Raw genomic sequence first — 53,000 nt, 5'->3', positions numbered from 1 at the left:
GGCACCTCGCGCTTCTCGCTCGACGGCCAGATGCTGCACCACTACATGGGCTGCTCGACGTTCAGCGAGTACACCGTGCTGCCCGAGGTGTCGCTGGCCAAGGTCTCCAAGGAGGCGCCGCTGGACAAGATCTGCCTGCTCGGCTGCGGGGTGACCACCGGCATCGGCGCGGTGATGAACACCGCCAAGGTCGAGCCGGGCTCGACCGTCGCCGTGTTCGGCCTGGGCGCCATCGGCCTGGCGGTGATCCAGGGCGCGGTGATGGCCAAGGCCAGCCGCATCATCGCCATCGACGTCAACCCGGACAAGTTCACGCTGGCCAAGCAGTTCGGCGCCACCGAGTTCGTCAACCCCAAGGACCACGCCGACCCGATCCAGCAGGTGATCGTCGAGAAGACCGACGGCGGCGTCGACTACTCCTTCGAGTGCATCGGCAACGTCAACGTGATGCGCTCGGCGCTGGAGTGCTGCCACAAGGGCTGGGGCGAGTCGGTGATCATCGGCGTGGCCGGGGCCGGCGAGGAGATCTCCACGCGGCCGTTCCAACTGGTCACCGGGCGGGTGTGGAAGGGCTCGGCGTTCGGCGGGGTCAAGGGGCGCACCGAGCTGCCGGGCTATGTGGAGCGCTACATGAACGGCGAGATCAACATCGACGACTTCATCACCCACGACCTGCCGTTCGAGCAGATCAACGAGGCCTTCGAGCTGCTGCACGCCGGCAAGAGCATCCGCAGCGTGCTCCATTACTGAGGGGACGATCGCCATGACCATGATGGAAAGCCTCGAGCTGGTGTCGGCCAACAAGAGCTTCGACGGCTGGCACAAGCGCTACCGCCACCGCTCCCGGGCGCTGGACTGCGAGATGGTGTTCGCCATCTTCCTGCCGCCCCAGGCGGAGACCCAGCGCGTCCCGCTGCTGTGGTGGCTCTCCGGGTTGACCTGCACCGACGAGAACTTCATGCAGAAGGCCGGTGCCCATCGCCTCGCCGCGGAACTGGGCATCGCCATCGTCTGCCCGGACACCAGCCCGCGGGGCACCGACCTGCCCGGCGAGCACGACAGCTATGACTTCGGCTCCGGCGCCGGCTTCTACGTCAACGCCATCCGGGAGCCCTGGAAGCAGCACTACCGCATGTATGACTACGTGACCGAGGAGCTGCCGTCGGTGGTACGGCAGCACTTCCCGGTCAACGGCCGCGAATCGATCAGCGGCCATTCCATGGGTGGCCATGGCGCCCTGATCATGGCCCTGCGCCGGCCCGGTCACTACCGCTCGGTGTCGGCCTTCTCACCGATCGTCAATCCGACCCAGTGCCCCTGGGGCCAGAAGGCCTTCTCCGGTTACCTGGGCGACGACGCCGGCAGCTGGACCCAGTACGACGCCTGTGAGCTGGTGGCACGGGGGGCCTCGAGCCAGCCGCTGTTCGTCGATCAGGGCGAGGCGGACGACTTCCTCGAGGAGCAGCTCAGGCCCGAGCGCCTGGAGGCGGTGTGTGCCGAGCATGAGCATCCGCTGACGCTGCGGCGACAACCCGGCTATGACCACAGCTACTTCTTCATCGCCTCCTTCATCGAGGACCACCTGCGCTATCATGCCGAGCACCTGAACAAGGGCTGAGGGGGGGGAGCGGGTTCGGGTATTCCGCGCCGGCATCGCGATGGAGCCGGCGCCGGCGAGGATACTGCCTCGGTGACGGGGTATCGAACGATTGTCTTCCCCCCAACGGCATGCAACTATCTGCAGTATTGCAGGGTGGCAGCCAGTGGGGCCGGGATCACCGGCATGGCCATGGCCTTCTGCAGACAATGACAACCTTGACTTCCGTGACACCGGCCCCCACGGGGGGTCGGGGTATGGAGGGATGACGATGAAACACGATCCTCGAGCCCCTGCTGACCATGACAGGACGCAGACCCTCGGTTTTCTCCTGCTGGACAACTTCACGCTCATTTCTCTCGCTTCCGCCATCGAGCCGTTGCGCATGGCCAACCAGTTGGCCGGCCGTGAGCTCTACCGCTGGTACACCCTGAGCGTCGACGGCGAGCCGGTCAGGGCCAGCGACGGCCTGCAGGTCACCCCGGACGTGGCGGTCACGGTACCGTTGACGCTGGACATGGTCGTCGTCTGCGGTGGTGTCGGCCCGTGCCGCAGCGTGCAGCGCGAGCACGTGGCCTGGCTGCAGGCCCAGGCGCGGCTTTCCCGGCGGCTCGGTGCCATCTGCACCGGCAGCTGGGCCCTGGCCAAGGCCGGGTTGCTGGACGGCTACGAGACCAGCATCCACTGGGAGTGTCTGGCCGCCATGCAGGAGGCCTTCCCACGGGTGGTGCTGACCACCCGGCTGTTCTCCATCGATCGCGACCGGGCCTCGGCCTCGGGGGGCACGGCGCCGCTCGACATGATGCTTACCCTGATCGGTCGCGACCACGGCCGGGAACTCGCCGCCGGGATCTCGGAGATGTTCATCTGCGACCGGGTGCGCAACGAGCACGACCACCAGCGGGTGCCGCTCAAGCACGTGCTCGGCACGACCCAGCCCAAGCTGCTGGAGATCGTGGCGCTGATGGAGGCCAACCTGGAAGAGCCGATCGGCCTCGACGAGCTGGCCGATTACGTCGACGTCTCCCGTCGCCAGCTGGAGCGGTTGTTCCAGAAGTACCTGCACTGCTCGCCGTCGCGCTACTACCTCAAGCTGCGCCTGACCCGGGCCCGCCAGCTGCTCAAGCAGACGCCGATGTCGATCATCGAGGTGGCCTCGGCCTGCGGTTTCGTCTCGACACCGCACTTCTCCAAGTGCTACCGGGAGTTCTTCGGCATGCCGCCCCGCGACGAGCGGCTCGGCAGCGGCACGCTCAATCTCTCGCCGGTGGCCATGGAGAAGGGGGCGGCGCCCCTGTTGCAGGACGCGGCCTTCGAGGCCGTGCCGCTGGAGCCGGTCTCCAGTGCCGGGGTCGCCCTCGACCACGCGCGGGGTGAGCCCACCTATGCCAGCGTGCGGTTGAAGCCATGAGGAGGGCATGATGCGGTTTGCCGTCATCCCGCGGCTATCCGGTCCTTCCCCCTGTGAGGCCCCGACGCGATGACCGTGCCGTGGCGCCGGGCAGGACGCCTGCTGGCGTTGATGCTGCTGGGCTTCGTCGGGCTCTCGCTGCTGCTGGTGCTGCTGTTCCGGGTGCTGCCGGTGTTCGGCTCCATGGTGATGGTCGAGCGCAAGGTGCAGTCCTGGGTGGCTCGTGAGCCGATCCGCATCGAGCACCAGTGGCGCGCCCGGGAGGCGCTCTCCGACCATGCCAAGTTGGCGGTGATCGCCGCCGAGGATCAGCGCTTCCCGATGCACCGTGGCTTCGACGTCGACGAGATGCGTCGCGCCTGGGAAGCCAGCCGCAACGGCAACCGTCTGCGCGGCGCCAGCACCATCAGCCAGCAGACCGCCAAGAATCTCTTCCTGTGGACCGGACGCAGCTGGTTGCGCAAGGGCCTGGAGGCCTGGTTCACCCTGCTGATCGAGACGCTGTGGCCCAAGGAGCGCATCCTCGAGGTCTATCTCAATATCGTCGAGTGGGACCACGGCGTCTTCGGTCTGGAGGCCGCCGCCCAGCACTATTTCGGCGTCTCGGCGGACCAGCTCACTGTCCACCAGGCCAGCCGCCTGGCCGCCATCCTGCCCAATCCGCGAGGCTGGGACGCCGCCCGCCCCGGTCCCCACGTGGAGCGGCGCAGCGCCTGGATTCGCCAGCAGATGAACAGCCTGGGGGGTATCGCCTACCTGGATCAGCTCTGATCCCGTCGCGATCGCGATAGCGATGACGTTTTTGGAATTCTCCCCGTCGCTTCCAAGCGCCGGGCCGGGGTGAGCCGGGGCTATGCTGCCGGCAAGTCGTTCACAACCCCGGAGCCCCCGACATGACCCCCAGAGAGCTGCACGACGACGCCATCGTCATCGATGGCCTGATCATCGCCAAGTGGAACCGCGAGCTGTTCGAGGACATGCGGCGCGGCGGCCTCACCGCTGCCAACTGCACCGTCTCGGTGTGGGAAGGGTTTCAGGCCACCGTGGACAACATCGTCAAGTCCAACGCCCTGATGGCCGAGTGCAGCGACCTGGTGCTTCCGGTGCGCACCACCGCCGACATCACCCGGGCCAAGGAGGAGGGCAAGACCGGCATCCTCTACGGTTTCCAGAACGCCCATGCCTTCGAGGACCAGATCGGCTACGTCGAGGTCTTCAAGCAGCTCGGCGTGGGCATCGTGCAGATGTGCTACAACACCCAGAACCTGGTGGGCACCGGCTGCTACGAGCGCGACGGTGGCCTCTCCGGCTTCGGGCGCGAAGTGGTTGCCGAGATGAACCGCGTCGGCATCATGTGCGACCTCTCCCATGTCGGCGAGAAGACCTCCACCGAGGTGATCGAGGCCTCCACCAAGCCGGTCTGCTACTCTCACTGCCTGCCCTCCGGGCTCAAGGAGCACCCGCGCAACAAGTCCGACGCCGAGCTCAAGTTCATCGCCGACCGCGGCGGCTTCGTCGGCGTGACCATGTTCACCCCCTTCCTGCGCGCCGGCGTCGACGCCACCGTCGACGACTACGTCGAGGCGATCGAGTACGTGATGAACATCGTCGGCGAGGACGCCATCGGCATCGGCACCGACTTCACCCAGGGCCACGACCAGAACTTCTTCGAGTGGCTCACCCACGACAAGGGTTATGCCCGCCGCCTGACCCGCTTCGGCAAGATCATCAACCCCGAGGGCATCCGCACCATCGGCGAGTTCCCCAACCTCACCGAGGCGCTGCTGCGCCGTGGCTTCAGCGAGCTCCAGGTGAGGAAGATCATGGGCGAGAACTGGGTGCGCGTGCTGAAAGACGTCTGGGGCGACTGATAACACCTTTCTCACTCTGCAACGCCCGAGGAGGCGCCATGGGCAGGCCTGCCGCCGGAAGCCCCTGTCGACCGACTGCCAAGAACAACGAGTTTAGAGGATTACCACCGTGACCAAGATGGCCCCCGAACTGCCCATCGAAGTGGATAGCGAGACCGGCGTCTGGACCACCGATGCCCTGCCCATGCTCTATGTGCCGCGGCACTTCTTTATCAACAACCATGTGGCCGTGGAGGAGGCGCTGGGCGCCGAGAAGTATGCCGAGATCCTCTACCACGCCGGCTACAAGAGCGCCTGGCACTGGTGCGAGAAGGAGGCCGAGTGCCATGGCCTCGAGGGCGTGGACGTCTTCGAGCATTACATGAAGCGCCTCTCCCAGCGTGGCTGGGGCCACTTCATCACCGAGGCCATCGACCTCGACGCCGGCACCTGCCGGGTGCGCCTGGAGCACAGCGCCTTCGTCTATCAGCTGGGCAAGGTCGGCCGCAAGATCGAGTACATGTTCACCGGCTGGTTCGCCGGGGCCATGGACCAGATCCTCGCTGCCCGCGGCAGCGACCTGCGCACCGTCGCCGAGCAGACCCAGAGCGCCGCCGAAGAGGGCTGCGAAGTGGGTTATTTCGAGACCCAGCCGCTGACCGGCGCCGCCCGCTAAGTCCCGGGAACGAGGAGAGAGAACCATGGCATTCGACGCGATCTTCCAGCCGATCGAGATCGGCAAGCTCACCATCCGTAACCGGGTCGTCAGCACCGCCCACGCCGAGGTGTACGCCACCGACGGCGGCATGACCACCGACCGCTACGTCAAGTATTACGAGGAGAAGGCCAAGGGCGGCTGCGGCCTGTGCATCTGCGGCGGCTCCTCGGTGGTCTCCATCGACAGCCCCCAGGGCTGGTGGAGCTCGGTGAACCTCTCCACCGACCGGATCATCCCGCACTTCCAGAACCTGGCCGATGCCGTGCACAAGCACGGCGGCAAGATCATGATCCAGATCACCCATATGGGACGCCGCTCGCGCTGGGATGGCTACGACTGGTCGACCCTGCTGTCGCCCTCCGGTATCCGCGAGCCGGTGCACCGCTCCACCTGCAAGACCATCGAGGAGGAGGAGATCTGGCGCATCATCGGCGACTTCGCCCAGGCCGCGCGCCGGGCCAAGGAAGGGGGCCTCGACGGCGTCGAGCTCTCCGCCGTGCACCAGCACCTGATCGACCAGTTCTGGAGCCCGCGGGTCAACAAGCGTGAGGACCAGTGGGGCGGCAGCTTCGAGAACCGCATGCGCTTCGGCATGGAAGTGCTCAAGGCGGTGCGCGCCGAGGTCGGCGACGACTTCGTGGTGGGCATGCGCATCTGCGGTGACGAGTTCCACCCGGACGGCCTCTCCCACGAGGACATGAAGCAGATCGCCGCCTACTACGATGCCACCGGCCAGGTGGACTTCTTCGGCGTGATCGGCTCCGGCTGCGACACCCACAACACCCTGGCCAACGTGATTCCCAACATGTCCTACCCGCCGGAGCCCTTCCTGCACCTGGCGGCGGGCATCAAGGAAGTGGTCAGCGTGCCGGTGATCCACGCCCAGAACATCAAGGACCCCAACCAGGCCCAGCGCATCCTCGAGGGCGGCTATGTGGACCTGGTGGGCATGACCCGGGCGCATATCGCCGACCCCCACCTGATCGCCAAGATCAAGATGGGGCAGATCGACCAGATCAAGCAGTGCGTGGGGGCCAACTACTGCATCGACCGCCAGTACCAGGGCCTGGACGTGCTGTGCATCCAGAACGCCGCCACCTCCCGCGAGTACATGGGCCTGCCGCATATCATCGAGAAGAGCGAAGGGCCCAAGCGCAAGGTGGTGGTGGTGGGCGGTGGCCCCGGCGGCATGGAGGCGGCCCGCGTCGCCGCCGAGCGCGGCCATGAGGTGACCCTGTTCGAGGCCGCCGAGGCCCTCGGCGGGCAGATCACCATCGCCGCCCAGGCCCCGCAGCGCGACCAGATCGCCGGCATCACCCGCTGGTATCAGCTGGAGCTGGCGCGCCTCAACGTCGACCTGCGCTTGGGTACCCGCGCCGACGAGGCGACGCTGCTCGACCTGCGCCCGGATATCGTGGTGCTGGCCACCGGCGGTCATCCCTTCCTGGAGCAGGATCCGCAGTGGGGCTACTCGGAGAATCCCGAGGAGAGCCTGGTGGTCAGCACCTGGGACGTGCTGTCCGGCAAGGTGGCCCCGGGCAAGAACGTGCTGATCTACGACACCATCTGCGAGTTCTCCGGGCTCTCGGCGGCGGACTACCTGGCCGACAAGGGCGCCAAGGTCGAGATCGTCACCGACGACATCAAGCCGGGCGCGGCGGTGGGCGGCACCACCTTCCCGACCTACTACCGCAGCCTCTACGAGAAGGAGGTGATCATGACCTCCGACCTGTTGCTGCACAAGGTCTACCGGGAGGGTGACGGCCTGGTGGCGGTGCTCGAGAACGAGTACACCGGCGCCCTGGAGGAGCGCGTGGTCGACCAGGTGGTGGTGGAGAACGGCGTGCGTCCCGACGAGGCCCTCTACTACGCCCTCAAGGAGCAGTCCCGCAACAAGGGGCAGGTGGACCTGGAGGCGCTCTACGCCATCCAGCCCCAGCCCTGCCTGAGCGAGGCGGGGGACGGCTTCCTGCTGTTCCGCCTGGGCGACTGCACGGCGCCGCGTAATACCCACGCGGCCATCTACGACGCCCTGCGGATCTGCAAGGACTTTTAACTCGAGCGCGAAGCCGGAGATGCGGGCGCCGGGGGCAGGCCGTAGCGAGGGGCATTTGCCATGGATGGCAAATGTAGCGCCCAGGGAGGGGTGCACAGCGCCCTCGCAGAGGTCTGTCGCCGGAGCAGCCCCGTCGCTCAAGCTAGTTGTTCCAGACATGAGGTGAGTACCATGCTCGAGACGCTCTTGCCGATCCTGATCTTCGCCGCCTTGGGCCTGGCGGTGATCGGCGCCTGGCGGCGTGTCCGCCTGTGGCGCCAGGGGCGGCCCTCTGCCGTGCCGCTGCTCAAGGGGCTGGCGGCCATGCCGCGTCGCTACCTGGTGGATCTGCACCATGTGGTGGGGCGCGACAAGGTGATGTCCAATACCCACGTGGCCACCGCCGGTGGCTTCGTGGCCGCCGCCGTGCTGATGATCCTGGTGCATGGCTTCGGGCTGGCTCAGGGCATCCTGGGTTGGCTGCTGCTGGCGGCCAGCGCGACCATGTTCGTGGGCAGCCTGTTCGTGGCCAAGCGGCGCCGCAATCCACCGGCGCGCCTGTCCAGGGGCCCCTGGATGCGCCTGCCCAAGAGCCTGATGGCCTTCTCACTGGGTGTCTTTCTGATCACCTTGCCGACGGTGGGTGTGCTACCCGAGGACTTCGGTAGCTGGATCCTGGCGTTGGTACTGGCCGCGGTGGTGGTCTGGGGGCTGGGCGAGATGGTCTTCGGCATGACCTGGGGCGGGCCCATGAAGCACGCCTTCGCCGGCGCCCTGCACCTGGCCTTCCACCGCCGCGCCGAGCGCTTCGGTGGTGGCCGCTCCACCGGCCTCAAGGCGCTGAACCTGGACGATCCCGACGCCAAGCTGGGGGTCGAGACGCCCAGCGACTTCACCTGGAACCAACTGCTGGGCTTCGATGCCTGCGTGCAGTGCGGGCGCTGCGAGGCGGTCTGCCCGGCATTCGCCGCCGGTCAGCCGCTCAATCCCAAGAAGCTGATCCAGGACATGGTGGTGGGCCTGGCGGGCGGCAGCGATGCGGCCTATGCCGGCAGTCCCTATCCCGGGAAACCCGTCGGCGAGCATCACGGGAGTCCTCAGGGCCCCATCGTGGCGCGTGAGGGCAAGGCGCTGGTGGACGCCGAGACCCTGTGGTCCTGCACCACCTGCCGCGCCTGCGTGGAGGAGTGCCCGATGATGATCGAGCACGTCGATGCCATCGTCGATATGCGCCGCCACCTGACCCTGGAGCACGGCAACACCCCCAACAAGGGCGCCGAGGTGCTCGACAACCTGATCGCCACCGACAACCCCGGCGGCTTCGATCCCGGCTCACGGCTGCACTGGGCGGCGGACCTCAACCTGCCGTTGATGGCCGACGTCAAGCAGGCCGAGGTGCTGCTGTGGCTGGGCGATGGCGCCTTCGATATGCGTAATCAACGGACGCTCAGGTCCTTGGTGAAGGTACTGCGAGCCGCCGAGGTGGAGTTCGCGGTGCTGGGCACCGAGGAGCGCGACAGCGGCGACGTGGCACGTCGCCTGGGCGACGAGGCGACCTTCCAGTCCCTGGCCAAGCGCAACATCGCCACCCTGGCCAGGTACCGCTTCCAGCGCATCGTCACCTGCGACCCGCACAGCTTCCATGTGCTGGGCAACGAGTACGGCGAGCTGGGCGGCCAGTACGAGGTGCGTCACCACAGCACCTTTATCGCCGAGCTGTACGACGCCGGCCGGCTGGCCTTCGCGCCCTGGAAGGGCGGCAGCGTCACCTATCACGACCCCTGCTACCTGGGCCGCTACAACGGCGAGTATGAGGCGCCGCGCAACGTGCTCAAGGCGCTGGGCATCGAGGTCAAGGAGATGGAACGCTCCGGCTTCCGCTCGCGTTGCTGCGGCGGCGGTGGTGGCGCCCCCATCACCGATATTCCCGGCGAGCGGCGGATTCCCGATATGCGCATGAACGACGTGCGCGAGACCGGGGCCGAGCTGGTGGCGGTGGGCTGTCCCCAGTGCACCGCCATGCTGGAGGGCGTGGTGGATGCCAGCGCCGAGGTGCGTGATATCGCCGAGCTGGTGGCCGACGCCCTGGTGGCGCGTCCCGCCGCCGGTGCGACCCACCGGCCCCAGGCCGAGGAGGTGATCTGATGAGCGAGATTCGTCGCCGCGATCCACGTCGCGAGTGGATCGCCCGTAACCGCCTGCATCCCGAGCACCTCAGCGTGCTCGCCGAGCAGGGTGGCGGGGCCGCCAGCGAGTGGCTGGGGCCCAACGGGGTGATTCGCAAGAATCCCCACGCCATCGGCTTTATCGGCCCCAATGGCGTCAAGCGTATCGACCGCAGCGGTGCCCAGCAGGGCGGTCAGGCCGCGGCCGCCGGCACCCGTGCCGCCCAGGATAGCCGTCGCAACGTCATCATCGAGACCCCGGCCTTCCTGGTGGCGGTGGTGCCGGAACTCTCCGGCGGGCGCCTCTCCGGTCATGACAAGGACCTGCTGGGCCTGGCCCGGCGCCTGGCCGATGCCGACCCGGAGCACCCCGGTGCCGTGCTGGCCGTGGTGTTCGGCGAGCACAAGGAGGACGCCTTCGGCGAGGCGGGCATCGACCGGCTGCTGCACCTCGACGACGACGCCTACGTCGGCTTCGCCCCCGAGGCGCGCCTGGCGGCGCTCTCCGCCGTGGAGCGGGAGCTGGCGCCGCGTCACTGGCTGTTGCCCGACTCGCCCCTGGGTGGGGCCGACCTGGGGCGGCGCCTGGCGCTGCGCCTGGGCGAGCGGCCCGCCACCGGCGTCTGGCAGATCGAGGCCGATGGCGAGGCGCCGCTGGGCTGGCGCTGTACCGCCCGCGGCGCGGCGGAGAGCCTGGATATCCAGCGGCCCCTGCCGCGGGTCGCCCTGGCCTTGGCCGAATGCGCCGAGCCGGTGGACGAGACCCGTCACGCCGCCGAGCCCCTGAGCCTGGCGGAGGCGATTCCCAGCGCCCTGTCGCGGATCGAGGACCTGGGCCAGGTGGCGGTGGATCCCGCCGGGGTGGCCCTGGCCGAGGCGGAGTTCATCGTCTCCGGCGGCAACGGCGTCAAGGATTGGGACGGCTTCCACCACGCCGCCAAGGTGCTGGGGGCCACCGAAGGGGCCTCCCGGGTCGCCGTGGACGACGGCTTCATGGCACGGGACCGTCAGGTGGGGGCCACCGGCACCTGGGTCACCGCTCGGGTCTATCTGGCGGTGGGTATCTCGGGGGCCATCCAGCACCTGCAGGGCATTCAGAGCTGCGACAAGGTGGTGACCATCAACCTCGACCCCGGGTGCGACATGATCAAGCGCGCCGACCTGGCGGTGATCGGTGATAGCGCCGAGATCCTCGCCGCCCTGGTGGCCAAGGTGGAACAGCAGCGAGGAGGGCAGCGCGATGCGGCCTGAGCAGCAGGGAGTCGAGGTGGCGGTACTGGTCTCGGTGGGCCGCCACCCTATCACCGGGCGTGCCCGTCGGGCCGATCAGGATGCCCGGGGGCTGGAACTGGCCCTGGGCCTGGAACGTCAGCTGTCCGGCAGCCGGGTGAGCCTGCTGCATGCCGGCCCGCGCGGCGAGGAGAGCGAAGCGGCGCTGCGCGGCTACCTGGGCATGGGGCTGGAGAGTCTGACCCTGCTGGAGCAGGCCGAGGGCAGCGATGCCATCCCGGCCCTGGCCGAGCACCTGGCCGCGGCACCGCCACAGCTGGTGATCACCGGGGCCCGGGCGGAGCGCGGCGAGGGCTCGGGGCTGCTGCCCTATGCCCTGGCCGAGCGCCTGGGCTGGCCGCTGGTCAACGGGCTGGCCGCGGTGGAGAAGGTCGAGAACGGCGTGGCGACGGTGCTGCAGGCCCTGCCGAGAGGCCAGCGGCGGCGCCTCAAGGTGCGCCTGCCGGCCATCCTCAGCGTGGATGGGGCGGCGCCGGCGGCGCGTCAGAGCGCCTTCGGCCCGGCCCGTCGGGCCGAGCTCGAGGCCACTTCGGTGGCCGCTGAACCCGACCAGGAACTGGCCCAGTGGCAGCTGGCTCCGGCCCGCAAGCGGCCCAAGCGCCTGAAGATCGTCAAGGCCGCCTCGGCCCGGGAGCGCTTCAAGGCCGCCGCCGCCAAGGCGGAGGGCGGCAGCGGCCAGGTGCTCACCGATGTGACACCGGAGCAGGGCGCCGAGGCGATCCTCAAGCTGCTCGAGGAGGAGGGGGTGTTGCGCTAGTCGCGACTCGGCATGCCAAACGACGACAGCCCCGGCCACCGTGCCGGGGCTGTCGCATGATGGGCACCGCCTTCAGCGAGCGATACGGCCCTGGGCGTCGGTGAAGCCCATCAGGGAGATGTCCAGGTCCATGCGGTCGCCCCGGGGGTCGATCAGGCTCAGCGTGGCCGTGCTGCCGCTGCGCAATGCCTGCAGCAGGGCCGGCTCGACGGGGAGGTCGGCACGGCAGCCCTGCTGCAGGCAGGCCTGGTAGGGGAACTGGGCCGGCTCGACGCCGTCCACGCTCAGTTGCAGGCCCGAGGCGAGATGCACGCCCAGCGGTAGCAGGAAGGTCATCGCCGGGCCATCGAGCTGCGGTGGATATGTCACGACCACCTGCATCAGGGGCTGGTCGCCCTCCGGGTGGTTGACCACCTGGTACATCGTGCAGTTGCCGCCGCCTTCGCTCGGGCAGACCACCTCCCAGTCACGGAACTGCTCGGTGGTGACATCGGCGTCGGCGCCCCCCGGCGGGGTTTGCTGGGCGAAGGCATGGGGCGCCAGGGCCAGCAGCGACAACAGGCCGGCCAGGCACAGGAATCGGGTGGAGCGGTTCGACATCGGTGGTATCTCCTCGGCCTCGATGGCCATGAACTCTCGATCGGGTCGTCTCTCCGTGGCGTCTTCGACGGGCGAATGGGCGTTCGACGACTAGCCAGAAGGGAGAGCACTACGATGCCCGCTTGTCTCCTCGAGGTCGAGTCCCAGAGAGCTTCACGATGGGGGCTCCCGTCGGGTGGGGCCGACACGCAGCGGCCCCGGCAATGCCGGGGCCGCTTCACGTCAGGCTGAGTCGTCGGTGCCAGGAGGACGTTCGAACTCAGTCGTTTACCCTGGCCATCACCGTGCCGCGCTGCTCCTCCATCAGGCCCTTGACCAGGCTGAAGGCCATCACCAGCAGGATCAGGGTGAAGGGCAGGCCAGTGGCCACGGCCCCTGCCTGCAGAGCGCCCAGCGCGGTGCTGCCGCCGCCGTAGAGCAGGATGCCGGCGATCACTCCCTCCAGGGTGGCCCAGAAGACACGCTGGCCGCGGGGCGCATCGGTCTTGCCGCCGGCGGTGATGTTGTCGATCACCAACGAGCCGGAGTCCGAGGAGGTGATGAAGAAGATCAGCACCAGCAGGATCGCCAGGCTGGAGGTCAGGGTGGTCAGCGGCAGGTGCTCGAGCATCTGGAACATCGCCAGGGAGACGTCGCTGATGCCGTTGGCCAGCTCGCCGACGCCGGCGGCGGACTGGGACAGGGCGGTACCGCCGAAGGCGCTCATCCAGACGATGGTGACCAGGGTCGGTACCACCAGCACGGCGGTCAGGAACTCGCGCACCGTGCGCCCCCGCGAGACCCGGGCGATGAACATGCCGACGAAGGGCGACCAGGAGATCCACCAGGCCCAGTAGAACACCGTCCAGCCGTGGTACCAGGTGGAGTCGTCGCGACCGACCCAGTTGGAGAGCGGCACGATATGGCTGACATAGGCCAGGGTGGTGTTCCACAGCCCGTTGAGGAACAGCAGGGTGGAACCGGTGATGACCACGAAGACGAGCAGGGCGAGGGCGATCACCATGTTGATGTTGGAGAACAGCTTCACCCCACCGTCGATACCCCGCCACACCGAGAACAGCGCGACCACGGTGACGCCGACGATGATGGCGATCTGGGTGCCGATGGTGTTGGGGACATCGAACAGGTAGTTGAGCCCGCCCGCGGCCTGGGAGGCGCCGAAGCCCAGCGAGGTGGCGAGACCGAAGATGGTCGCCAGCACCGCGACGATGTCGATGATATGGCCGAACCAGCCCCGCACCCGCTCGCCGAGGATCGGCGTGAAGGCCGAACGCAGGGTCAGCGGCAGGCCGCGGTTGTAGGCGAAGAAGGCCAGCGACAGGCCGACCACGCCGTAGATCGCCCAGGGGTGCAGGCCCCAGTGGAACATGGTGGCGCCCATGGCCGCACTGGCCCCGGCCGGGGTGTGTGCCTCGGCATTGAGCGGGGTACCGTACCAGTCGGTGTAGTAGGCCACCGGCTCGGCCACGCTCCAGAACATCAGGCCGATGCCCATGCCCGCCGCGAACAGCATGGCGAACCAGGAGGTGGTCGAGTACTCCGGCCGGGCCCCGTCGCCGCCGAGGCGAATCCGGCCCACCGGCATCACGATCAGTGCGATGCACAGCAGCACGAAGAGGTTGCCGGCGATCATGAACAGCCAGTCGAAGTGCTCGATGGACCAGCCACGGGCCGTGGTCAGCTGGGTATTGGCGGCATCGGGATAGATCAGCGCATAGAGAATGAAGGCCAGGATGGCCAGCGCCGAGAGAGGAAAGACGGGGTGGTGGAAATCCAGCCCCATGATCTGGGTATTGTCCTGTCCGGGGGACAGGATCGGGTCGTCATCGCTCGTCATAGGGGGTCCTCGAGTGTTGTTGTTGGTCCCGGGGATGTTCCGGCATCCCCGGGCCTGCGCATTGTTGGGCCTGCCGGGGAAGGGGTGTGTCGTGAAAACGACCTCCGGCTATCCACCCGCACACGCGATTAATCATGCTGAAGAGGATGTCGCGATCGCGCATGGGGATGACTCATCGGGGAACAATCCCGGTGAGTAGAGCCGGTAAAATCCCTGAGTGGCGTTTGCGCCGCTCCCGACAACAAGACAGAGGAAGCCAGCCATGAGTGCAGCCAACCGCGGAGTCGTCTACAAGGGTCCTGGTAGCGTCGCCGTCGAATCCATCCCCTATCCGGAACTTGCCATCGGCAATCGCAAGTGCGACCACGGCGTGATCCTGAAGGTCGTCACCACCAACATCTGTGGCAGCGACCAGCATATGGTGCGCGGCCGCACCACCGCACCGTCCGGCCTGGTGCTGGGTCACGAGATCACCGGCCTGGTGGTCGAGTGCGGCCGCGACGTCGAATTCATCCAGCCGGGCGACCTGGTCTCGGTGCCGTTCAACATCGCCTGCGGGCGCTGCCGCAACTGCAAGGAAGGCAAGACCGGCATCTGCCTCAACGTCAATCCGGCGCGTCCCGGCGCCGCCTACGGCTATGTGGACATGGGTGGCTGGGTCGGTGGTCAGACTGAGTACGTCATGGTGCCCTATGCCGACTTCAACCTGCTGAAGTTCCCGGACGCCGACCAGGCGATGGAGAAGATCAAGGACCTGACCCTGCTCTCCGATATCTTCCCCACCGGCTTCCACGGCTGTGTCACCGCCGGGGTCGGCCCGGGCAGCACCGTCTATATCGCCGGTGCCGGCCCGGTGGGCCTGGCCGCGGCGGTCTCCGCCCAGCTGCTGGGGGCGGCCTGCGTGATCGTCGGCGACATGATCGAGGATCGCCTGGCCCAGGCCCGCAGCTTCGGTTGCGAGACCATCGACCTGACCCAGGACGGCGATATCGCCGACAAGCTCGAGGTCATCCTCGGCGAGCGTGAGGTCGACGCCTTCGTCGACTGCGTCGGCTTCGAGGCCCACGCCTGCGGCTGCAACCACGGCAAGGAGGCGCCCGCCACCGTGCTCAACTCGGCCATGTCACTGACCCGCGCCGGTGGCCAGATCGGCATCCCCGGCCTCTACGTGACCGAAGACCCGGGTGCGGCCGACGACGCCGCCAAGCAGGGCGCGCTGAGCATGCGCTTCGGCCTCGGCTGGGCCAAGTCCCACAGCTTCCACACCGGCCAGTGCCCGGTGATGAAGTACCACCGCCCGCTGATGCAGGCGATCCTGTTCGGCAAGGTCAAGATCGCCGATGCGGTCAACGTCCAGATGATCACCCTGGATCAGGCGCCCCAGGGCTACGCCGACTTCGACGGCGGCGCCGCCAAGAAATTCGTTATCGACCCCCACGGCAGCGTCGCTGCCTGACCTGTCCGACCGTAGGTGAGCGGCCCCGGCAGGATGCCGGGGCCATTCCCGAAACGACCTCTGCATGTCCGGGGGCTGCCTTCCGGGCCGGCCGGGCATTGCCCCTGCCCGAAGCCGGTGCGAACATGCAAGACAGGTAAGCGCCAACCGAGAACAACGAGCCCCTCATGACCGTCGAGACCGTCACCCCCAAGCGCCGTTTCCGCGGCAGGCCCCGTGGCCGTGATCTGCCCCCCGTCGCCCTGGCGTCCCTGCGCCAACTGCTCGGTGACGAACGCAAGGATGCCGACCTGCGCCGCCGCGACCTGCTGATCGAACACCTGCACGCCATCCAGGATGCCCATGGTCACCTGTCGCTGGTGAACCTGCGGGCGCTGGCCGCTTACATGAACCTGCCGATGGCCGCGGTCTACGAGACCGCCACCTTCTATGCTCACTTCGACGTGGTCCACGACGACCAGACGCCGCCGCCGGAGACGACGATCCGCGTCTGCGACTCGCTCTCCTGCCAGCTCGCCGGTGCCGCCACCCTCGAGGCCGAGCTCAAGGCGGGCGTCGACCCGGCCCGGGTGCGGGTGGTGCGCGCCCCCTGCATGGGGCGCTGCGAGACGGCACCGGTGGTCGAGGTGGGGCACCACCACGTGCTGTTCGCCACCCGCGAGGGCGTCGAATCGGTGGTCGATACCGGTCACTTCCACCCCGAGGCGATCCTCTGGCAACGCCTCGGCGACTACCGCGAAGCGGGGGGCTACCGGCTGCTCGCCGACTGCCGCGCCGGCAAGGTGACGGTGGAGGCACTGATGCAGTCCCTCGAGACCGCCAACCTGCGTGGCCTCGGCGGCGCCGGTTTCCCCACCTTCAAGAAGTGGCACTTCGTACGCCAGGAGCCGGGCCCGCGTTATTGCGCGATCAACGCCGACGAGGGCGAGCCCGGCACCTTCAAGGACCGCTACTACCTGGAGCGCTCGCCGCACCGCTTCCTCGAGGGGGCGCTGGTCAGCGCCTGGGCGGTGGAGGCCGAGGCGCTCTACATCTACCTGCGCGACGAGTACCCCGGTCTGCACCGGGTGCTTCACGAGGCGATCGACGAGCTCGAGGCCGCCGGCCTGGTGCCGCCGGGCTACATCGTGCTGCGCCGCGGCGCCGGTGCCTACATCTGCGGCGAGGAGTCGGCGATGATCGAGTCGCTGGAGGGCAAGCCCGGCAAGCCGCGCCACCGTCCGCCTTTCGTCGCCCAGAAAGGGCTCTTCGACCGCCCGACCCTGGTCAACAACGTCGAGACCGTCTACTGGATCCCGCTGATCTGGGAAAAAGGCGCCGACTGGTTCGCCGGCCACGGCCGTCATGGCCGCAAGGGGCTCAGGAGCTTCTCGGTCTCCGGCCGGGTCAGGCGTCCGGGCGTGCACCTGGCGCCCGCCGGTATCACCCTCAACGAGCTGATCGAGGAGTACTGCGGTGGCATGGCCGAGGGGCATCGACTCGCCGGTTACCTGCCCGGCGGCGCCTCCGGGGGGATACTCCCGGCGAGCAAGGCCGATATCCCGCTGGACTTCGACACCCTGCAGGAGGCGGGCTGCTTCATCGGCTCGGCGGCCGTCATCGTCTTGTCCGACCGGGACGACCTCAGGGCGGTGGCCACCAACCTGCTGGCCTTTTTCGCCGACGAATCGTGCGGCCAGTGCACGCCGTGCCGGGTCGGTACCGAGAAGATGCTGACCCTGCTCGAGCGCGACGAGTGGCGGGTCGACGAGCTCGAGCGCTTGTCGCAGGTGATGATGGATGCCTCCATCTGCGGCCTGGGCCAGGCGGCGCCCAATCCGGTGCTGGGGCTGCTGCGGGACTTCCGCGGTGAACTCTCCGGCCAGAACGTGATCGTGAAAGGGTAGGGAGACTGACGATGGCACAAGAGACCTTTACCCTGACCCTGGATGGCGCCGAGGTGAGCGCTCACCCCGGCGAGACCCTGTGGCAGGTGGCCAAGCGCGCCGGCGAGACCATTCCCCATCTCTGCTTCAAGGATGCCCCCGGCTACCGCGCCGACGGCAACTGCCGCGCCTGCATGGTGGAGATCGAGGGCGAGCGCGTGCTGGCGGCGAGCTGCCTGCGCGAGGCGACCCCCGGCATGGTGGTCAGGAGCGCCACCTCGGAGCGGGCGCGGGTGTCCCGCGAAGGCGTGATGGAGCTGCTGATCGCCGACCAGCCCGAGCGCGACGCTGGCCCCGACCGCTCGAGCCACTTCTGGGCCATGGCCGATCAACTGGCCATCGACGCCACCGCGGTGCGCGAGCGGCTGCCGGCGCGGGCCGAGCGAGAGGCACCCACGGTGCATCATGTCGCCGAGCGGGCGGCCTCTCTCCCCCATGCCCACGGCCATGACATCAGCCATTCGGCGATGAACGTCAATCTCGATGCCTGCATCGAGTGCAACCTCTGCGTTCGCGCCTGCCGCGAAGTGCAGGGCAACGACGTCATCGGCCTGGCCCATCGCGGGGCGGCCTCGAAGATCGTCTTCGACTTCGACGATGCCATGGGCGATAGCACCTGCGTGGCCTGCGGCGAGTGCGTCCAGGCCTGTCCCACCGGGGCGCTGATGCCGGCGACCCTGATCGACGCCGCGGGTCGCGGCGACTCCAAGGCGGCCGACCGCACCGTCGACTCGGTCTGTCCCTACTGCGGGGTGGGCTGCCAGCTCACCTACCACATCAAGGACGAGAAGATCCTGTTCGTCGAGGGGCGCGACGGGCCGTCGAACCAGAACCGGTTATGCGTCAAGGGGCGCTTCGGCTTCGACTACCCCAACCATCCCTCGCGGCTCACCAGGCCGCTGATCCGCAGGCCGGGGGTGCCCAAGGGGCTCGACCCCGACTTCGACCCGCTCGCGCCGCTGACCCATTTCCGCGAGGCGAGCTGGGAGGAGGCACTGGATGTCGCCGCCAAGGGGCTCGTCGACCTCAAGGCGGCCCATGGGCCCGATGCACTGGCCGGCTTCGGCAGCGCCAAGTGCTCCAACGAGGAGGCCTGGCTGTTCCAGAAGCTGGTGCGCACCGGCTTCGGCTCCAACCATGTCGACCACTGCACCCGGCTCTGTCACGCCAGCTCGGTGGCGGCGCTGATGGAATGCATCGGCTCGGGGGCGGTGACGGCCTCCTTCATGCAGGCACTGCAGTCCGACGTGGTGATCCTCACCGGCTGCAACCCGGCGATCAACCACCCGGTGGCGGCCACCTACTTCAAGCAGGCGGCGAGAAGCGGCACCAAGCTGATCATCCTCGATCCCCGCGGCCAGGCGCTGGACGCCTATGCCCACCGCAGCGTGCGCTTCACCCCCGGCGGCGACGTCTCGCTCTACAACGCCATGCTCAACGTGATCGTCAGCGAGGAGCTCTACGATCAGGACTACATCGACGCCCACACCGAGGGCTTCGAGGCGCTCAAGGCCCATGTGCGCGACCTGACCCCCGAGGCCATGTCGCCCGCCTGCGGCGTCGCGCCGGCGCTGATTCGCGAGATCGCCCGGCTCTACGCCACCGCCGACAAGGCGATGATCTTCTGGGGCATGGGCATCTCCCAGCACGTGCACGGCACCGACAACGCGCGCTGCCTGATCTCGCTGGCGCTGGCCTGCGGCCAGACCGGCCGCCCCGGCACCGGCCTGCACCCGCTGCGTGGCCAGAACAACGTCCAGGGGGCCTCGGACGCCGGCCTGATCCCCATGGTGCTGCCCGACTACCAGCCGGTGACCGACGCCCAGGTGCGTGCCGCCTTCGAGGAGCTGTGGAACACACCGCTCGACGCGACGCCGGGGCTCACCGTGGTGGAGATCATGGATGCCATTGCGGCGGGGACCATCAAGGGGATGTACATCCAGGGCGAGAATCCGGCGATGTCCGACCCGGACCTCGACCATGCCCGGGCGGCCCTGGCCAAGCTCGAGCACCTGGTGGTGCAGGACCTGTTCGTCACCGAGACCGCGCAGTTCGCCGACGTGATCCTGCCGGCCTCGGCGTGGCCGGAGAAGGATGGCAGCGTCACCAACACCAACCGCCAGGTGCAGCTGGGCCGTGCCGCCGTGCCGTTGCCCGGTGAGGCGAAGCCCGACTGGTGGATCATCCAGGAGATCGCCAACCGCTTCGGCCTGGGCTGGCACTACGCCCATCCCCGCGAGGTGTTCGCCGAGATGAAGCAGGGCATGGCGTCGCTCGACCACATCAGCTGGGAGCGCCTGGAACGGGAGAGTTCGGTGACCTATCCCTGTCCGGCCGACGACGCGCCTGGTGCGGACGTGGTGTTCAGCGACGCCTTTCCCACCGGGAGCGGGCGGGCGAAGTTTGCCCCGACCCGGCCGCTGCCGCCGGACGAGCCCATCGATGGCGACTACCCCACGGTGCTGACCACCGGGCGCCAGTTGGAGCACTGGCACACCGGCTCCATGACCCGCCGCGCCCGGGTGCTCGACGACCTCGAGCCCGAGGCGGTGGCGAGCCTGGCGCCGGCGGAGCTGGTGCGCCTGCGCATGGCGCCGGGCGAGCCGATCACCATCACCACCCGGCGCGGCGCCATCACCCTGAAGGCACGGGTCGATCCGCTGATGCCGGAGGGTCTGGTGTTCGTGCCCTTCTGCTACGTGGAGGCGGCGGCCAACATCCTGACCAACCCGGCGCTGGATCCCGACGGCAAGATCCCGGAGTTCAAGTACGCCGCCTGCCGCCTGAGTCGCGCGAAAACGCCGGCGCTGGTGGAGAGCGAATGAGGAGGCCGCGCCATGTCACGCAGACGGCCACGACTGAGCACTAGGAGGGTAGCCCCATGATGATCGTCGACCTGATCGATGGCGATGATTTCCGTGATCGCCTGGTGGCGCTCGGCATCCGTATCCCCGAGGGGGCCAGTCCGGAAACCTGCGCCCGCATGGCGCTGCTCAAGCATGCCGAGGTGGGCGTGCCCGGGTTGCAGGAGCTGGTGCAGGAGCTCGGTGGGCAGATCGATATCATGCTGCCCTCGGTGCGGGCGGCGCTGGAGCGGTTCCTGTTGCCCGCCCTGCGCTAGCGAGGTCGAATCTGTGCACTGGGACGCCCCCGGCTCGAGAGAGCCGGGGGCTACCATGGAACGGCGAGAACCCGGTGGCTGGAGTTTCCTGCTGCCGGGTTCATGCGTTTGGGAGACTCTTGGCTTGCCCGATGGAGGTGGCTTGTCTTAGCCCGCAAGCTGCTGGGGTAGCCACAGTACGATACTCGGCCACAGGCTGATCATCGCGGCGGCCAGGCACATCAACAGGAAGAAGGGAAAGGCGGCCCAGGCGATACGGCCGATGCTTTCGCCGGTCATGCCCTGCAGCACGAAGAGGTTGAAGCCCACCGGTGGGGTGATCTGCCCCAGTTCCACCATGATCACCAGAAAAACGCCGAACCAGAGCGGATCAAAGCCGGCCAGGACCACGATGGGCAGGGTGATGGGCAGGCTCATGACGGTGATCGAGATGCCGTCGAGGAACAGCCCCAGTACGATATAGAACACCGCCAATGCCAACAGCAGGACCAGGGGTGTGAACTGCTGGGCGGCGATCCAGGCGGCCAGCTCCTTTGGCAGATGCAGGTAGCCCATGGCCGTGGACAGCAGCATGGCGGTCACCAGCAGGCTGCAGACCATGGTGGCGCTGATCAGGGTGCCCTTGAGAGCGTCGATCAGTAGCGCGACGCTGAGCTGGCGCTCCAGTGCGAGCAGCCCCAGGGTGGCGGCGACACCTACGGCGGCGGCTTCGGAGGGGGTGGCGATTCCCGAATAGATCGACCCCATGACGATGGTGATGAGCACGGCCACCGGGGCCAGCAGCGGTAGCGCTTGCCAAAGGCCGATACCGCCTGTTGACTGGCGAGGCGCGAGCCGCGGCTGCGTCATGCTGCGCAGGATGATGAAGCCGCTATACAGCGCGGCGATCAGCAGGCCTGGCAGCACGCCGGCCATGAACAGCTTGCTGATCGAGACCTCGGCCTGCACGCCGTAGACGATCATCACGATGGAAGGCGGAATCAACAACCCCAGGCTGCCAGCCCCGGCGAGCGAGCCGATCGACAGGTTGCGGTCGTAGCCACGGCCGGCCAGTTCCCGGGTGGTGATCTTGCCGATGGTGGCCGTGGTGGCGGCGCTGGAGCCACTGACCGCGGCGAATAGCGCGCAGCCGAAGACATTGGTGTGCAGGATGCCGCCGGGGAAGGGGCGGGTGAGAGGCGTCAGTCCCTTGAACAGCCGTTCGGAGACGTTGGAGCGGAAGATCAGCTCGCCCATCAGGATAAACAGCGGTATGGCAGACAGTTCCCAGCTGTTACCCGCACGGTACAGGATTCGCGAAAAGATCAGGCCGATTCGGTCGAGGTCGAAATCTCCCAGCCACCACAGCGAACTCATCGCCACGACCACCAAGGCGGCGAAGACCCAGGTGCCCATCGCCAGTACCGTCAATAGCAGCGCTGCGACCCCAGCGGCAATCCATACCATGTCCATTACGATTCCTCAGCAGCTTGTATCGGGTAGGTCGCGTGTGAGCGCTGGGTCAGCAGTTTCAGGCTGCGGACCACCAGTGTCAGGCACAGCAGCCACAGGCCAATCAGGACGGCGCCTTCGGGTAGCCATAGCGGGGTTTCGGCCAGGGTGTCGCTGGTAATGCCGCGCTGAAAGCTGCGCACCACGTTGAGACACCAGAAGTAAGACAACCAGCCGAAGGCTGCCAGAGTGCTGGCGGCGATCACCAACTCCAGCGGCCAGTGCCACCGGGACGGCAGCCGGTCGAGGACCAGGGCGACCCGGATCAGCCCGCCCCTTTCCAGGACATAAGGCAGGCCGAGGAAGGTCATGGCGGCGACCGCATAGCCGATGTACTCATCGAGGATGAAGGTAGAGTATCCGAACAGACGCAAGGCGATTTCGAGGATGATATGCACGAACATGTACAGGATCAGTGCGATGGCGATGCCTGCCGCGAGGCGATTCAAGCCTCGCGACAGCGTGGTCAGCCAGCCGATCACGGTGTGTTGCCGTTATGGAAGGAGTCGAAGATGGTCTTGCCGCGCTCGCCGATGGCTTCCTGCCAGCCGCTGATGACCGGTGCGGCGGCGTCGGCCAGCACTTGCTGGAAGTCGGCGGGAACCGGATCGTGAATCGTAATGCCGTGCTCCTCGAGCGTGGCATAGTTGGTCTGGGTACGCTCGCGAACGGCCTGCCAGTTGTGCTCATCGGTCCGCAGGGCGGCTTCGCGAATGGCGTCTTGTTGCGCCGGCGACAGGGCGTCGAAGGCATCGCGGTTCATGTGCACCATGTTGAGGGGAATGGCGTACTGGATGCCGCTGAAGTGATCCTGGTGTTCCCAGAAGCTGCCGTTGGCACCGGCTTCGGCCGATGTCAACACCGCCTCGATGCCGCCGGTGGCCAGTTGCGGCACTACATCGGCCCAGGACAGGCTCACCGGTGACGCCCCAGCATTGCGCAGGGTTTCGGTGCCGCTGCGATCGAAGGTGCGGATTTTCAGCTGCTCGAGTGACTCGCTGGAGGTCACGGCGTCTTGTGACCAGATGCCACTGGCCGGCCAGGGAGAAGCATAGAGCAGGATCTGGTCATTGTCTTCGAAGACTGCGTCGTAATGGGGACGTGCGATTTCGTACAGCTGGTGGGCCTGATCGACGCTATCAACCAGGAACGGCAGCGAAGACAGCAGGAAAATGGGGTCAATGCCGCTCATGGTGCCGGAGAGGGTGTCGGCGATCTGAATGGCATTGTCGGCTACCGCATAGAAGTGGTCGCCCGACTTGAACCCCAGGGCGCCACCAGTGTGCAGCGTGATATCGACTTCGCCGTCGGTGAGCTCCCTGACCTGTTCGATAAAGTAGGCATCGCCCTGGGCATGGATGGAGTTGGCATTGTATTCGTTGGAGAAATCCATACGCGTGGCCGCCTGGGTTGGGGCTGCGATGCCGATACATAGTGCAAGGCCTAGCCCTGGGCGGAAGAGTCTGTAACGCAGGTGATGAAACATGGCGGCGGGACGAAAAAAGGACATCGAGGGTACTCCGTTTATTGTTGGTCAATGCAAAACTCGTCCATTCCCACCATTGAGATGTGTGTAGTTGCGACAATTAGGGATGCATTCGCGACAGGGGTTCGGGCCGAATCGCTGCTCGAGGAGGAACGCAATACGCACGGATGAAAGTGCTTCACGGCATCTGTTGCAGAAACCCCTTGCGGAAGCGCCCGGGTGAGATATCGAACAGCTGATGGAAACAGCGCCGGAAGTGGGAGATGCTGACGAAGCCGGTGGCCACGGCGACGTCGGCGATCGACTTGTTGGTTTGCTGTAGCAACTGGCGGGCGTAGGTAAGGCGCAGCTCCAGATAGTAGCGTGATGGGCTGGCGTCGAGATGGTGGCAGAACAGCCGCTCGAGCTGGCGCCTGGAGATGCCGGCGCAGTGGGCGACCTCGATGATCGACAGTGGCTCGTCGATGTTGTGACGCATCAGCTCCAGCGCCGTCTTCAGCGGCTGCGGCAGGGTAGGGTTGCGGTCGACGCTAACCACCGAGACATCGATGACATCGATCATCTTGTCGCAGCTCAGCACCTCCTCGATGGCGTTGGCAAAGGGCTTGCCGCAGTCGGCCCTCACTACCGCCAGCATCATGTCCAGGGAGCTGCTGGCGCCGGCGCAACTGATGCGATCCCGATCCAGCACATGGCTGTGGTTGGAAATGCTGACCTTCGGAAAGTCCTCGCTCATCATCGCCCGGCCATCCGGATGATAGGCGCATTCGTAGCCATCCAGCAGGCCGGCCTCGGCAAGGAAGTAAGCACCGTTCCATAGGCCGCCGAGCATCACCCCGGCACCGTTGGCGGCCTTGAGCTTGGCGCGCATGGCTGGGTTGGTGCGCGGTTGCACGCGATAGCCACCGCACAGGATCAGGATATCCAATTGCCGCTCGTCGAGTTGCGACAGCTGGCAATCGACCGGGATCTCGATGCCCAGGTCGCTGAGCACGGTCTCGCCCTCGATGCCCACCACCAGCACCTCGTAAAGCGTGGCGGGGCGCATCAGGTTGGCGGTGACCAAGGCATCGACCGCCCCGGTGAAGGCCATCATCGAGAAGTGTTCCACCAACACGAAGGCGACGCGCTTGACCTGGGCCGACGTCGAGTCACGCAGATCGGGCTCGATATACGCCATGTTCTTATTCTTCAACAAACTCTCGAAGTGGGATCCCATGATGGAAAGTCTTCCCGATAGAGTTTAATGGCGGAGCGCCGGGGCCTAGTAAGGGAAAATCGCTACGTTGAATGAAGATACGCTTGGTTTCTTATGATTTCAACGGTGTCGCTAAGCGGCACGCAAATGTCGCAGGCGGCCCTCTGTAAGCGAAGGTTACCGATCAAGATGGCCTCACTCATCCCTCGTGAGAGCCAAAATCAATGAGAAACAACAATTTCAACAAACTGGCAAGTGCTGTAACCCTGCTGGGTCTGACCACGACAATAGGAGCGGCGCAGGCGGACTCCGTCACCCTGAACTTCCACAGCGGACTCGCGCAGTCGCGGCCGGAAGCCGAGCACATCGAAGCCTTCGCCAGCCTGGTGGAGGAGAAGTCCGGTGGCGAGCTGAAGATCGAAGTCTACCATGCCGGCGCCCTCGGCCTGAAAGAGGCCGACATCCTGCGTACCCTGCAACGTGGCATGGTCGACATGGCGCTGCTGTATGGCGAGTACTACACCCGCGACGCACCGGCGCTGGCCTCCGTCTACGCTCAGGGCGCGATCACCGCAGCGGATCAGCACCTCGACATCCTGCCGGTTATCAAGGAGATGTACGACGACGGCTTCGCCAAATGGAACATCCATACGGTGGGTGGTGTGGTGGCACCGATCTTCGACGTCGGCCTGCACTGCAAGGAGCCTGTCGATTCCCTCGAGGACCTGCAGGGCAAGAAGGTGCGCGTGTGGTCCAGGCACTTGGTCGAAACTTTCGATGCGCTGGGCATTGCGGCGCAGGTGATTCCCCAGAATGACATGTACATGGCACTGCAGACGGGTGTCGTGGATTGCGCCTATTACCTCTCTACCGTGGCCAAGACCGTCTCCCTGCATGAGGTCACGGAATATGAGTCGTATCTGCATCCCTGGGCCGCCGCGCCGTGGATATTCGGTATCAGCGAGCGGGCGCTAGGCCGACTCGACGACAATCAGCGCCAAGCCCTCGAGGAAGCGGGGCAGGAGATCTGGGCAACGACCCGAGAACTCGCCGTCGACCCTGAGCGCGAGGCCCTGGCGCGGGAAGAGCGAGAATCGTTGGGCATCACTGTCCTTCCGCCGTTCTCCGACGCCGACGTGGATACATTCGTCACGGCGGCATGGAGTACCTGGAAAACCATGGCTGAAAACGCCGGTGAAGATGGCATGCGTTACTACAACACCGTCACACAGGCGCTTTCCGAGTAACGCCAGGCCGGGAGTCGGCAATCCTTGCCGGCTCCCTCTTCATTTCCGGGGTGGGCGATATCGATGCTGCGAAAATTCAACCTGCTGATCGAGAAAACGGCACATGGTGCTTTTCTGCTCGGCGTATTCGGTGGCGTGGTCATGACGGGGTTGATCTTCGTCAGCACACTCATGCGTTATCTGGGCGGCCGCCCCTTGCGCTTCTCCGATGAACTGGCTGGTCTACTCTTCTTATCGCTGACCTTCCTGTGCTTGCCGTACGTGCTGGACCAAGGCCGTCACATCCGTATCGAGATTCTCCTGAAGCTCGCCCCGCCTGCTATGGCGCGGATCATGGATGTGATAGGCACCATCACGCTCGTCACGTTCTGTGTTGTCTTCGCCTATGAGGCCTGGGACTTCATGGACTTCTCGCGCTCCATCAGCTCGCGGGCCGATATCAGCGGTATCCTGCTGTGGCCATGGATGGCGATCATGCCGTTTTCCATGCTGCTGTGCATACTGGTGCAGTTTCGTCATGGCATACGCCAACCCCTCGCTGATCGGGCCTTGGAAGAGGAAGCCTTATAATGAGCTGGTTACTGCTAAGCAGCAGTCTAATCGTGCTGCTCTCCAGTGGAGCGATTCTAGGTGCCGCGCTTGGCCTGACAGGGTTGCTGTTGCTGCATTTCCTAGCCAACGGCGCCACGCCACTGGCGATCAATGCTTCCTGGAATATGCTCACCGACTTCACGCTTAGTGCTGTGCCGCTGTTCATCTTCCTCGGTGAGATCCTGCTGGCCAGCGGCGTGTCGAAGCGGGTCTATAACGGCCTGACGCCCCTTTTCGCGCGCGTTCCTGGGCAATTGCTACACACCAATATCGCCGTCTGTACCCTGTTCGGAGCCGTCAGCGGGTCGAGCACTTCCACGGCGGCGGCGATCGGCTCGGTTGGCTATCCCGAGCTAAAAGGTCGCGGCTATAACCCCAGTATGGTGGTGGGTACTCTCGCCGCGGGCGGTACACTCGGGTTGCTTATTCCGCCGAGCCTGGCGCTGATCATTTATGGCGCTACTCAGAACGTGTCCATCGGCAAGTTGTTCATCGCTGGCATGTTACCGGGACTGATGATTGCATGCGCCTTCTCGGTGTGGATCATGATCCGGTCCAATATTGGGGTGGCGGTGACTCCATTGTCGAAAGACAAGATGAACTGGGGCGAGGTGCGTCATGGCATACTGCAAATCTGGCCGCTGCCCATTCTCATCTTCTTTGTATTGGGCACTATCTACCTAGGCATTGCGACACCCACTGAGTCGGCCGCGTTAGGTGTTGTCGCCAGCATCGTGCTGGGTATGACCTGGGGCGACCTGACCCGGCAGCGCCTGTGGGAAGCGTTCAAGCATGCCTCGCTGATGTTCGCGACTATTGGCATGATCCTGATAGGTACGGTGATTCTCTCGCAAGCTGTCAGCCTGCTGGGCATTCCGCGCGCTGCCCTTGAGACGATCAGTGGCTTCGGACTAGGACCCTATGGGATCCTGATGATGATCGTCATTGTCTATATCGTGCTCGGGTGCTTCTTCGATGGTATCTCGCTATTGCTTATGACGCTGCCGATCACCTTCCCCATGGTCACTAGCCTGGGCTTCGATCCGATCTGGTTTGGCATCATCGTCACGCTGCTGATCGAGATCGGCATGATCACACCACCCGTGGGGCTCAACCTCTTTGTGCTGTCGTCGATCTCGAAAAACGAAGTCGATCTACCCTCTGCGGCGAAGGCCTCCTTGCCCTACTGGCTGATTCTGCTCGGTGCAGTGGGACTATTCACGGCCTTCCCGGGTATCATCCTGTGGATCACGGAGTGGTTGTGAGCGATGTTGTTTTACGAGACCACTACCTTCTAGAGCGCGACTCCGAAGAAGACGCGCTGCTCAAGCATGCCGAGGTGGGGGTGCCCGGTTGCAGGAGCTGGTGCAGGAGCTCGGTGGGCAGATCGATATCATGCTGCCCTCGGGGAGGGCGGCGCTGGAGCGGTTCCTCCTGCCGGCCCTGCGATAGCGGAACCGAGCCTGAAACAAGCGCCCCCGGATCGAGAGATCCGGGGGCGCTTTCTCGTTTCCCCATGGCCATGTCACGCCGGCCTGGTCATCGGCCTGAGCGCGCCGGGTCTTGCCCTGGCGGACGCCGAAACGACGAGGCCCGCTCGATGGCGGGCCCCGTTGTGTATGGCGGAAGGCTTAGCTGCGGACCACCTGCAGGCTCGGGGCGCTATTCCCCAGGTTCTCCTGCATCCGCTCGCTGTACCAGTTGATGAAGTCGATCACGCCGAACTCATAGGTCTCGGAGTAGGGACCGGGCTGGTAGGCCTTGGAGTTGATGCCGCGCTGGTTCTCCTCGGCCAGGCGACGGTCCTGGTCGTTGGTGGCGTCCCACACCCGGCGCATGGTCTCGGTGTGGTAGTCGACCCCCTCAACGGCGTCCTTGTGCACCAGCCACTTGGTGGTCACCAGGGTCTGCTGGGGGCCCAGCGGCAGCACCCGGAAGACGATGGCGTGGTCGCCCATGAAGTGGTTCCAGGAGTTGGGCAGGTGCAGGATGCGCAGCGACCCCATGTCGGGGCTTTCGAGCCGGCCCATCAGCTTGTTGCACGCCGGCTGGCCATCCATGGTCATGGAGACGATGCCGTCGAGCAGCGGCGTACGGGTCAGGCGGTTGCGCTTGCCGAAGCGCTTGAGCTGCCAGGGCACCCGCTGGTCGTCCCACTCGCTCTGCTTCTTCGCCACCAGCGCCTTGTAGGCGGGCGTGGCGCGGGGGTCGTCGGTATCATCGAACTCCTGCAGGGAGTTGAGCAGTTCCGGATGGGCGCCGTTGCAGTGGTAGCACTCGCGGTTGTTCTCGATGACCAGCTTCCAGTTGGCCTGCTCGACGATGGAGGACTCCACCGCCACCTTGACGTTGGCCATGTCGTAGGGCTCGAGGTAGTGCTCGAGGGTCTCCAGGAAGTCGTCGAGGGCCGGCGGCTGCTCGGCCAGGCTGACGAAGATGAAGCCGCCCGCCGTGCGCACGTGTACCGGCTTCAGTCCGTAGGCATTCAGATCGAAATTCTCGCCCATGTCGGTGCCGGCGAACAGCAGCCGGCCGTCGAGCTCGTAGGTCCACTGGTGATAGGGGCAGACCAGCTTGGCGACCTTGCCCTTGTCGCTGACGCACAGCCGCGAGCCGCGGTGACGGCAGACGTTGTGGAAGCCGTGCACCGCGCCGTCGTTGCCACGCACCAGGATCACCGGGTTGTCACCGATCTCCAGGGTCATGTAGTTGCCCTTGGCGGGAATCTCGCAGGTCATGCCGGCGAACAGCCACTCCTTGCCGAAGATCTCCTGCATGTCCAGGGCGAACAGGCGGGCATCGTTGTAGAAGGGCTGGGGCAGCGAGAGGTTTTGCGCGCGGCCCGCGAGCATGGCGCTGGTGGCCTGGCGCGCGGCGGCCAGGTCATCGTCCAGATGGAGGGGGGAGATCGGATCCATGGAAACACTACCTCTTGCAGGCCGCGCATGCGGCATCGGGCGGATTATCGGTGTTGTGAGAGGGATGGCGTCGTGTGATGGACCGCATACGCCAGTCGCGGTGTTGGATAAAAACAGGGCGAGTGTGGATCAGCGCGTGAATGAGGAGTTGTCTGCCGGCGACAGGCTTCGATGCGGGGGCGACAGACGAATCATGAAAAAGGGCAGCGAGTGGAAATCACGGGCATGCCCGTGTCGCTGACAGGCAAGTGGGGGCGCCATCAACTGGCGCAGAATTCCGCTCAACGACAGGCGGTGGCACTGCGGTCGGAGCCTCCCATGGTGCAGCCCAGGCGACACGAACATGACAATGAACTTCCTCAACCCCGTCACGACCCAGACCTGGACCAACGGCCGCCACCTGGTGCGCTGTGTCAAGGTGATCCAGGAGACCTGGGACGTACGCACTTTCTGCTTCATGGCCGAGCAGCCGGTGCTGTTCTTCTTCAAGCCGGGTCAGTTCGTGACCCTGGAGCTGGAGATCGACGGCGAGCCGATCATGCGCTCCTACACCATCTCCAGCTCGCCCTCGGTGCCCTACAGCTTCTCGATCACCGTCAAGCGGGTGCCCGGGGGCAAGGTTTCCAACTGGCTCCACGACAATCTCAAGTCGGGTGACGAGCTGGCGGTGCATGGTCCGGTGGGCAACTTCAATGCCATCGACTACCCGGCGGAGAAGATCCTGATGCTCTCCGGCGGCGTGGGTATCACCCCCTTGATGTCCATGGCGCGCTGGTTCTTCGATACCAATTCTGCCGTGGATATCGAGTTCGTGCACAGCGCGCGCACCCCCAAGGACATCATCTACCACCGCGAGCTGGAGCACATCTTCTCGCGCATTCCCGAATTCAGGCTGCATATCGTCTGCGAGCACAGCGACGCGCTGGGCGAGGCCTGGGCCGGCTTCCGTGGCTACCTCAGCCAGCAGATGCTGGAGCTGATGGCGCCGGATTTCCTGGAGCGAGAGATCTTCTGCTGTGGCCCCACGCCCTACATGAACGCCGTCAAGAGCCTGCTCAAGAACAACGGCTTCGACATGAGCCACTACCACGAGGAGTCCTTCGGTGCCACCCCGGCCGATGTGCAGGAGGAGGCGCTGGAGCATGCCGAGCTGGCCGAGGCGCAGGCCGAGGAGTTCGATGCGGCCGAGATGCTCAGCGTCGAGTTCTCCTCTACCGGCAAGAGTGCGCACATCCAGCCGGGCGAGACGGTGCATGCCGCCGCCGCCAAGCTCGGGTTGCATATTCCCAAGGCATGCGGCATGGGCATCTGCGGTACCTGCCGTGTCCCGCTCACCTCCGGCCAGGTCGAGATGGAGCATAACGGCGGCATCACCGACGAGGACGTCGCCGAGGGCTACATCCTCTCCTGCTGCAGCAAGCCGCTGGGCGACGTGGTGGTGGAATACTGATAGTGGCACGGTGCCGGTATCGACACGCCGCGAGGACCTGCGATACGGTCGAGTGATGTGGATCGTCACGGCCGGCGACCGGATCATGCTCAATGGATCACGCGTACTCCGATGCCGTGGAAGTCGCTCTCGGGGTTGCCTTCCGCCGGCTGGATGATCTTCACCACCTCCCGGGTCTCCACATCGATGACCGCAAAGCCTGGGGTTTCACCCTGGGCCATGTGCGGCATGGACACCGGGTTCGGGCCGCGCAGGGTCACGAAGGCGTAGCGGGAGTCAGGAGAGAAGTCCAGGATGTCCGGGGTCTTGCCGGTGTCCGCCAGGGTGTCGATCACCTCGAGCGTGGTGGCATCGATCACGATGCCGTCCGAGCTGCCTCGGTTCACCATCCAGATCTCCTGGCCGTTGGGCAGGTTGCGCACGCCGTGGGCATCGATGCCTTGGCTACTCTCGTCCTGACGCACGATGTCCAGCGTGTTCACGTCGATGGCATGCCATACGCCGATGTTCTCACCACCGCCGTTGAGCAGCATGTGTTGGCCATCCGGTGTCAGCATGGTGCCACAGTTGGTCTGCAGTTCGTCCGGCCCCCAGGCCTTTTCCAGCGTGAAGCTGGCGTTGTCCACGACGATCAGGCCGCCATTGGGCAGGGCCGGCCCCAGGGTGACGAAGGAGCGAGCGCCATCGGCCGTATCGAAGTGGCAGATGGCGGCCACGTCGTTGAAGTCATCTGCCTTGGCCTGGAAGACGGGGTCATCGGCGATGCGCAGCTCACGGCCCGGCTCGAAGCGTTCGTTCTCCAGATCAAGCCGGATCTCCACCAGCTTGCCGTCCCGCTCCACATCGGGGTCGCCGATGATGTCGGCCACCACGACCTCGTCGCCGGGACGCACGCCGGCCATGTGTGTACGTGGCCCGGTCTCGATGATCTCCACCACCGCGCGGTCCTCGGCACGGATCACGGCCACGTTGCCACTGCCCACGTTGGCGGTGAAGGCATAGCGCCCGTCGGAGGTGAAATCGATCATGTGCGGTACCCGTACCCCGTGGTCGCCCAGCGCAATGTCGGCAACCTCGCGCAGCTCCTGATCGTAGATGTGGATCTTGTGGGTGCCCTGATCCAGCGCCCAGATCTCGTATTGGCTGTCGCTGTCGGCCAGTATGGAACCGGCCTGCAGCAACAGGCCCAGACCGGCAACGCCGGCCACCAGGCACCGGGAATAACGTGCCGCCCGAGCGATGGCGTTCATGGCTGCTCCATTGTCGTTTTTTCAGGAAGGCCCTCGCAGTATAGGCGGCGGGGTGGGTCTTGCCTGGAGGAGGCGCGCCGAGGGGTGACCTGCCCCCGATCACGATCCACGCCAGGTTGCCGACCTGCTGGTGGGTTGCTTCGTGGCGAAGGTCTCGAGGTGGCGGGATTGTCGGAAAGACGACAGCGATGTCGCAAACGCATCGGGTCGTGACGTTTGCAAGCAGCATGGTGCCTCGATCCCGGGGATACCATCGCGGCAGGTGAACCCACCCATGATCTCGCCAACGACAACAAGCCGGAGCCCCGAGATGACCGACCGTGAAGGATACCGCCCCCAGGCCTCCCTGGCCGCCTATGATCCCGCCCTGGCCAGCGCCATCGCCGACGAGGTGGTGCGCCAGGAGGCCCACATCGAACTGATCGCCTCCGAGAACTATGCCAGCCGGCACGTGATGGCGGCTCAGGGCTCCCAGCTGACCAACAAGTATGCCGAGGGCTATCCCGGCAAGCGCTACTACGGCGGCTGCGAGTTCGTCGACAAGGTCGAGAAGCTCGCCATCGAGCGCGCCTGCGACCTGTTCGGCGCCGACTACGCCAACGTCCAGCCCCACTCCGGGGCCCAGGCCAACGCCGCGGCCTTCATGGCGCTGGTCAGCCCGGGCGATACCGTGCTGGGCATGAGCCTGGCCCACGGCGGCCACTTGACCCACGGCGCCGCCCCGAACTTCTCCGGCAAGCACTATCACGCCGTGCAGTACGGCCTGAACCCGGAGACCGGCGAGATCGACTACGCCGAGGTCGAGCGCCTGGCCCGGGAGCACCGGCCCAAGCTGATCATCGCCGGCTTCTCGGCCTATTCGCGGGTGGTCGACTGGCGCCGCTTCCGCGCCATCGCCGACGAGGTGGGGGCCTGGCTGCTGGTCGATATGGCCCATGTGGCGGGCCTGGTCGCCGCCGGCCTCTACCCGAGCCCGCTGCCCCACGCTCACGTGGTGACCACCACCACCCACAAGACCCTGCGCGGTCCGCGCGGCGGGCTGATCCTGTCTTCGCACGCGGATGAAACGCTGTACAAGAAGCTCAACGGCGCGGTCTTCCCGGGCCAGCAGGGCGGCCCGCTGATGCACGTGATCGCCGCCAAGGCGGTGGCCTTCAAGGAGGCCATGAGCCAGGACTTCGTGCGCTACCAGCAGCGGGTGATCGACAACGCCCGGGCGATGGCCAGCGTGTTCCTCGACCGCGGCTACGACGTCGTCTCCGGTGGCACCGACGACCATCTGTTCCTGGTCTCGCTGATCCGCCAAGGCGTCACCGGCAAGGACGCCGATGCGGCACTCGGTCGGGCCCATGTCACCGTCAACAAGAACGCGGTGCCCAACGATCCCCAGAGCCCCTTCGTGACCTCGGGCCTGCGCCTCGGCACCCCGGCGGTGACTACCCGCGGTTTCGGCGTCGAGGAGTGCACCGAGTTGGCCGGCTGGATCTGTGACATCCTCGATGTCCTGGCCGAGCAGGGCAACAGTGAGGCCGTGGAAGCCGAGGTGCGTGACAAGGTCGAGGCGCTCTGCGCGCGCTATCCGGTCTACGGTGACGCCGCCCCGCTGGCGCACGAGACATCCATCGCCTGAACCCGTTCGTCGGGGTGGTCCCCGACCAGCCGGTCGGGGACCGATCGAGGAGAGACAGCATGCAACGTTATTCAGGCTTCGGGCTGGTCAAGCACGCACTGAGCCACCACGAGAACTGGCAGCGTCAGTGGCGCAATCCCGCGCCGAAGAAGCAGTACGACGTGATCATCGTCGGCGGCGGCGGCCATGGCCTGGCTACCGCCTACTACCTGGCCAAGGAGCACGGCGTCAAGAACATCGCCGTGCTCGAGAAGGGCTGGCTGGGCGGCGGTAACACCGCTCGCAACACCACCATCGTGCGCTCCAACTACCTGTGGGACGAGGCCGCGGCGCTCTACGAGCACGCCATGAAGCTGTGGGAAGGCCTGTCCCAGGACATCAACTACAACGTGATGTTCTCCCAGCGTGGCGTGCTCAACCTCGGTCATACCCTGCAGGACATGCGCGACATCCAGCGCCGGGTCAACGCCAACCGCCTCAACGGCATCGACGGCGAGGTGCTCGACGCCAAGGGCGTCCAGGAGATCGTGCCGATCCTCGACTGCTCCAAGCGCGCCCGCTACCCGGTGCTCGGTGCCTCCTGGCAGCCCCGCGCCGGCGTGGCCCGCCACGACGCCGTGGCCTGGGGCTACGCGCGCGCCGCCGATGCGCTCGGCGTCGACCTGCTGCAGAACACCGAGGTCACCGGCTTCAAGATCCGCGACGGTCGCGTCTTCGGGGTGCATACCAACCGTGGCGACATCGAGGCGAAGACCGTGGGCTGCGTGACCGCCGGCAACTCCGGGGTGCTGGCGAAGATGGCCGGCTTCCGGCTGCCGCTGGAGTCCCATCCGCTGCAGGCGCTGGTCTCCGAGCCGCTCAAGCCGATTCTCGACACCGTGGTGATGTCGAACCACGTCCACGGCTACATCAGCCAGTCGGACAAGGGCGACCTGGTGATCGGCGCCGGCATCGATGGCTACAACGGCTACGGCCAGCGCGGCAGCTATCCCACCGTGGAGCACACCCTGCAGGCGATCGTCGAGATGTTCCCGATCTTCTCCCGGGTGCGCATGAACCGTCAGTGGGGCGGCATCGTCGACACCTGCCCGGACGCCTGCCCGATCCTGTCGAAGACCCCGGTGAAGGGGCTGTTCTTCAACTGCGGTTGGGGCACCGGTGGCTTCAAGGCCACCCCGGGTTCCGGCCACGTCTTCGCCGCCAGCCTGGCCAAGGGCGAGATGCACCCGCTCGCCGCCCCGTTCTCCATCGACCGCTTCCATACTGGGGCGCTGGTCGACGAGCACGGTGCCGCCGGCGTTGCCCACTGATTGGCGCAGATGCCCATAGCTTTCATCCCGAATGACGGGGGAACAAAAACATGTTTCAGATCTACTGCCCCTACTGCGAGGAGCTCCGCGAGGAAGAGGAGTTCCACCCCAAGGGCGAGGCACATATCGCCCGCCCGCTGGACCCCGAGGCCTGCAGCGACGAGGAGTGGGGCGACTACCTGTTCTTCCGCGACAACCCCCGGGGCGTGCACCACGAGCTGTGGGTACATGCCGTCGGCTGTCGCAAGTTCTTCAACATCACCCGGCATACGGTGAGCTACGAGATCCTCGAGACCTACCGGATGGGCGAGCAACCGACCATCACCGCCGAGAGTGTCTCCGGTGACCTGGCCGGGCGCGAGTCCGCCGCCACCGCCCGTCAGGAAGGAGTCCGCGCATGAGCCAGCCGAATCGTCTCGTCCGGGGCGGGCGCATCGACCGCACCCGCACCCTGAGCTTCACCTTCAACGGCCAGGCCTACCAGGGCCATGCCGGCGATACCCTGGCCTCGGCGCTGCTCGCCAACGGCGTGGACATCGTCAACCGCAGCTTCAAGTACTCGCGGCCCCGCGGCATCGTCGCCGCCGGCGCCGAGGAGCCCAATGCGGTCGTCCAACTGGGGGCCTCCGAGGCCGGCCAGGTGCCCAACGTGCGCGCCACCCAGCAGGCGCTGTTCGATGGCCTCTCCGCGCGCAGCACCAACGGCTGGCCCAATGTCCAGCGCGACCTGATGGGCCTGGTCGGCAAGCTGGGCGGCCAGTTCATGCCGCCGGGCTTCTATTACAAGACCTTCATGGCCCCGGCCTCCCTGTGGATGACCTACGAGAAGTACATCCGCAAGAGCGCCGGCCTGGGCCGCAGCCCGGCGGAAGCCGATCCGGACATCTACGATCACCTGCACCGGCATTGCGACGTGCTGGTGATCGGCGCCGGTCCGGCGGGGCTGACGGCGGCGCTGGCCGCCGCCCGCAGTGGTGCCCGGGTGATCCTCTGCGACGAGCAGGAGGAACTGGGCGGCTCGCTGCTCGACTCCCGCGAACTGCTCGACGACGAGTCGGCCAGCGAGTGGCTGGCCACGGTGGTCGCCGAACTGAGTGGGCGCCACAACGTCACCCTGCTGCCGCGCACCACCGCCAACGGCTACCACGACCACAACTTCGTCACCCTGCACGAGCGCCGCACCGAGCACCTGGCCGAGACCGCGCCGCTCGCCAATGGCCATCGCCAGGTGCGGTCTCGCCTGCATCGGGTGCGTGCCGGCCGGGTGATCCTGGCCACCGGCACCCATGAGCGGCCGCTGGTCTATGCAGGCAACGACGTGCCGGGCAACCTGCTGGCCGGTGCCGTCTCCACCTATATCCGCCGCTACGGGGTGGTGCCGGGCCAGAAACTGGTGCTCTCCACCAGCAACGACCACGCCTACCGCGCCGCCCTGGATTGGCAGGAGGCGGGGCGCGAGGTGGTGGCCATCGTCGACGCCCGCGAGGCGCCGGACGGTGAGCTGGTCGATCAGGCCCGTTCCCGGGGCATCCGGGTGGTCACCGGCAGTGCGGTGATCGAGGCCAAGGGCGAGAAGCGTGTCACCGCGGCCCGCATCGCCCGGGTCGATCTCGACCGCTTCGCGGTGGCCGGTGCGGTGGAGGAACTCCACTGCGATACCATCGCCAGTTCCGGCGGCTACAGCCCGGTCATCCACCTGGCCTCGCACACCGGTGCCCGGCCCACCTGGAACGACGAGATCCTCGGCTTCGAGCCGAGCCTGGTGAAGGGCGTCTCTGCCACCGGGGGTGCCCGGGGCACCTACGCGCTACCCCAGGTGCTGGCCGATGGCGCCGAGACGGGTAGCCAGGCCGCCGTGGCCTGCGGCTATACCGCCGCGAGCGTCGAGCTGCCGCGGGTCGATGCCATCCGCGAAGGCCAGGCCTGCGCGCTCTACCAGGTGCCCCACGAGAAGCCGACCCTGCGTGCGCCCAAGCAGTTCGTCGACCTGCAGAACGACGTCACCGCGGCGGGTATCGAACTCGCCACCCGCGAGGGCTTCGAGTCCATCGAGCACGTCAAGCGCTACACCGCCATGGGCTTCGGCACCGACCAGGGCAAGCTCGGCAACATCAACGGCATGGCCATCGCCGCGCGCTGCCTGGGACGCACGATCCCCGAGGTCGGCACCACGGTGTTCCGCCCCAACTATACGCCGGTGACCTTCGGTGCCATCGTCGGGCGTCACTGCGGCGAGCTGTTCGACCCCGAGCGCTACACCGCGCTGCACCAGTGGCACGTGGAGCACGGCGCCGAGTTCGAGGACGTGGGCCAGTGGAAGCGCCCCTGGTACTATCCCCAGCGTGTCGCCGGCAAGCTCGAGACGATGCATGAGGCGGTGGCCCGGGAGTGCCGGGCGGTGCGCGAGGCCGTCGGCATCCTCGACGCCTCGACGCTCGGCAAGATCGACATCCAGGGCCCGGACGCCCGGGAGTTCCTCGGTCGCATCTACACCAACAAGTGGGAGAAGCTCGCCGTCGGCAAGTGCCGCTACGGCCTGATGTGCAAGGACGACGGCATGGTCACCGACGACGGCGTGACCAGCTGCCTGGCCGACAACCACTTCGTGATGACCACCACCACCGGCGGCGCCGCGGCGATCCTCGAGTGGCTGGAGCTGTGGCACCAGACCGAGTGGCCGGAGCTGGACGTGACCTTCACCTCGGTGACCGATCACTGGGCGACCATGACCATCACCGGGCCGGAGTCGCGCAAGCTGCTGGCGGAACTCACCGACATCGACCTGGATCGCGATAGCTTCAAGTTCATGGACTGGCGCGAGGGCAAGGTCGCCGGCGTGCCGGCGCGGGTCTTCCGCATCTCCTTCACCGGCGAACTGACCTTCGAGATCAACGTCCAGGCCCACTACGCCATGCACGTCTGGAAGGCGCTGTTCGAGCACGGCGAGAAGTATGGCCTCACGCCCTACGGCACCGAGACCATGCATGTCCTGCGCGCCGAGAAGGGCTTCATCATCGTCGGCCAGGACACCGATGGCTCGGTGACCCCGGAGGACCTGGGGATGCAGTGGTGCGTGGGCTACGACAAGCCGTTCTCGTGGATCGGCAAGCGCGCCCTGACCCGCAGCGACACCGCGCGGGAGAACCGCAAGCAGCTGGTGGGCCTCAAGCCGAAGGACAAGGCCGTGGTGCTGGAGGAGGGCGCCCAGATCGTCCTCGACCCCAAGCATCCGGTTCCCGTGCCGATGGTCGGCCACGTGACCTCGAGCTACTACAGCCCGACCCTGGACAGCGGCTTCGCCCTGGCGGTGGTCAAGGGCGGCCACCAGAAGCTCGGCGAGACCGTCTACCTGCCCATGGCCGACGGCCAGGTCCATGAGGCCGAAATCGTCAGCCCGATCTTCGTCGATCCCAAGGGAGAGCGTCAGCATGTCTAACGTGAACATCTACGACAGCCGGGCCGATGCGGCCATTCCGGCCGAATCGCCGCTGGCCTTCTCCTATCATCGCAGCGGGGCGCCGGCGGCCGGCGCCGCCAGCCGGGTGGTGCTGCGCGAGCGGCCCTTCCTCGGCCACCTGATCCTGCGCGGCGGGGCCATCGTGCTCGACGAGGCGGTGCGTGACGAGCTCGGCATGAACCTGCCCGGCCGGCCGCAGGGGCTGGTGCTGGATGCCTCCGGCGAGCGGTCGATCCAGTGGCTCTCGCCCGACGAGTGGCTGCTGATCGTGCCCGGTGGCGAGGAGTTCGCGCTCGAGGGCCGCCTGCGCGAACGCCTCGGCGACGCCAGCTTCGCCATCGTCAACGTCAGCGGCGGCCAGACCCTGCTCGAGCTGGAGGGAGACGCCGTGCCGGAGTTGTTGATGAAGTCGGTGATCTACGACGCGCATCCCCAGCACTTCCCGGTTGGCAAGGGGGTGACCACGGTGTTCGCCAAGACCACCACGATCCTGCGGCGCCCCGACGAGTCGCGCTGGGAGCTGGTGATCCGGCGCAGCTTCGCCGACTACTGCTATCGCTGGCTGCTGGATGCCGGCGAGGAGTACGCCATCGGCGTCGTGGCGGCGTGACTCGATGACCCCGAGGGGTCACACACCCGGTCGGGCCGGGGCATGCCCCGGCCCGATGTACTGGAGGGGCCGAGAATGAGCCAACCCGCCGATACCTGGATCCTGGCCGCCCAGTGCCCGAGTCGCCTGGGCACCGTGGACGTGGTCACCCGCTTCCTCAAGGGGCAGCGCTGCTACATCACCGAGCAGCAATCCTTCGATGACCGGCTCAGCGGTCATTTCTTCATCCGTACCGAGTTCCGGCCCGAGGACGAGGGCTTCGACGCCGAGACCTTCCGCGAGGCGTTCTCGGCGCGGGCGGCCGAGTTCGCCATGACCTTCGAGCTGACCGCGCCGGGGGCACGCATGCCGGTGGTGATCATGGTCTCGAAGGCCGATCACTGCCTCAACGACCTGCTCTATCGCTATCGCACCGGCCAACTGCCGATCGAGATCCGGGCCGTGGTCTCCAACCACCCGGACCTGGAACCGCTGGCGGCCTGGCACGACCTGCCCTACCACCACCTGCCGATCACCCCGGAGACCAAGGCCGAGCAGGAGGCCAGGGTCTGGCGGGTGATCGAGGAGACCGGCGCCGAGCTGGTGATCCTGGCGCGCTACATGCAGGTGCTCTCGAGCGAGATGTGTCGCCGTCTCAGCGGGCGCGCGATCAACATCCACCACTCGCTGCTGCCCGGCTTCAAGGGCGCGCGGCCCTACCATCAGGCCTACGACAAAGGGGTCAAGCTGGTCGGGGCCACCGCCCACTACATCAACGACGATCTCGACGAGGGCCCGATCATCACCCAGGGGGTGGAACCGGTCAGCCATGCCGACTACCCCGAGGACCTGGTGGCCAAGGGGCGCGACATCGAGTGCCTGACCCTATCCCGGGCGGTGGGCCTGCACGTGGAGCGTCGGGTGTTCCTGCATGCCAACCGCACGGTGGTCTTCTCTCGCTAATCCATCCCTGGCGGTGCAGGCAGCACCCGGGTGCCGAGATTCATTGTAATTCGGCACTGCCCTGCACATGGCGTACCATTGTCAGGGTATGTCCAAGGGCCGGCCACGATCGTTTGACGAAATGAATGGCGTTACCCTTAGGGCGCCCCACACTGGAGAGCATGGAGACCGTATCGATAACCACCCACAACAAAAGCCCCCCCAGGGAGCAAGGAGACTGAGCATGTACCGCAAGATCATGGTGCCGGTGGACCTGGCACACCTCGACGTTATCGAGCCCGCCCTGAAGACGGTGGCCGATCTGGCGCGTCACTATGACGCCGAGGTCTGTTATGTCGGGGTCACGGCCACGACACCGGGCAGCGTGGCCAGAACCCCCGAGGAATACCAGCAGAAACTCGAGACCTTCGCCCAGCAGCGCTCCCAGGTGCACGGCCAGCCCGTCAGCACGCACCTCATCACCGACCCCGATCCTATCGCCGACCTCGACGATCTCTTGATCGAGGCCATCGATGCGGTGGGTGCGGACCTGGTGGTCATGCCGACCCACCCGCCGCAGCACCTGGACGTGCTGGTGCCATCCCACGGCGGCACGGTCGCCACCCACACCGACGTGTCGGTGTTCCTGGTCAGGCCCGCCAAGCAGTGAGCGCCTGCCCCGACACCGCCCGACAACAAGAACCTGACGAACTGAAGGGAGAACGCTCCATGGAAAAGCATTCTCGTGACGAAGGCGCCGCAGCAGCGAGCCAGCCTTCGGAAGGCATCCCGGCCCCGGAAGGGCCCGCCAACCTGATCGACACCGACTACGTGATCGGCCAGGACAACATCACCATCAGCCCCCTGGGGATCAACCTCGACCTGCACGGCAAGGTCTTCACCTTCTCCTCGCTGGTGATCCTGTTCTTCGTGATCATCACCCTGGCCCTGCAGGACCAGGTCGAGCCCATCTTCAATGCCATGTTCAGTTTTCTGACCGGGAACCTGGCGTGGTTCTTCCTGCTGGCCGCCAATATCTTCGTGGTCCTCTCCATCGTGCTGATCTTCACTCCTCTGGCCAAGGTTCGGATCGGCGGCATGCATGCCAAGCCGGACTTCAGCTACCTGGGCTGGTTCTCCATGCTGTTCGCCGCCGGCATGGGCATCGGCCTGATGTTCTACGGGGTCTCCGAGCCGATCACGCACTTCGACACCGCCCTCGGCGGCGTTGCCGCGGAGAATGGTGCACGCACCGACTGGGCGCCGCTGGGTGCCGCCCTGGGCGACGAGGAAGGCGCCATTTCACTGGGCATGGCCGCCACCATCTTCCACTGGGGGCTGCACCCCTGGGGGATCTATGCCGTGGTGGCCCTGGCGCTGGCGCTGTTCTCCTATAACAAGGGGCTGCCGCTGACCATGCGCTCGATCTTCTACCCGATCCTGGGCGAGCGCGTCTGGGGCTGGCCGGGCCACGTCATCGACATCCTGGCGGTATTTGCCACCCTGTTCGGGCTGGCCACCTCGCTGGGGCTGGGTGCCACCCAGGCCACGGCAGGGCTCGGCTACCTGTTCGGCGTGCCCGCCACCAACACCACCATGGTACTGCTGATCATGGGCATTACCGCCGTGGCGCTGGTCTCGGTGGTGCTCGGCGTCGACAAGGGCGTGAAGCGGCTGTCGCAGCTCAACATGGTGATGGCCTTCCTGCTGCTGGCCTTCGTGATCGCCGTGGGCCCGACCCTGATGATCATCACCGGGTTCTTCGAGAACCTGCTCTCCTATGCCGTGAACCTGCCGGCACTCTCCAACCCCTTCGGCCGCGAGGACGCCAACTTCACCCAGGGCTGGACGGCCTTCTACTGGGCCTGGTGGATCGCCTGGTCGCCCTTCGTCGGCATGTTCATCGCCCGGGTCAGCCGCGGGCGCACCGTGCGCGAGTTCCTGATCGCCGTGCTGCTGGTGCCCTCCGTGGTCTCGGTGCTGTGGATGACCTCCTTCGGCGGCACCGCCATCGACCAGGCCATCAACCAGGGCTTCGAAGGCGTCCGGGAGGCCGCTCTCGAGTTGCAGCTGTTCGAGATGCTCGGCCAGTTGCCGCTGACCGCCATCACCTCCTTCGTGGCCATCGTGCTGGTGATGGTGTTCTTCATCACCTCCTCGGACTCCGGGTCACTGGTGATCGATTCCATCACCGCCGGCGGCAAGGTGGATGCCCCCAAGCCGCAGCGCGTGTTCTGGGCTATCATCGAAGGGGCCATCGCCATCGCCCTGTTGCTGGGCGGCGGCCTCACGGCCCTGCAGACCGCGGTGATCACCACCGGTCTGCCCTTCACCCTGGTGCTGCTGGCGGCCTGTTACGCCATCGTCAAGGGCCTGATGAGCGAGCCCAGGGCCTGACCCGACTCAAGCCAGCAACGAAGGAGGGCGGCCTGCGGGCCGCCCTCCTTCGTTTCGACACCGGCTTGCGGCACTCCGACGGCCTGGCGGCCGCCGAGACATCAACTCCAGAGCTGTCCCACCGGCGTCTCGGGCGCGTAGCGCGCGGCGATCTGCGCCTGCAGCAGCTCGGCGGTGGCCAGGGCATCGGTCAGGGCATGGTGCCCCTGGTAGGCGGGCAGGCCGTAGCGGGCCCGGCTGTTCTGCAGGCGGATCGAGACCGGCGGGCGGCCCATCCAGCGACGGAACCGGGCCCACAGCGACTGACGATGGATCCGCGCCTCCAGCGACATGGTGTCGATCACCGGGAAGCGGACGCCCTCGCCGAGCCGGGCCTGGACCGCCGCATCGAGGAAGGGGCGCTCGATATGGCGGTAGTGGACCACCACCAGGCGTCCGGCCAGGGCCTCGAACAGGTCGGGAAGCACCACCTCCAGGTCCGGCGCATCGGCCACCTCGGAATGGGTGATATGGTGATAGGTCACCGACTCGCGGCTCAGCGGGCGCGGCGGGCGCACCACCCAGTAGCGCCGCTCGGCGAGGCGGATACGCGACAGGTTGAAGGGCACCAGGCCGATGCTGACGATGGCGTGCCGCCGGGCATCGAGCCCGGTGGTCTCCATGTCCATGGCGACCATGGGGACCTCGGCGATGGGGGTCTCGGGGGCCGGGCAACCGGTGGCGAAATAGTCGGCGAGCAGCGGATGGCGCCTCCGTGCCGCTCGGTCGGCCAGGTAGGCCGGCCAGTCGGCCGACGCGCGGTGGCGAGCCGGACGCAGGTTAACCATCGCCCTAGTGCCTCCGGCGGTCGGCAGTGGAGGGGATGGGGTAGCGGAACTTGAGGAACTTCTGGGCATTGCTCAGCACCTGGAAGGCATCCTTCAGGTTGTGCCGCTCGTCGTCGGCGACGTTCCCCGGCTCGATGTTGTTGTCCGGGGCGCGCTCGTGCTGCAGGTCGATCACCTGATGACGAATGCGCGACATGCTGAGGAACTCCAGGGCGTAGCGTAGCTTGTCGCTCACCCCGGGGGCCAGCAGCTGGGTGCGGTCGATGTCGTCGAGCCGCGAGAAGCTGTTCTGGGCCCGGGAGCCGCAGGCCAGGGCATGGATGCGGATCAGGTCGGTGAGCGGGGCGGTGCCGCGCCGCTTGAGGTTGATCGAGTTGTTGTGCTTGCCGTCCTTCTCCATCACGAAGGTGCGGAAGAAGCCCAGCGGTGGTGTGCGGTTCAGCGCGTTGCGCGCCATCGCCGCGAGGAACAGCGGGCTCTTCGGCGCCAGCTCGGCTACCAGGTCCTGGAGCTGCTCGACGAAGACGTTCTCGCCATACACCGGGTCCAGGTCGAAGAAGATCGAGCTGTGCAACAGGCGCTCGGGGGTGGGGTCACGGATCCAGTCGCGGAAGTACCCCTTCCACACCGACAGCGGCTGGCGCCACTGCGGGTTGGTGGCCATGATCTCGCCCTTGCAGTAGGGATAGCCGCAGGCATCCAGGCCGTCGCTGACTCGTTTGGCCAGTTCGAGGAAGTAGGTGTCGTGGCGTTCGGGATCGAAATCGTCGGCAAGCACCAGGGCGTTGTCCTGGTCGGTGACGACGCTCTGCTCGTTGCGCGCCATGGAGCCCATGGCCATGAAGCAGTAGGCCACCGGCGGCGGCCCCAGCTCCTCCTCGGCCAGTTCCAGCAACCTGCGCGTGAAGCTGCGCCCGATGGTGGAGAGCGCACTGCCGATCATCCGCGAGTCGGCGCCGTCCTCGACCATGCGCACGAAGGTCGCACTAACGTCCGGGGCGAGCCGTGCCAGCCCGGCGGCGCTGGGCTGGCTGTAGATGTTGTTGACCAGGTAGAGGCTGGAGTGGGTCTCGTAGCGGATGATGTCGGAGAGGTGGACGATGCCCACCGGATGGCGGCGGTACATGACCGGCAGGTGGTGGATGTTGTTGCGCAGCATGATGAGCATCGCCTCGTAGACCGATTCGTCGGACTGGATGGCGATCGGTCGGTCACCGATCACCTCGCCCACCGGCGTGTCGGGCGGCAGCCCCTCGGCCACCACCCGCTTGCGGAAGTCGCTGTCGGTGAGGATGCCGCACACCTGCCAGGCGCGCTCCTCGCTGTCGCGGAAGGTATAGCGCGGGTTGTCGCCGGGCGCATCGAGCACCAGTATCGCCGAGGCTCCGTAATCGGTGACCTGGCGGGCCGCCTCCTGCACCGTGGTGGCAGCCTCCACCATGACCGGGTAGCGCGTGACCAGCTTGCGTACCCGAGTGATCATCATGTCGTTGTTCTTCTTCTGCTGCTCCACCGCGCTCTCGAGACGGGGACGCAGCAACTCGACGAAGTCGGCGAAGAGCTCGTCCTCCTCGCAGAGCCGATGGAAGATTGCCTCGGGGATGAAATAGATGAGGGTGTCTTCCATCGCCCGCACGGGATAACGGACCCGATGGTTCCGGAGCAGGCTGAACTGCCCGAAGATGTCGCCTTCACCACGACGATTGTAGAGCTCGCCGTTGCGGCGGTAGACCTCCACCGCCCCGCTGCGGATATAGCAGAGCTCGTGGAGTTCCTGGTCGAGGAGCAGGATGTCGCTGCCGGCCTTGAAGTAGGCCACCTCCACGCTACCCGCCAGCTCGTCGAGCAGATCGTCGGAAATCGCATCGAAGGGCGGGAAGCGCCCCATGTGCTGGCGAATCTCCAGCAGTTCAACGTCCATGCGTCAGGCTCCGGCAATCGTCTCGGTCCCGACCAGTCTGGAGGCAAGGCCCCGGGCTGTAAAGCCACCCCATACGACGAGGGCCACCCCGTGACGGGGTGGCCCTCGGTACCGCTGGCCGCGGTGAGCGCAGGATTCCCTCAGGAGGGATTCGCCATCTCCTGAACCCGTTGCATCAGCTCGGGGTCCTGCTGGATGGCCTGGCCGATGGCGTTGAAGGTATCCACGTCGAGACCGCTGTCCTCGACCACCTCGACCATCCTGTCGTTGGCTTCCATGCGCACTTCCTGCTGGGACGCTTCGTCGTCGGCAGCCTGCAGTCGCTCGGTGTACTCCTGGGAAATCACGGCGATCTCCTGGGAGGCATCGGCGAACTGCTGCAGCTGCTCGTCGGAGAAGTCCTGGGCCGGAGCCGCCGCCTGCGGCTGCTCGGGCGCCTGGGCCGGGTCCTGCTGGGCATGAGCCGTGGCGGTCATCATGCCCGCGGAAAGCAGGGCAGCCGAGAACAGTGCAGTCATCCTTTTCATGAATACCTCCAGGGTGTTGCGGTATGAATGGCCTCCCTGAGACGACGGCGAGCGGGCCCCGTTCAGAATTTTCATGTAATTAAATGAAACAAGAAGTACGTGCAGATTAACATCCGTAGCCTTTGAGAGACGCCATGAGTCACCGCTTCGCCATGAGGACCGCCATGGGCGCGTTCCGGATGAGTACTGGCAAATGATAAGTAGACTCATTGTCGATTAAATTTTCCGCTCTGGACATCGCACTTTGCTAAACCGCGGTGGCACAGTATGGTCGAAGCCGTCTCCATCGATGCCCCTGGAACCCCTGACCCGGATGTCGCCCTCGAAATGACCTCATCGTCCGCCTCCCCGCTCTCCTCGGCCTGGCTGGCCGCCATGCCCATCCTGTTCGTGGCGCTCTGGAGCACCGGCTTCATCGGCGCCAAGTTCGGCCTGCCCTACGCCGAACCCTTCACCTTCCTGTTCGTGCGCTTCGTGTTGACCCTGGCGCTGCTGGTGCCGCTGGTCCAGCTGCTGGGAGGCGGCTGGCCCCGGGGAGCACGGCTGTGGGGGCATATCGCCGTCTCCGGGCTGCTGGTGCACGGCGCCTATCTGGGCGGGGTCTTCTACGGCATCTACCAGGGCATGCCGGCGGGACTGGCCTCGCTGCTGGTGGGGCTCCAGCCGCTGCTGACCGCCGTGCTCGCCGGGCCGCTGCTCGACGAGCGGCTGGCACCCCGCCAGTGGGTCGGCCTGGCGCTGGGGCTCGCCGGCATCACCCTGGTACTCGGCGGCAAGCTGGCTCCGGGTGACGGCCTCTTCCAGGGCTTCGGCATCGGCGCGCTCGCCAGCGTGCTGGTGGCGCTGGTCGGCATCTCGCTGGGTACCCTCTACCAGAAGCGCCACTGCGTGGGGATGCCGCTGCTCTCGGGTACCGTGGTGCAATACCTGGGTGCCGGGGTGGTACTCGGGCTGGGGGCGCTGCTGTTCGAGGAGCGCCGCATCGACTGGACCCCGACCTTCGCCCTGACCCTGGGCTGGCTGGTGCTGGTGCTGTCGATCGCCGCCATCCTGCTGCTGATGGCGCTGATCAAGCGCGGCGAGGCCTCGCGGGTCGCCAGCCTCTTCTACCTGGTACCCCCGGTGACGGCGCTGGAGGCCTGGATCCTCTTCGACGAGCGGCTCCCGCTCCCGGCGCTGGCGGGCATGGCCATCGCCATCGCCGGGGTGGTGCTGGTCGTCAAGGGGCGGGCACCTGCCTCCGCGTCTCCAGGTGCCATGCGGACGTAGCAGACTTTCCAGGGGGTGTGTACACGGGTGTTCAACTCTAATTGTCCACAGCGGGGATTGCGATGCTCCCCGTGCAGCACTTATTGTCGGTGCTACACATTAGGTTACAAGAATTAGGTTACAAGAATAAATCACTCAGGTCCTGTGATGCGGCGGTGCCGGGTCGGATCACTCGCCTTGCCGCAGCGGGACTTTACCGGGAGTTTGCATGAACGAGACCCTTGCAGAAGCCGGGGAGGAAACGGCAGCGACAATAGAAGCGTCGTCGTGTTTTGCCCGTTTCGTCAATGTCCAGAAGAGTTATGACGGTGTCGAACTGGTCGTCAAGGGGTTCAACCTGGATATTCATCGGGGCGAATTCGTCACCCTGCTGGGCCCCTCGGGCTCGGGAAAGACCACCTGCCTGATGATGATGGCGGGGTTCGAGACCCCGACCCACGGCGAGATCCTGCTCAAGAACGAACCGATCAGCGGCCTGCCGCCCCACAAGCGGGGCATCGGCATGGTCTTCCAGAACTACGCCCTCTTTCCTCATATGACGGTGGCCGAGAACCTCGCCTTCCCGCTGGAAGTGCGCCATCTCTCCCGGGAGGAGATCAAGCGCAAGGTGGCGCGTGCCCTGGCGATGGTGCGCCTCGAGGAGTTCGGTGACCGCCGCCCGGCCCAGCTCTCCGGTGGCCAGCAGCAGCGGGTCGCCCTGGCCCGGGCCCTGGTCTTCGAGCCCGACCTGGTGCTGATGGACGAGCCCCTGGGGGCGCTGGACAAGAACCTGCGCGAGGAGATGCAGTACGAGATCAAGCGGATCCATGCCAGCCTCGGGGTGACCATGATCTACGTCACCCACGACCAGACCGAGGCGCTGACCATGTCGGACCGCATCGCGGTGTTCAACGACGGCGTCGTGCAGCAACTGGCTTCCCCCGAGACCCTCTACGAGGAGCCGGAGAATGCCTTCGTTGCCTACTTCATCGGTGAGAACAATCGCTTGGTCGGCGAGGTGGTGGAGAACAGCGGCGAGCGCTGCCGGGTGCGCCTCGACAGCGGCGAGACGGTGCTGGCGAGGGCGGTGGCCTCGGGAGGGGCAGGGTCGCGCACCACGCTCTCGCTGCGCCCGGAGCGGGTCGATATCCTCGTCGGTGGCGAGGACACGGACCACGACAATCGCTTCCACGGCGAGGTGATGGAGGTCATCTATCTCGGCGATCACCTGCGCACACGGCTGCGTGTCTGCGGCAACGACGAATTCATCATCAAGACGCCCAACGCCAAGGGACATCCGGCGCTGACGCCGGGGCAGACCATCGAGGTCGGCTGGTCCTGGGGGGACTGCCGCGCCCTGGATGCCTGACTCCCCGCGTGTTCGGGCAGACGGAACCCGAGCAGGCTGTTGCAGGGAAGGATGCCGGGTCGCGGACCCGGTGCCGGCAGGAGTGCCGGACGAACGACGACACAAGCGTGACAACAACAAGTGGAGAATCCAATGAAGAAGCGGGAAGTGATCAGTCGCAAGGGCCGTCTCGGCAGTGCCATTGCCGTGGCCGGCGTCACCACTATCGGCCTGGCGGCCACAGTCCAGGCCCAGGAGACGCTCAATATCGTCTCCTGGGGCGGGGCCTACAGCATGAGCCAGCAGAAGGCCTATCACGAGCCCTGGACGGAGATGAACGGCGGCGAGATCGTCAACATCGACCGCAGCGGCAACGCCCTGGCCGGGCTGCGTGCCCAGTTCCAGGCCGGCAACGTCACCTGGGACCTGGTCGACATGCTGCCGTCGGATGCCATGATCGCCTGCGCCGAAGGGCTGCTCGAACCCCTGGATCATGACGAGCTGCTGGCCGACGCCCCCGACGGCACCCCGCCCAGCGAGGATTTCGTCGACGGTGCCCTGGGCGAGTGCTTCGTCGCCTCGATCGTCTATTCCAACATCGTCGCCTTCAACACCGAGATGTTCCCCGAGGACAACCAGCCCAGCACCATCGCCGATGTCTTCGACCTGGAGAACTTCCCGGGCAAGCGGACCCTGCTGCGCAAGCCGATCAACAACCTCGAGTGGGCGCTGGTGGCGGACGGCGTGGCCCCGGAAGACGTCTACGACGTGCTCGAGTCCGAGGAGGGCATCCAGCGGGCCTTCGCCAAGCTCGATACCATCAAGGACGAGGTGATCTGGTGGGAGGAGGGCGCCCAGCCGCCCCAGTTGCTCGCCGACAAGGAGGTGGCCTTCGGTTCGGCCTACAACGGGCGGATCTTCGATGCCATGGTCAGCGAGAACCAGCCCTTCGAGATCATCTGGGATGCCCAGGTGTTCGAGCTCGACGGCTGGGTGGTACCCACCGGCAAGCTCGACAAGGTCAAGGACTATCTCTACTTCGCGACCGATACCCAGCGCCTCGCCGACCAGGCGAAGTACATCTCCTACGGCCCGGCGCGGAAGTCCTCGGCGGAGTTCGTCTCGACCCATGCCGAGACCGGCATCGAGATGGAAGAGCACATGCCGACCTACGGTCCCAACTTCGCCACCGCCATCCCAAAGGATGACGAATTCTGGGCCGACTACAACGACGAGCTGACTCAGCGCTTCGACGCCTGGCTGGCCCAGTGAGGCCGCGCCGCCACCCGCCCGGCGGGTGGCGGCACCTGTCGTTCCCGCCGATGATCCCGATCGCTTTCTTCGCCCGATGGAGAGGCCTGCGTGTCCGAATCACCCCCTGCTCCCCTGACCACCGCCGATGGCGTGCCGCTCAAGGTCAGCCTGCGCCGCGCCGTGCGCCGCTCGAAGGTCAAGGCCTTCCTGCTGGTGTCGCCGTTGTTGCTGTTCCTGGTGGTCGCCTTCGTCATGCCGATCTTCGACATGCTGTGGCGCAGCGTCGACAACCCCGAGGTCTCCACCCAGCTGTCGCGTACCGTCGCGGCCCTGGAGGGGTGGGACGGCGAGTCGCTACCCGACGAGCCGGCTTTTGCCGCCCTGGTGGAGGACCTGCGCGAGGGCCAGGCGGCCCGCAACCTCGGGCTGCTGTCGAGCCGCTTGAACTACGAGAAGTCCGGCATGCGCTCGACGATCACCCGCACCGCGCGATCGGCGCACGCCATCGAGCCGCCCTACCGCGAGGCGCTGATCGAGATCAACGCCACCTGGGGGGAGCTCGACACCTGGAAGCTGATCCGGCGCGAAGCCTCGCCCTATACGCCCTCCTACTATCTGGCGGCGGTGGATCGCCAGCTGACCCCTGACGGCGAGCTCGTCAAGGTGCCGCCTCATCTCGAGATCCATGTGTCCCTGTTCTGGCGCACCTTCTGGATGAGTGCCGTGATCACCGGCATGACCCTGCTGCTCGGCTACCCGGTGGCCTTCCTGCTCGCCAACCTGCCGCTGCGACACTCCAACCTGCTGATGATCCTGGTGCTGCTGCCGTTCTGGACCTCGCTGCTGGTGCGCACCACCACCTGGATCGCCATCCTGCAGTCCCAGGGGGTGCTCAATGACATGATGGTGGCCATCGGGGTGATCGCCGACGAGGCGCGCTGGCAGATGATCCACAACAAGACCGGCACCATCATCGCCATGACGCATATCCTGCTGCCGTTCATGATCCTGCCGCTCTACTCGGTGATGAAGACCATTCCGCCGAGCTACATGCGCGCCGCCCGCTCGCTGGGCGGCAGGCCCTTCCTCAGCTTCCGGCGGGTCTACTTCCCGTTGACCATCCCTGGCATCGCCGCCGGCGGCATCCTGGTGTTCATCCTGTCGATCGGCTACTACATCACCCCGGCGCTGGTGGGCGGTCAGTCCGGGCGCTTCATCACCAACAACATCGCCTACCACATGCAGACCTCGTTGAACTGGGGGCTCGCCGCGGCGATCGCCTCGATCCTGCTGTTCGTGGTGGTGGTCTTCTATCTGGTCTTCAATCGCCTGGTCGGCGTCGACAAGGTCAAGCTGGGGTAATCCAATGGCCATTCCTTCCTATGCCACCCGTGGCGAACGCCTCTGGCACTATGTCTTCCTGGGCCTCTGCGCACTGGTCTTCCTGTTCCTGGTGGGACCGCTGCTGATCATCATCCCGCTGTCGTTCAACGCCCAGCCCTACTTCACCTTCAGCCAGGAGATGCTGACCTTCGACCCGGCGGGCTACTCGCTGCGCTGGTACGAGGACTTCTTCACCTCCCGGGCCTGGCTCGGTGCCATCAAGAACAGCTTCATCATCGGCATCGCCTCGACGATACTGGCGACGGTGCTCGGCACCATCGCCGCGCTGGGGCTCTCCAGCCGTCACATGCCGGCCCGGGGGGTCATCATGGCGCTGCTGATCTCGCCGATGATCGTGCCACTGATCATCTCCGCTGCGGCGATGTTCTTCTTCTTCTCCAAGGTCAACCTGGCCCAGACCTACCTGGGGGTGATCCTGGCCCATACCGCCCTGGGCATTCCCTTCGTGGTGATCACCGTCACGGCGACCCTGTCGAGCTTCGACACCACCCTGATCCGGGCCGCCCACAGCCTGGGCGCCAACCCCACGCGCACCTTCTTCAAGGTGGTGTTGCCGCTGGTGACGCCGGGGGTGGTCTCGGGAGCGCTGTTCGCCTTCATCACCTCCTTCGATGAGGTGGTGGTGGTGCTGTTCATCGCCGGGCCCGGTCAGCGCACCATGCCGATCCAGATGTGGTCGGGCATCCGCGAACAGATCAGCCCCACCATCCTGGCCGTGGCGACCCTGTTGGTGCTGCTCTCGATGCTGCTGCTCACCACCCTCGAGTTGCTGCGCCGTCGCGGCGAGCGGCTACGGGGGCTCACGCCCGGCTGATCTTGCGGCGCGCTTCGAATGCGACGGGGAGGCATCCAGCGGATGCCTCCCCGTCGCATTTCTGGCCTGGCATCGGCGAAACGCACCGGGGCTCGTCCGTCGCGATGAGGCAGTCCTGACCCATGTGTCAGTTTGCACCAGCGTACCAGCCCCCCTGGCAAGCGAGGAGAGGGCCGTATGCTCTTTTCATTCTATTGATATTAAAGGTTTTTTTTTGAAGTGGCCGTGACTGGCATGCCTTGTGCTGCTTCAGGGTGAACATGGAACGACAGGGGGGACCTTCCACATGACGCACGACAAGCAGACTCGTATCCCCGGCACTGGACGCCGCCTGGCAGCCGCCGCCTCCATCGTGGCGCTGTCGTTGGGCACCCTGACCCTGGCCGGCTGTGGCGACGACGACGACATGCCACCGCTGGAGCAGGATGCTCCCATGGAGGAGCCGGCTCAGGATCCCGGCATGCAGGATGGTGCCGGAGCGAATGAGGAGCCCATGGGCAGCCAGGAACCGATTCAGGAACCGATGGAAGAGGAGCCCATGGGGAGCGATGAACCGATGGAAGAGGAGCCCATGGGGAGTGATGAACCGGTGGAAGAAGAGGACCCCATGAGTGGCGATGAACCGATGTTGGGTGACGAGGAGGAGGAAGACTCCTGATGAGGGTCACCCGACCTCACGTATGCCAGCCGTCGCGGCGGCCGGCGACACAAGCTGATTCTCCAGCGAATGGAAGTGGATGGAGGTGCAAGATGATGTCTCAGGACTTTCTCAAGAAGCTCGGTATTCTCGGTGTTTCCTTCGGCCTGATGGCCAGCCCGCTGGCTTTCGCCGATTTTCACGAAGAGGATCCGGCGGCACCGGCCGACCCCGCGGCGCCGGCCGAACCGGCAGACCCGGCGGCACCGGCCGATCCGAGCATGGATCCGACTGCCCCGGCC

43 protein-coding genes and 1 pseudogene are annotated in these 53,000 nt (G+C 66.1%); 33 read left to right on the top strand and 11 right to left on the bottom strand.

The features are described from left to right. The 10 genes from C1H66_RS15580 to etfB form a co-directional block, all read left to right on the top strand. The coding region (locus tag C1H66_RS15580) for a zinc-binding dehydrogenase (protein ID WP_102627800.1) at positions 1 to 750 on the top strand (750 nt) is incomplete at its 5' end. Between the two features lie 13 nt (positions 751 to 763). Beyond that, on the top strand, positions 764 to 1,618 hold the full coding sequence (gene fghA / locus C1H66_RS15575; protein WP_102628800.1) for an S-formylglutathione hydrolase: 855 nt from the start codon (positions 764 to 766) through the stop codon (positions 1,616 to 1,618). A gap of 250 nt (positions 1,619 to 1,868) precedes the next feature. Then, positions 1,869 to 3,008, top strand: a complete 1,140-nt coding sequence (gene gbdR, locus C1H66_RS15570) for a choline metabolism transcriptional regulator GbdR (protein ID WP_102628799.1) — start codon at positions 1,869 to 1,871, stop codon at positions 3,006 to 3,008. Positions 3,009 to 3,077: 69 nt separating this feature from the next. Further along, positions 3,078 to 3,779 (top strand): monofunctional biosynthetic peptidoglycan transglycosylase, encoded by a 702-nt coding sequence (gene mtgA / locus C1H66_RS15565; RefSeq protein WP_102628798.1) that lies wholly within the window; start codon positions 3,078 to 3,080, stop codon positions 3,777 to 3,779. Positions 3,780 to 3,901: 122 nt separating this feature from the next. Continuing rightward, positions 3,902 to 4,879, top strand: coding sequence for a dipeptidase (locus C1H66_RS15560; protein WP_102628797.1), 978 nt, complete (start codon positions 3,902 to 3,904; stop codon positions 4,877 to 4,879). A gap of 109 nt (positions 4,880 to 4,988) precedes the next feature. Next, positions 4,989 to 5,534, top strand: a complete 546-nt coding sequence (locus C1H66_RS15555) for a DUF5943 domain-containing protein (RefSeq protein ID WP_102628796.1) — start codon at positions 4,989 to 4,991, stop codon at positions 5,532 to 5,534. 25 nt (positions 5,535 to 5,559) lie between these two features. Beyond that, a complete protein-coding gene (gene dgcA / locus C1H66_RS15550) occupies positions 5,560 to 7,632 on the top strand; it encodes a dimethylglycine demethylation protein DgcA (protein WP_102628795.1) in 2,073 nt (690 codons plus the stop codon). 171 nt (positions 7,633 to 7,803) lie between these two features. Further along, the gene (locus C1H66_RS15545; protein ID WP_102628794.1) at positions 7,804 to 9,756 is read left to right on the top strand and encodes a (Fe-S)-binding protein; all 1,953 of its coding nucleotides are present in this window, start codon (positions 7,804 to 7,806) and stop codon (positions 9,754 to 9,756) included. Continuing rightward, a complete protein-coding gene (etfA, locus tag C1H66_RS15540) occupies positions 9,756 to 11,027 on the top strand; it encodes an electron transfer flavoprotein subunit alpha (protein WP_102628793.1) in 1,272 nt (423 codons plus the stop codon). The genes C1H66_RS15545 and etfA overlap by 1 nt, the downstream gene beginning before the upstream one ends. Continuing rightward, positions 11,017 to 11,823, top strand: coding sequence for an electron transfer flavoprotein subunit beta (gene etfB, locus C1H66_RS15535; RefSeq protein WP_102628792.1), 807 nt, complete (start codon positions 11,017 to 11,019; stop codon positions 11,821 to 11,823). Before etfA ends, etfB begins: the two co-directional genes overlap by 11 nt. Positions 11,824 to 11,895: 72 nt before the next feature. Here the strand turns inward: etfB and C1H66_RS15530 are convergent, their stop codons facing one another. Continuing rightward, positions 11,896 to 12,423 (bottom strand): invasion associated locus B family protein, encoded by a 528-nt coding sequence (locus C1H66_RS15530; protein WP_102628803.1) that lies wholly within the window; start codon positions 12,421 to 12,423, stop codon positions 11,896 to 11,898. 259 nt (positions 12,424 to 12,682) lie between these two features. Beyond that, complete coding sequence (locus tag C1H66_RS15525; RefSeq protein ID WP_102628791.1) at positions 12,683 to 14,260, bottom strand: BCCT family transporter; 1,578 nt, start codon at positions 14,258 to 14,260, stop codon at positions 12,683 to 12,685. Positions 14,261 to 14,522: 262 nt separating this feature from the next. Here C1H66_RS15525 and fdhA point away from each other — a divergent pair, with 262 nt between their 5' ends. The 4 genes from fdhA to C1H66_RS15505 all read left to right on the top strand — a co-directional run bounded on the left by fdhA (position 14,523) and on the right by C1H66_RS15505 (position 20,762). Continuing rightward, the gene (fdhA, locus tag C1H66_RS15520) at positions 14,523 to 15,716 is read left to right on the top strand and encodes a formaldehyde dehydrogenase, glutathione-independent (protein WP_102628790.1); all 1,194 of its coding nucleotides are present in this window, start codon (positions 14,523 to 14,525) and stop codon (positions 15,714 to 15,716) included. A gap of 167 nt (positions 15,717 to 15,883) precedes the next feature. Next, positions 15,884 to 17,602: an NADH-ubiquinone oxidoreductase-F iron-sulfur binding region domain-containing protein gene (locus C1H66_RS15515; protein WP_102628789.1), complete on the top strand. Its 1,719-nt coding sequence runs from the start codon at positions 15,884 to 15,886 to the stop codon at positions 17,600 to 17,602. A gap of 11 nt (positions 17,603 to 17,613) precedes the next feature. After that, positions 17,614 to 20,466: a formate dehydrogenase subunit alpha gene (fdhF, locus tag C1H66_RS15510; RefSeq protein ID WP_102628788.1), complete on the top strand. Its 2,853-nt coding sequence runs from the start codon at positions 17,614 to 17,616 to the stop codon at positions 20,464 to 20,466. 56 nt (positions 20,467 to 20,522) lie between these two features. Further along, on the top strand, positions 20,523 to 20,762 hold the full coding sequence (locus C1H66_RS15505; protein ID WP_102628787.1) for a hypothetical protein: 240 nt from the start codon (positions 20,523 to 20,525) through the stop codon (positions 20,760 to 20,762). A 147-nt stretch (positions 20,763 to 20,909) separates the two neighbouring features. On the opposite strand, the gene C1H66_RS15500 is transcribed toward C1H66_RS15505, so the two are convergent. The 4 genes from C1H66_RS15500 to C1H66_RS15485 form a co-directional block, all read right to left on the bottom strand. Next, complete coding sequence (locus tag C1H66_RS15500; RefSeq protein WP_102628786.1) at positions 20,910 to 22,214, bottom strand: TRAP transporter large permease; 1,305 nt, start codon at positions 22,212 to 22,214, stop codon at positions 20,910 to 20,912. Further along, a complete protein-coding gene (locus C1H66_RS15495) occupies positions 22,214 to 22,735 on the bottom strand; it encodes a TRAP transporter small permease (protein WP_240618358.1) in 522 nt (173 codons plus the stop codon). The genes C1H66_RS15500 and C1H66_RS15495 overlap by 1 nt, the downstream gene beginning before the upstream one ends. After that, positions 22,732 to 23,646 carry a TRAP transporter substrate-binding protein gene (locus tag C1H66_RS15490; protein ID WP_240618356.1) on the bottom strand — a complete coding sequence of 305 codons (915 nt, stop codon included), beginning with the start codon at positions 23,644 to 23,646 and terminating at the stop codon, positions 22,732 to 22,734. Before C1H66_RS15490 ends, C1H66_RS15495 begins: the two co-directional genes overlap by 4 nt. A 271-nt stretch (positions 23,647 to 23,917) precedes the next feature. Further along, on the bottom strand, positions 23,918 to 24,919 hold the full coding sequence (locus C1H66_RS15485) for a GlxA family transcriptional regulator (protein WP_240618355.1): 1,002 nt from the start codon (positions 24,917 to 24,919) through the stop codon (positions 23,918 to 23,920). A gap of 242 nt (positions 24,920 to 25,161) precedes the next feature. Here C1H66_RS15485 and dctP point away from each other — a divergent pair, with 242 nt between their 5' ends. The 3 genes from dctP to C1H66_RS15470 all read left to right on the top strand — a co-directional run bounded on the left by dctP (position 25,162) and on the right by C1H66_RS15470 (position 28,040). Next, on the top strand, positions 25,162 to 26,184 hold the full coding sequence (gene dctP, locus C1H66_RS15480; protein WP_102628784.1) for a TRAP transporter substrate-binding protein DctP: 1,023 nt from the start codon (positions 25,162 to 25,164) through the stop codon (positions 26,182 to 26,184). Between the two features lie 63 nt (positions 26,185 to 26,247). Beyond that, positions 26,248 to 26,754 (top strand): TRAP transporter small permease, encoded by a 507-nt coding sequence (locus C1H66_RS15475; protein WP_102628783.1) that lies wholly within the window; start codon positions 26,248 to 26,250, stop codon positions 26,752 to 26,754. Then, complete coding sequence (locus C1H66_RS15470; RefSeq protein ID WP_102628782.1) at positions 26,754 to 28,040, top strand: TRAP transporter large permease; 1,287 nt, start codon at positions 26,754 to 26,756, stop codon at positions 28,038 to 28,040. The genes C1H66_RS15475 and C1H66_RS15470 overlap by 1 nt, the downstream gene beginning before the upstream one ends. Before the next feature lie 366 nt (positions 28,041 to 28,406). Here C1H66_RS15470 and C1H66_RS15465 read toward each other — a convergent pair whose 3' ends face one another. Beyond that, positions 28,407 to 29,693 carry an aromatic ring-hydroxylating oxygenase subunit alpha gene (locus C1H66_RS15465; protein ID WP_102628781.1) on the bottom strand — a complete coding sequence of 429 codons (1,287 nt, stop codon included), beginning with the start codon at positions 29,691 to 29,693 and terminating at the stop codon, positions 28,407 to 28,409. Between the two features lie 343 nt (positions 29,694 to 30,036). Between C1H66_RS15465 and C1H66_RS15460 the strand changes: the two genes are divergently transcribed. Continuing rightward, positions 30,037 to 31,143, top strand: coding sequence for an FAD-binding oxidoreductase (locus C1H66_RS15460; RefSeq protein WP_102628780.1), 1,107 nt, complete (start codon positions 30,037 to 30,039; stop codon positions 31,141 to 31,143). Between the two features lie 89 nt (positions 31,144 to 31,232). Here C1H66_RS15460 and C1H66_RS15455 read toward each other — a convergent pair whose 3' ends face one another. Beyond that, positions 31,233 to 32,393, bottom strand: a complete 1,161-nt coding sequence (locus C1H66_RS15455; protein WP_102628779.1) for a YncE family protein — start codon at positions 32,391 to 32,393, stop codon at positions 31,233 to 31,235. 310 nt (positions 32,394 to 32,703) lie between these two features. Here C1H66_RS15455 and glyA point away from each other — a divergent pair, with 310 nt between their 5' ends. The 8 genes from glyA to C1H66_RS15415 all read left to right on the top strand — a co-directional run bounded on the left by glyA (position 32,704) and on the right by C1H66_RS15415 (position 42,718). Beyond that, positions 32,704 to 34,023 carry a serine hydroxymethyltransferase gene (gene glyA / locus C1H66_RS15450; protein WP_102628778.1) on the top strand — a complete coding sequence of 440 codons (1,320 nt, stop codon included), beginning with the start codon at positions 32,704 to 32,706 and terminating at the stop codon, positions 34,021 to 34,023. 59 nt (positions 34,024 to 34,082) lie between these two features. Continuing rightward, on the top strand, positions 34,083 to 35,333 hold the full coding sequence (locus C1H66_RS15445) for a sarcosine oxidase subunit beta family protein (RefSeq protein ID WP_102628777.1): 1,251 nt from the start codon (positions 34,083 to 34,085) through the stop codon (positions 35,331 to 35,333). A 50-nt stretch (positions 35,334 to 35,383) separates the two neighbouring features. After that, positions 35,384 to 35,734, top strand: a complete 351-nt coding sequence (locus tag C1H66_RS15440; RefSeq protein WP_102628776.1) for a sarcosine oxidase subunit delta — start codon at positions 35,384 to 35,386, stop codon at positions 35,732 to 35,734. After that, on the top strand, positions 35,731 to 38,769 hold the full coding sequence (locus C1H66_RS15435) for a sarcosine oxidase subunit alpha (RefSeq protein ID WP_102628775.1): 3,039 nt from the start codon (positions 35,731 to 35,733) through the stop codon (positions 38,767 to 38,769). The genes C1H66_RS15440 and C1H66_RS15435 overlap by 4 nt, the downstream gene beginning before the upstream one ends. Then, positions 38,762 to 39,400, top strand: coding sequence for a sarcosine oxidase subunit gamma (locus C1H66_RS15430; RefSeq protein WP_102628774.1), 639 nt, complete (start codon positions 38,762 to 38,764; stop codon positions 39,398 to 39,400). The genes C1H66_RS15435 and C1H66_RS15430 overlap by 8 nt, the downstream gene beginning before the upstream one ends. Positions 39,401 to 39,475: 75 nt before the next feature. Further along, a complete protein-coding gene (purU, locus tag C1H66_RS15425; protein ID WP_102628773.1) occupies positions 39,476 to 40,342 on the top strand; it encodes a formyltetrahydrofolate deformylase in 867 nt (288 codons plus the stop codon). 223 nt (positions 40,343 to 40,565) lie between these two features. Next, on the top strand, positions 40,566 to 40,991 hold the full coding sequence (locus tag C1H66_RS15420; protein ID WP_102628772.1) for a universal stress protein: 426 nt from the start codon (positions 40,566 to 40,568) through the stop codon (positions 40,989 to 40,991). A 59-nt stretch (positions 40,992 to 41,050) separates the two neighbouring features. Then, positions 41,051 to 42,718 (top strand): BCCT family transporter, encoded by a 1,668-nt coding sequence (locus C1H66_RS15415; protein WP_102628771.1) that lies wholly within the window; start codon positions 41,051 to 41,053, stop codon positions 42,716 to 42,718. Positions 42,719 to 42,819: 101 nt separating this feature from the next. On the opposite strand, the gene C1H66_RS15410 is transcribed toward C1H66_RS15415, so the two are convergent. From C1H66_RS15410 to C1H66_RS15400, 3 genes are all read right to left on the bottom strand, one after another. Continuing rightward, positions 42,820 to 43,545: a 3'-5' exonuclease gene (locus C1H66_RS15410; protein ID WP_102628770.1), complete on the bottom strand. Its 726-nt coding sequence runs from the start codon at positions 43,543 to 43,545 to the stop codon at positions 42,820 to 42,822. Positions 43,546 to 43,549: 4 nt separating this feature from the next. Further along, positions 43,550 to 45,466, bottom strand: coding sequence for a DUF294 nucleotidyltransferase-like domain-containing protein (locus tag C1H66_RS15405; RefSeq protein WP_102628769.1), 1,917 nt, complete (start codon positions 45,464 to 45,466; stop codon positions 43,550 to 43,552). A 140-nt stretch (positions 45,467 to 45,606) separates the two neighbouring features. Then, positions 45,607 to 45,993, bottom strand: a complete 387-nt coding sequence (locus C1H66_RS15400; RefSeq protein ID WP_102628768.1) for a DUF4168 domain-containing protein — start codon at positions 45,991 to 45,993, stop codon at positions 45,607 to 45,609. Between the two features lie 327 nt (positions 45,994 to 46,320). Between C1H66_RS15400 and C1H66_RS15395 the strand changes: the two genes are divergently transcribed. The 7 genes and pseudogenes from C1H66_RS15395 to C1H66_RS15365 form a co-directional block, all read left to right on the top strand. Beyond that, positions 46,321 to 47,262, top strand: coding sequence for a DMT family transporter (locus C1H66_RS15395; protein ID WP_102628767.1), 942 nt, complete (start codon positions 46,321 to 46,323; stop codon positions 47,260 to 47,262). Between the two features lie 208 nt (positions 47,263 to 47,470). Next, entirely contained in the window at positions 47,471 to 48,610 is a 1,140-nt protein-coding gene (locus tag C1H66_RS15390; protein WP_102628766.1) for an ABC transporter ATP-binding protein, read from the top strand. 132 nt (positions 48,611 to 48,742) lie between these two features. Beyond that, positions 48,743 to 49,861, top strand: a complete 1,119-nt coding sequence (locus tag C1H66_RS15385; protein WP_102628765.1) for an extracellular solute-binding protein — start codon at positions 48,743 to 48,745, stop codon at positions 49,859 to 49,861. Between the two features lie 90 nt (positions 49,862 to 49,951). Then, entirely contained in the window at positions 49,952 to 51,205 is a 1,254-nt protein-coding gene (locus tag C1H66_RS15380) for an ABC transporter permease (protein ID WP_102628764.1), read from the top strand. A 4-nt stretch (positions 51,206 to 51,209) separates the two neighbouring features. Next, positions 51,210 to 52,061 (top strand): ABC transporter permease, encoded by an 852-nt coding sequence (locus tag C1H66_RS15375; RefSeq protein ID WP_102628763.1) that lies wholly within the window; start codon positions 51,210 to 51,212, stop codon positions 52,059 to 52,061. Positions 52,062 to 52,347: 286 nt separating this feature from the next. Further along, positions 52,348 to 52,719, top strand: a complete 372-nt coding sequence (locus C1H66_RS15370; protein WP_102628762.1) for a hypothetical protein — start codon at positions 52,348 to 52,350, stop codon at positions 52,717 to 52,719. 92 nt (positions 52,720 to 52,811) lie between these two features. Beyond that, positions 52,812 to 53,000, top strand: a pseudogene (locus tag C1H66_RS15365) (hypothetical protein); the annotation flags it as partial.

Origin of the sequence: Halomonas heilongjiangensis (genome assembly GCF_002879645.1) — a bacterium.
In the GTDB taxonomy this organism is placed as follows: Bacteria; Pseudomonadota; Gammaproteobacteria; order Pseudomonadales; family Halomonadaceae; genus Halomonas; species Halomonas heilongjiangensis.
The sequence above is the reverse complement of the archived record's forward strand: the minus strand, read 5'-3'. Positions and strand labels throughout refer to the sequence as shown.

Coding starts and splice junctions, on each gene's coding strand:
- purU (WP_102628773.1), top strand. CDS start 39,476: ATGAGCCAACCCGCCGATACCTGGATCCTGGCCGCCCAGTGCCCGAGT.
- C1H66_RS15390 (WP_102628766.1), top strand. CDS start 47,471: ATGAACGAGACCCTTGCAGAAGCCGGGGAGGAAACGGCAGCGACAATA.
- C1H66_RS15420 (WP_102628772.1), top strand. CDS start 40,566: ATGTACCGCAAGATCATGGTGCCGGTGGACCTGGCACACCTCGACGTT.
- C1H66_RS15430 (WP_102628774.1), top strand. CDS start 38,762: ATGTCTAACGTGAACATCTACGACAGCCGGGCCGATGCGGCCATTCCG.
- glyA (WP_102628778.1), top strand. CDS start 32,704: ATGACCGACCGTGAAGGATACCGCCCCCAGGCCTCCCTGGCCGCCTAT.
- C1H66_RS15405 (WP_102628769.1), bottom strand. CDS start 45,466: ATGGACGTTGAACTGCTGGAGATTCGCCAGCACATGGGGCGCTTCCCG.
- dgcA (WP_102628795.1), top strand. CDS start 5,560: ATGGCATTCGACGCGATCTTCCAGCCGATCGAGATCGGCAAGCTCACC.
- C1H66_RS15410 (WP_102628770.1), bottom strand. CDS start 43,545: ATGGTTAACCTGCGTCCGGCTCGCCACCGCGCGTCGGCCGACTGGCCG.
- fdhA (WP_102628790.1), top strand. CDS start 14,523: ATGAGTGCAGCCAACCGCGGAGTCGTCTACAAGGGTCCTGGTAGCGTC.
- C1H66_RS15475 (WP_102628783.1), top strand. CDS start 26,248: ATGCTGCGAAAATTCAACCTGCTGATCGAGAAAACGGCACATGGTGCT.
- C1H66_RS15560 (WP_102628797.1), top strand. CDS start 3,902: ATGACCCCCAGAGAGCTGCACGACGACGCCATCGTCATCGATGGCCTG.
- etfA (WP_102628793.1), top strand. CDS start 9,756: ATGAGCGAGATTCGTCGCCGCGATCCACGTCGCGAGTGGATCGCCCGT.
- C1H66_RS15515 (WP_102628789.1), top strand. CDS start 15,884: ATGACCGTCGAGACCGTCACCCCCAAGCGCCGTTTCCGCGGCAGGCCC.
- C1H66_RS15400 (WP_102628768.1), bottom strand. CDS start 45,993: ATGAAAAGGATGACTGCACTGTTCTCGGCTGCCCTGCTTTCCGCGGGC.
- C1H66_RS15505 (WP_102628787.1), top strand. CDS start 20,523: ATGATGATCGTCGACCTGATCGATGGCGATGATTTCCGTGATCGCCTG.
- C1H66_RS15445 (WP_102628777.1), top strand. CDS start 34,083: ATGCAACGTTATTCAGGCTTCGGGCTGGTCAAGCACGCACTGAGCCAC.
- etfB (WP_102628792.1), top strand. CDS start 11,017: ATGCGGCCTGAGCAGCAGGGAGTCGAGGTGGCGGTACTGGTCTCGGTG.
- C1H66_RS15530 (WP_102628803.1), bottom strand. CDS start 12,423: ATGTCGAACCGCTCCACCCGATTCCTGTGCCTGGCCGGCCTGTTGTCG.
- C1H66_RS15470 (WP_102628782.1), top strand. CDS start 26,754: ATGAGCTGGTTACTGCTAAGCAGCAGTCTAATCGTGCTGCTCTCCAGT.
- C1H66_RS15500 (WP_102628786.1), bottom strand. CDS start 22,214: ATGGACATGGTATGGATTGCCGCTGGGGTCGCAGCGCTGCTATTGACG.
- gbdR (WP_102628799.1), top strand. CDS start 1,869: ATGAAACACGATCCTCGAGCCCCTGCTGACCATGACAGGACGCAGACC.
- C1H66_RS15485 (WP_240618355.1), bottom strand. CDS start 24,919: ATGGCGTATATCGAGCCCGATCTGCGTGACTCGACGTCGGCCCAGGTC.
- C1H66_RS15370 (WP_102628762.1), top strand. CDS start 52,348: ATGACGCACGACAAGCAGACTCGTATCCCCGGCACTGGACGCCGCCTG.
- C1H66_RS15545 (WP_102628794.1), top strand. CDS start 7,804: ATGCTCGAGACGCTCTTGCCGATCCTGATCTTCGCCGCCTTGGGCCTG.
- dctP (WP_102628784.1), top strand. CDS start 25,162: ATGAGAAACAACAATTTCAACAAACTGGCAAGTGCTGTAACCCTGCTG.
- C1H66_RS15455 (WP_102628779.1), bottom strand. CDS start 32,393: ATGAACGCCATCGCTCGGGCGGCACGTTATTCCCGGTGCCTGGTGGCC.
- C1H66_RS15460 (WP_102628780.1), top strand. CDS start 30,037: ATGACAATGAACTTCCTCAACCCCGTCACGACCCAGACCTGGACCAAC.
- C1H66_RS15375 (WP_102628763.1), top strand. CDS start 51,210: ATGGCCATTCCTTCCTATGCCACCCGTGGCGAACGCCTCTGGCACTAT.
- C1H66_RS15525 (WP_102628791.1), bottom strand. CDS start 14,260: ATGACGAGCGATGACGACCCGATCCTGTCCCCCGGACAGGACAATACC.
- C1H66_RS15395 (WP_102628767.1), top strand. CDS start 46,321: ATGACCTCATCGTCCGCCTCCCCGCTCTCCTCGGCCTGGCTGGCCGCC.
- C1H66_RS15435 (WP_102628775.1), top strand. CDS start 35,731: ATGAGCCAGCCGAATCGTCTCGTCCGGGGCGGGCGCATCGACCGCACC.
- mtgA (WP_102628798.1), top strand. CDS start 3,078: ATGACCGTGCCGTGGCGCCGGGCAGGACGCCTGCTGGCGTTGATGCTG.
- C1H66_RS15465 (WP_102628781.1), bottom strand. CDS start 29,693: ATGGATCCGATCTCCCCCCTCCATCTGGACGATGACCTGGCCGCCGCG.
- C1H66_RS15415 (WP_102628771.1), top strand. CDS start 41,051: ATGGAAAAGCATTCTCGTGACGAAGGCGCCGCAGCAGCGAGCCAGCCT.
- C1H66_RS15385 (WP_102628765.1), top strand. CDS start 48,743: ATGAAGAAGCGGGAAGTGATCAGTCGCAAGGGCCGTCTCGGCAGTGCC.
- C1H66_RS15440 (WP_102628776.1), top strand. CDS start 35,384: ATGTTTCAGATCTACTGCCCCTACTGCGAGGAGCTCCGCGAGGAAGAG.
- C1H66_RS15490 (WP_240618356.1), bottom strand. CDS start 23,646: ATGGATTTCTCCAACGAATACAATGCCAACTCCATCCATGCCCAGGGC.
- fdhF (WP_102628788.1), top strand. CDS start 17,614: ATGGCACAAGAGACCTTTACCCTGACCCTGGATGGCGCCGAGGTGAGC.
- fghA (WP_102628800.1), top strand. CDS start 764: ATGACCATGATGGAAAGCCTCGAGCTGGTGTCGGCCAACAAGAGCTTC.